General features: G+C 71.9%; 42 protein-coding genes and 1 pseudogene. 28 read left to right on the top strand and 15 right to left on the bottom strand.

The features are described 5' to 3' along the window. The 3 genes from ACZ5NH_RS37565 to ACZ5NH_RS37555 form a co-directional block, all read right to left on the bottom strand. A partial coding sequence (locus ACZ5NH_RS37565; protein WP_468781811.1) for an alpha/beta hydrolase occupies positions 1-626 on the bottom strand: 626 nt, incomplete at its 3' end. A gap of 258 nt (positions 627-884) precedes the next feature. Further along, on the bottom strand, positions 885-1,748 hold the full coding sequence (locus tag ACZ5NH_RS37560) for a polysaccharide deacetylase family protein (protein WP_468781809.1): 864 nt from the start codon (positions 1,746-1,748) through the stop codon (positions 885-887). A gap of 386 nt (positions 1,749-2,134) precedes the next feature. After that, a complete protein-coding gene (locus tag ACZ5NH_RS37555) occupies positions 2,135-2,719 on the bottom strand; it encodes a hypothetical protein (RefSeq protein ID WP_468781807.1) in 585 nt (194 codons plus the stop codon). A gap of 160 nt (positions 2,720-2,879) precedes the next feature. Here ACZ5NH_RS37555 and ACZ5NH_RS37550 point away from each other — a divergent pair, with 160 nt between their 5' ends. The 3 genes from ACZ5NH_RS37550 to ACZ5NH_RS37540 all read left to right on the top strand — a co-directional run bounded on the left by ACZ5NH_RS37550 (position 2,880) and on the right by ACZ5NH_RS37540 (position 5,250). Beyond that, complete coding sequence (locus ACZ5NH_RS37550) at positions 2,880-3,206, top strand: putative quinol monooxygenase (protein ID WP_388633995.1); 327 nt, start codon at positions 2,880-2,882, stop codon at positions 3,204-3,206. Between the two features lie 210 nt (positions 3,207-3,416). Beyond that, a complete protein-coding gene (locus tag ACZ5NH_RS37545) occupies positions 3,417-4,421 on the top strand; it encodes an aldo/keto reductase family protein (protein WP_468781805.1) in 1,005 nt (334 codons plus the stop codon). 484 nt (positions 4,422-4,905) lie between these two features. Then, positions 4,906-5,250, top strand: coding sequence for a DUF3040 domain-containing protein (locus ACZ5NH_RS37540; protein ID WP_468781803.1), 345 nt, complete (start codon positions 4,906-4,908; stop codon positions 5,248-5,250). Between the two features lie 159 nt (positions 5,251-5,409). Here ACZ5NH_RS37540 and ACZ5NH_RS37535 read toward each other — a convergent pair whose 3' ends face one another. Together ACZ5NH_RS37535 and ACZ5NH_RS37530 are read right to left on the bottom strand one after the other, a co-directional pair. Further along, entirely contained in the window at positions 5,410-5,973 is a 564-nt protein-coding gene (locus ACZ5NH_RS37535; protein ID WP_468781801.1) for a hemerythrin domain-containing protein, read from the bottom strand. Between the two features lie 290 nt (positions 5,974-6,263). Continuing rightward, positions 6,264-6,512 (bottom strand): hypothetical protein, encoded by a 249-nt coding sequence (locus tag ACZ5NH_RS37530; RefSeq protein WP_468781799.1) that lies wholly within the window; start codon positions 6,510-6,512, stop codon positions 6,264-6,266. Between the two features lie 726 nt (positions 6,513-7,238). Here ACZ5NH_RS37530 and ACZ5NH_RS37525 point away from each other — a divergent pair. The 15 genes and pseudogenes from ACZ5NH_RS37525 to ACZ5NH_RS37455 all read left to right on the top strand — a co-directional run. Continuing rightward, positions 7,239-8,192: pseudogene (locus tag ACZ5NH_RS37525) on the top strand (NAD-dependent epimerase/dehydratase family protein); the annotation flags it as partial. Between the two features lie 256 nt (positions 8,193-8,448). After that, a complete protein-coding gene (locus ACZ5NH_RS37520; protein ID WP_468781797.1) occupies positions 8,449-10,083 on the top strand; it encodes a carbamoyltransferase family protein in 1,635 nt (544 codons plus the stop codon). Beyond that, positions 10,080-11,075, top strand: coding sequence for a glycosyltransferase family 2 protein (locus ACZ5NH_RS37515; protein ID WP_468781795.1), 996 nt, complete (start codon positions 10,080-10,082; stop codon positions 11,073-11,075). Before ACZ5NH_RS37520 ends, ACZ5NH_RS37515 begins: the two co-directional genes overlap by 4 nt. Then, on the top strand, positions 11,072-11,950 hold the full coding sequence (locus tag ACZ5NH_RS37510; RefSeq protein ID WP_468781793.1) for a D-glycero-alpha-D-manno-heptose-1,7-bisphosphate 7-phosphatase: 879 nt from the start codon (positions 11,072-11,074) through the stop codon (positions 11,948-11,950). The genes ACZ5NH_RS37515 and ACZ5NH_RS37510 overlap by 4 nt, the downstream gene beginning before the upstream one ends. Further along, the gene (locus ACZ5NH_RS37505) at positions 11,947-12,957 is read left to right on the top strand and encodes a glycosyltransferase family 9 protein (RefSeq protein ID WP_468781791.1); all 1,011 of its coding nucleotides are present in this window, start codon (positions 11,947-11,949) and stop codon (positions 12,955-12,957) included. Before ACZ5NH_RS37510 ends, ACZ5NH_RS37505 begins: the two co-directional genes overlap by 4 nt. Then, positions 12,954-13,916 carry a glycosyltransferase gene (locus tag ACZ5NH_RS37500; protein WP_468781789.1) on the top strand — a complete coding sequence of 321 codons (963 nt, stop codon included), beginning with the start codon at positions 12,954-12,956 and terminating at the stop codon, positions 13,914-13,916. The genes ACZ5NH_RS37505 and ACZ5NH_RS37500 overlap by 4 nt, the downstream gene beginning before the upstream one ends. After that, positions 13,913-15,145 carry a glycosyltransferase gene (locus ACZ5NH_RS37495; RefSeq protein WP_468781787.1) on the top strand — a complete coding sequence of 411 codons (1,233 nt, stop codon included), beginning with the start codon at positions 13,913-13,915 and terminating at the stop codon, positions 15,143-15,145. Before ACZ5NH_RS37500 ends, ACZ5NH_RS37495 begins: the two co-directional genes overlap by 4 nt. Further along, a complete protein-coding gene (locus ACZ5NH_RS37490) occupies positions 15,142-15,843 on the top strand; it encodes a D-sedoheptulose-7-phosphate isomerase (RefSeq protein WP_468781785.1) in 702 nt (233 codons plus the stop codon). Before ACZ5NH_RS37495 ends, ACZ5NH_RS37490 begins: the two co-directional genes overlap by 4 nt. Beyond that, complete coding sequence (locus tag ACZ5NH_RS37485) at positions 15,840-17,261, top strand: PfkB family carbohydrate kinase (RefSeq protein WP_468781783.1); 1,422 nt, start codon at positions 15,840-15,842, stop codon at positions 17,259-17,261. The genes ACZ5NH_RS37490 and ACZ5NH_RS37485 overlap by 4 nt, the downstream gene beginning before the upstream one ends. Positions 17,262-17,727: 466 nt before the next feature. Continuing rightward, entirely contained in the window at positions 17,728-18,717 is a 990-nt protein-coding gene (locus tag ACZ5NH_RS37480) for a glycosyltransferase family 9 protein (RefSeq protein WP_468781781.1), read from the top strand. Further along, positions 18,707-19,648 (top strand): glycosyltransferase family 2 protein, encoded by a 942-nt coding sequence (locus tag ACZ5NH_RS37475; protein ID WP_468781779.1) that lies wholly within the window; start codon positions 18,707-18,709, stop codon positions 19,646-19,648. The genes ACZ5NH_RS37480 and ACZ5NH_RS37475 overlap by 11 nt, the downstream gene beginning before the upstream one ends. A 117-nt stretch (positions 19,649-19,765) precedes the next feature. Next, positions 19,766-20,224, top strand: a complete 459-nt coding sequence (locus ACZ5NH_RS37470; RefSeq protein WP_388634044.1) for an STAS domain-containing protein — start codon at positions 19,766-19,768, stop codon at positions 20,222-20,224. Between the two features lie 120 nt (positions 20,225-20,344). Next, a complete protein-coding gene (locus tag ACZ5NH_RS37465) occupies positions 20,345-21,706 on the top strand; it encodes an ANTAR domain-containing protein (protein WP_468781777.1) in 1,362 nt (453 codons plus the stop codon). 45 nt (positions 21,707-21,751) lie between these two features. Then, entirely contained in the window at positions 21,752-21,874 is a 123-nt protein-coding gene (locus ACZ5NH_RS37460) for a hypothetical protein (protein WP_468781775.1), read from the top strand. A gap of 97 nt (positions 21,875-21,971) precedes the next feature. Next, positions 21,972-22,424: an RpiB/LacA/LacB family sugar-phosphate isomerase gene (locus ACZ5NH_RS37455; protein WP_468781773.1), complete on the top strand. Its 453-nt coding sequence runs from the start codon at positions 21,972-21,974 to the stop codon at positions 22,422-22,424. 56 nt (positions 22,425-22,480) lie between these two features. Here ACZ5NH_RS37455 and ACZ5NH_RS37450 read toward each other — a convergent pair whose 3' ends face one another. After that, a complete protein-coding gene (locus ACZ5NH_RS37450; RefSeq protein ID WP_468781771.1) occupies positions 22,481-22,846 on the bottom strand; it encodes a DUF6479 family protein in 366 nt (121 codons plus the stop codon). Positions 22,847-23,011: 165 nt separating this feature from the next. Here ACZ5NH_RS37450 and ACZ5NH_RS37445 point away from each other — a divergent pair, with 165 nt between their 5' ends. The 10 genes from ACZ5NH_RS37445 to ACZ5NH_RS37400 all read left to right on the top strand — a co-directional run bounded on the left by ACZ5NH_RS37445 (position 23,012) and on the right by ACZ5NH_RS37400 (position 32,825). Next, positions 23,012-23,383: a four-helix bundle copper-binding protein gene (locus ACZ5NH_RS37445; RefSeq protein ID WP_388634055.1), complete on the top strand. Its 372-nt coding sequence runs from the start codon at positions 23,012-23,014 to the stop codon at positions 23,381-23,383. 99 nt (positions 23,384-23,482) lie between these two features. Next, the gene (locus ACZ5NH_RS37440) at positions 23,483-24,661 is read left to right on the top strand and encodes an acyl-CoA dehydrogenase family protein (RefSeq protein WP_388634058.1); all 1,179 of its coding nucleotides are present in this window, start codon (positions 23,483-23,485) and stop codon (positions 24,659-24,661) included. Between the two features lie 971 nt (positions 24,662-25,632). Then, positions 25,633-26,529, top strand: coding sequence for a TauD/TfdA dioxygenase family protein (locus tag ACZ5NH_RS37435; RefSeq protein ID WP_468781769.1), 897 nt, complete (start codon positions 25,633-25,635; stop codon positions 26,527-26,529). Further along, the gene (locus ACZ5NH_RS37430; protein WP_468781767.1) at positions 26,526-27,419 is read left to right on the top strand and encodes an ABC transporter permease; all 894 of its coding nucleotides are present in this window, start codon (positions 26,526-26,528) and stop codon (positions 27,417-27,419) included. The genes ACZ5NH_RS37435 and ACZ5NH_RS37430 overlap by 4 nt, the downstream gene beginning before the upstream one ends. Continuing rightward, a complete protein-coding gene (locus tag ACZ5NH_RS37425; protein ID WP_468781765.1) occupies positions 27,416-28,147 on the top strand; it encodes an ABC transporter ATP-binding protein in 732 nt (243 codons plus the stop codon). Before ACZ5NH_RS37430 ends, ACZ5NH_RS37425 begins: the two co-directional genes overlap by 4 nt. A gap of 42 nt (positions 28,148-28,189) precedes the next feature. Continuing rightward, entirely contained in the window at positions 28,190-29,248 is a 1,059-nt protein-coding gene (locus tag ACZ5NH_RS37420) for an aliphatic sulfonate ABC transporter substrate-binding protein (protein WP_468781763.1), read from the top strand. Then, positions 29,245-30,573: an LLM class flavin-dependent oxidoreductase gene (locus tag ACZ5NH_RS37415; protein WP_468781761.1), complete on the top strand. Its 1,329-nt coding sequence runs from the start codon at positions 29,245-29,247 to the stop codon at positions 30,571-30,573. The genes ACZ5NH_RS37420 and ACZ5NH_RS37415 overlap by 4 nt, the downstream gene beginning before the upstream one ends. After that, a complete protein-coding gene (locus ACZ5NH_RS37410; protein ID WP_468781759.1) occupies positions 30,566-31,132 on the top strand; it encodes an ABC transporter ATP-binding protein in 567 nt (188 codons plus the stop codon). Before ACZ5NH_RS37415 ends, ACZ5NH_RS37410 begins: the two co-directional genes overlap by 8 nt. A gap of 203 nt (positions 31,133-31,335) precedes the next feature. Then, positions 31,336-32,313 (top strand): acyl-CoA dehydrogenase family protein, encoded by a 978-nt coding sequence (locus ACZ5NH_RS37405; protein WP_468781757.1) that lies wholly within the window; start codon positions 31,336-31,338, stop codon positions 32,311-32,313. Between the two features lie 53 nt (positions 32,314-32,366). Beyond that, on the top strand, positions 32,367-32,825 hold the full coding sequence (locus tag ACZ5NH_RS37400) for an RrF2 family transcriptional regulator (protein WP_451555736.1): 459 nt from the start codon (positions 32,367-32,369) through the stop codon (positions 32,823-32,825). A 314-nt stretch (positions 32,826-33,139) separates the two neighbouring features. Here the strand turns inward: ACZ5NH_RS37400 and ACZ5NH_RS37395 are convergent, their stop codons facing one another. The 9 genes from ACZ5NH_RS37395 to ACZ5NH_RS37355 all read right to left on the bottom strand — a co-directional run bounded on the left by ACZ5NH_RS37395 (position 33,140) and on the right by ACZ5NH_RS37355 (position 43,227). Beyond that, entirely contained in the window at positions 33,140-35,908 is a 2,769-nt protein-coding gene (locus tag ACZ5NH_RS37395) for a fumarate reductase/succinate dehydrogenase flavoprotein subunit (RefSeq protein WP_468781755.1), read from the bottom strand. A gap of 11 nt (positions 35,909-35,919) precedes the next feature. Next, positions 35,920-36,714, bottom strand: coding sequence for an ABC transporter ATP-binding protein (locus ACZ5NH_RS37390; protein WP_468781753.1), 795 nt, complete (start codon positions 36,712-36,714; stop codon positions 35,920-35,922). Next, the gene (locus ACZ5NH_RS37385) at positions 36,698-37,630 is read right to left on the bottom strand and encodes an ABC transporter permease (RefSeq protein WP_468781751.1); all 933 of its coding nucleotides are present in this window, start codon (positions 37,628-37,630) and stop codon (positions 36,698-36,700) included. The genes ACZ5NH_RS37390 and ACZ5NH_RS37385 overlap by 17 nt, the downstream gene beginning before the upstream one ends. After that, positions 37,627-38,964: an ABC transporter substrate-binding protein gene (locus ACZ5NH_RS37380; RefSeq protein ID WP_468781749.1), complete on the bottom strand. Its 1,338-nt coding sequence runs from the start codon at positions 38,962-38,964 to the stop codon at positions 37,627-37,629. The genes ACZ5NH_RS37385 and ACZ5NH_RS37380 overlap by 4 nt, the downstream gene beginning before the upstream one ends. A gap of 23 nt (positions 38,965-38,987) precedes the next feature. Beyond that, the gene (locus tag ACZ5NH_RS37375) at positions 38,988-39,215 is read right to left on the bottom strand and encodes a 4Fe-4S dicluster domain-containing protein (RefSeq protein WP_010986276.1); all 228 of its coding nucleotides are present in this window, start codon (positions 39,213-39,215) and stop codon (positions 38,988-38,990) included. A 33-nt stretch (positions 39,216-39,248) separates the two neighbouring features. After that, a complete protein-coding gene (locus ACZ5NH_RS37370) occupies positions 39,249-40,037 on the bottom strand; it encodes a GntR family transcriptional regulator (RefSeq protein WP_468781747.1) in 789 nt (262 codons plus the stop codon). A 330-nt stretch (positions 40,038-40,367) separates the two neighbouring features. After that, complete coding sequence (locus ACZ5NH_RS37365) at positions 40,368-41,294, bottom strand: ABC transporter permease (RefSeq protein ID WP_468781745.1); 927 nt, start codon at positions 41,292-41,294, stop codon at positions 40,368-40,370. Then, entirely contained in the window at positions 41,281-42,078 is a 798-nt protein-coding gene (locus ACZ5NH_RS37360) for an ABC transporter ATP-binding protein (RefSeq protein WP_468781743.1), read from the bottom strand. The genes ACZ5NH_RS37365 and ACZ5NH_RS37360 overlap by 14 nt, the downstream gene beginning before the upstream one ends. A gap of 39 nt (positions 42,079-42,117) precedes the next feature. Then, positions 42,118-43,227, bottom strand: a complete 1,110-nt coding sequence (locus ACZ5NH_RS37355; protein WP_468781741.1) for an aliphatic sulfonate ABC transporter substrate-binding protein — start codon at positions 43,225-43,227, stop codon at positions 42,118-42,120. Positions 43,228-43,710 lie beyond the last annotated feature (483 nt).

Below are 43,710 nucleotides of genomic sequence, written 5' to 3'. Positions count from 1 at the left end.
ACGTCGACGCACTCGGTGTCCCGCGGCGGCGCCACGGTCGGCCGCAGCATCACCAGGATCATCGGCTGCATCTTCCCCTGCTTGGCCAGCTGCTGGGCGGTGCTCGGATAGTGCAGCTTGTCCACCAGTGCCTGAGCCGTGCCCGGGTAACCCGTGAGAACCACGGACACCGGGAACCTGCGCGCGCTGTTCTGCGCCTTGAAGTACTCCGGAGGCAGGTACACGAACGCCGGCGTGGCGAGGTGTGTCGTACGGCCGATGATGTCGACCTTCTGGATCTGCCCGGCCACCTGCGGCAGTGCGCTGCTCGCGCCGAGGACATGGGACGTGGAGACCACCTGGACGGGGCTGTCGCCACCGCCCGCTATATGGTCGACGACCACCCCCTGGCCGTTCTCCTGGCCGAACAGGTCCGCCCAGCTGGCGTAGAACCCGAAGGCCTGGTTGGCGGCGAGGCCCACCGAGGCGAACAGCGCCAGCTGGGTGGTCAGGAGCAGACCGACCCGGCCGCTGACGGCCCGCCAGCTCCGCCGGGCCAGCCGCGGCCACAACCACACCGTGCCGGCGAACAGCAGTACGGCGAGAACGATCGCCAGCATCAGCACTTTGTTGCTCGTGAGATCCATGGGCTGTTACCTGCCTGCGCTCTCCGCCCGGCGCCGCCCGCGCTTCGTCGCGAGGGCTTGCCCGGGGCTTTCCATGGCCCTTGACCCGAGGGGTTCAAGGTTTCTCGCGGAACTACGAGATGCGATGTCTGTCAGATAGATGAGCAAATATCGGGCGAGGTTCCGACCCGATCCGCCCGGCCGCCGCTCATACCGCGCGGCCTGCGCCCCGGCGCCGAAGGGTGCAACGGCTGCGAGACGCACTGATTTCTGGCCGGTTCACTGTCCGGCCGGCGGCTGGATGTAGTCCTCCAGGCGGGCCACCGCGAAGCCCTGTTCCCGGATGCGCCTGAGCAGATTCGCGAACATCTCCGTCATGGTGGCGCCCTTGAGCTCCGCAGGGCCGCGGAAATGGGCGAGGATGATGTCGCCGGGACGCAGCTTCCCGCCTGGCTCTTGGTACTGCATATTGCGAATCTGCATGGACTCGCGCCACCAGACGATCGCTCGCGGCCCGCACTCTCCCACCGCGATCTTGGTGTTGTCGTTGTACGCCCCGTAGGGCGGCCGGAAGAGGAACGGGGCGGTGCCGAACTGCTGCGTGAGGATCTTCTGGTCCCCGCACACCTCTTGCTTCTGGCGGACCAGTGGGATGGTGTTCATCGCGGGATGGTGCAGGGTGTGGTTCTGGATGTGGTTGCCCAACGCCTGCAGTCGCTTGAAGTACCCGTAGTCCGACTTGATGGCGTCGTTCATCAGGAACATCGTGATCGGGATCTTCAAGTCCCGCATCATCTCGATGAACTTGGGGTCCTTCTCCAGTCCGTCGTCGACGGTGATGAAGACGACCTTCTGGGATGTCGGTACGTGGGCGAAGACCGGAACCGGGCCGGTCGCGGACAGCTTGATGGGTTTGTCCGCCGGGGGCTCGGGAGCCGCGGGCAGCGGTGTCAGGCCCCACTTCCGCCAGGCGGCAGGCTCAGCCGTCGTGACGTGCGACGCGGTCCCGGGCGTGCCGCCGGCGGTGGTGGCCGCCGGACCAGTTGCGTTGCCACCGCTCGTGCCACAGCCGCCTACGGAGAGCGCCAGGAGCACGGTGGCCAGCGGGACGTGGAACCTGCCGCCCATGTTGCGTCGCTTCACCGCACCGGTCTCCTGACTACAAAGCTGACCATGACTCTGCTGGGAAGATAACCGCGGCATGAAAGGCGAAGTTCAGCGGCGTGAAAGGCGAAGTTCAGCGGAGGGTGAGAATATGACCAAGCCGGTGAGGCGGGTGAAGGAGTCGCGCGGCTGGGGTTGAAGAGGATGGGGCGTAGAGCGCCCTGTTGCCATGCGGTCTCAGCTCATGCCGTCCACGTGGAGCTGGGCGCGGGAGCACCCCCGAAGCAGCGCCGGAGGACAGGTGCCGAGCGAACTCGCGTGGCGGCTGTCCAGCAGCCGCCACGGACGCGCCCGCTCCGCTGCGTACGCTACCCGCGCCTGCCGGGCAGCCGCCTCGGCCGACCGTCAACCGCCGCCTCGGCCCGCTAAAGGGCTTGGTCTTCTGACGGATGCCCGCTGGACGGACCTGGTTCCCGGCCCCGGTGGTGTGCGGAGGCTTCCGCGACCTGCTTGAGCGCAGACGCCGTGGCAGAGTCACCGACCCTGGCGGGTTCCTCGTGCGGGTGGCTCTCGTGGCGGAAGTGGGAAGGCTCCAGCCTGTCGCCGGGACCGCGGTGCTGCGACAAGGTGCCGGCGGAGTCCGTGCGGGCAAGGCCGGCGTCGGCTGGAGGGGGCCGCCTGCCGTACTGAGTGTCGTTCTCGGCGTTTCCAGCCCTGTCGGCCTTGGGTGCCTCCTCCTGGGCGCCTCGTCGGGGGCCCGGCTGGGTCAGCCACGCCACGGCCGCGCCGGTGAGAGCCACGGGCCATTCCACCACCCCGGCGACGCCGAGCACCCCGGCTCCGGTGTAGACCGCCATCCGCCGACCGCGTGGAGAGATCGCTCCGATCCACTCCAGCGCGCGGTCGGCGGCCTTGCCCACCTGCTGGGCTCCGGGCAGCCGGCGCAGCCCGGAACCGACTGCCCGAAACGGCTGCGGAAGATCCGATGAACTCGTCCTGACCTGGCTCATGTCCTGCTCCCTCCAACGTTCACAAGGGGTGCCGGCTCCCGAGTTTCCCGATGTCACCCCGCATATGCCCCCTGCAAGCAGCGGGCCCAGCGGCCCCATGCGCGGCGGCCGCCCGTCGTCCTAGGATGAGTGAAGATCAAATGCGATCAGGGAGCGTGAAATGATCTTTATCACGGCCAAGTTCCGGATCAAGCCGGAGTACGCGGAGAGGTGGCCCGAGATCTCGCGAGAGTTCACGGAGGCCACTCGCAGTGAGCCCGGCTGTCTGTGGTTCGACTGGTCGCGCAGCCTCGACGATCCGACCGAGTATGTGCTCGTCGAGGCGTTCCGGGACGGTGACGCCGGTGCCGCGCATGTCCAGTCCGCCCACTTCAAGTCGGCGCAGCAGACCCTGCCACCCCACCTGGTCGAGACCCCCCGCATCGTGAACGCGGTCCTGGAGCAGGACGACTGGTCCCTGCTCGGGGAAATGGCCGTCCAGGGCTGACGGAGCCGCGGAGGGGCAGGGGAACGCGACTGCCGAGTACGTCCGGCAGCAGTAGGCAAGTGCTGTTGTCCGGGGGCACGAAATGATCTGATGATGGCCCTGTCAAGCATCCCTCCAGCAACCCCCGGATGCCGAGCCGGCGGCAGACCATGGTGCGCTCGCACCGGGCCGTGCCGACTGCCTCGCAGAGCCGACCAAAGGACTGCCCCTATGGAATATCGCCAGCTCGGCCGCAGTGGCCTGGTCATCAGCGAGATTGCCTACGGCAACTGGCTGACCCATGGCTCGCAGGTGGAGGCGGAGGCGGCGACCGCGTGCGTGCGCGCGGCGCTCGACCTCGGCATCACCACCTTCGACACGGCCGATGTCTATGCGGCAACGCGTGCCGAGTCGGTCCTGGGCGATGCGCTGAAGGGCGAGCGCCGCGAGGGACTGGAGATCCTCACCAAGGTGTACTGGCCGACCGGACCGGGTCGCAACGATCGGGGGCTCTCGCGCAAGCACATCATGGAGTCGATCGAAGGATCGCTGCGACGCCTGCGGACCGACTACGTGGATCTGTACCAGGCGCACCGGTACGACGTGGCCACGCCTCTGGAGGAGACGATGGAGGCGTTCGCCGACATCGTCCACTCCGGCAAGGCCCACTACATCGGTGTTTCCGAGTGGCCCGCGGAGCAGATCCGGCGAGCTCACGCGCTGGCGCGGGAACTGCACATCACTCTGGTGTCCAATCAGCCCCAGTACAACGCCTTGTGGCGGGTGATCGAGGGAGAGGTCGTGCCCACCTGCGAGGAACTGGGCATGGGTCAGGTGGTGTTTTCTCCGATCGCGCAGGGCGTGCTGACGGGCAAGTACGAGCCCGGTCGCCGGCCTCCGCAGGGCTCGCGGGCCACCGATGACAAGGGCGGGGCCGACATGATCGCGCGGTGGATGCGCGACGAGGTGCTGGAGGCCGTTCAGCGGCTGAAGCCGCTGGCCGTCGAGGCCGGGCTGTCGCTCGCGCAACTGGCCGTGGCCTGGGTGCTGCAGAACGCCAACGTCTCGGCCGCCATTATCGGTGCCTCGCGTCCGGAGCAGGTCGAGGATAACGCCAAGGCGTCCGGTGTCGTGCTGGAGGCCGACCTCATGGCCCGTATCGAAGAGGTCCTGGAGCCGGTTGCGGTCACCGACCCCAAGCGGGTCCACGACAGTGTGCCGCAGCGCCGCCCCTGAACCATCGACGCCATTGCGGTGACCGGAAGTCGCGACCGTTTTGGCGTCCGAGCCGATTTCCGTGAAGCGTCACAACCGCACGCCCCGGCTGCTCCGGTTCACAGCCGAATGAGGTGGCCGGGGTAGCAGTGCTCCACGACGGGGGCTCGCGCGGCGGCCAGGTGCAGCGCGTAAGCCATCGCACGAGCCCTCAGTATGGCCGTGACCTGCCGCCGCGCCACACTACGGAACGTTGATCGGCATCCTGTGCCCGGACCGTGAGCAGCGGGTCACCGAGGCGGACCGCCGGCCGCCGGTACGCCCAACGCGCCTGGCAGGGCTGGGAATCCGGCGTCGACCAGGCAGAGTGCGCACACCGCGAGGCCCGGACAGGGCATCACCGAGCAGGGCCCGGGGGGATCGCGGCTCCGCATCGGCCGGGCCGTCCGGGGAACTCGGGTGCCCGGGGACGGAAACCGCCGATGGGCGGAGGAGTTCCGTTGCCGTGGACGACTGGGAGACATGGGAGATGCACGACGAGGTACGGCTTTCGCCGCGCGAACGACTCGCGCTGCTGCAGATCGAGAGCTCCCTCAGCCAGGACCGCAGGTTCGCGCGGCGCATGGGCGACACCCGTCGAGAGGTGTGGCTGCCGGTGGCGGTGCTGCTGCTGGGCATCGCCTCGGCGTTCGCGGCCGTCATGGGCGTCCGTACCTCGGACCCCGCACTGCTGTGGTGCTTCGCGCTGCTGTGGCCCCTGACCCTCTTCCAGGCGTTCCGCCTCCTGTGCCGAACCGTCCGCCGCCACTGCCGCTCCCGTTCCGGAGACGGCGTGCGGTCGTGGCTCTGAGAGTCCCGGGACGGGTCGGCGTGCGGGTCCTGTCGTGCCGGTGACCTGTCAACCCGTACCTTTCATGGCGGCAGGGCGGCCCCGCCGATACGGCGCTGATCGGGGCCGTGGCGCCGAGGCCGGCCGGCCCGTCCTGGGCCGGCCCGGGCGCCCCGTCCCTCAGCTCTCCTTCCCCCGCCCGGACAGCGCGTCGCGCATCCGGTCGACCAGGCCCGCTCCCGGAGCCAGCAGCTTGTTGGCCGGGGGAGTGTCCGGCGCCGAGGGGTGCGGACGGGTGGGGGCCATCTTCTTGGCGCGGCGCACCTTGTCGCCGAGGTTCATCAGCGTGTCCGCCGAGCAGGCCGCCTCCAGCTTCGGGAAGAGGTTCTGCTCCTCGTCCATCACATGGGACCGAATCTCGCTCATCAGCTGTGCCATGAGCGCGTCGAACCGGGCATCGTCCGCCTGCAGGCCCTCCATGTCCTTCATGATCTGCTCGGCCTTGGCGTGGTCCTCGATCTCCTTGTCGGCCATGGCGTCCCCGCCGGTGATGTGCTCGCGCACCGCCGGGTACAGATAGGACTCCTCCGCGACCGAGTGCCGTACCAGCTCGATCGTCGCCTGGTCGGCGAGCGCCTTGCGGTCCTCCGAACCGGGCGGCAGCGCCGCGATACGGTCGAAGATCTCCTCCACCTCACGGTGATCGGTCGTCAGCTCCTGGATGACGTTTCCGCCGTGACCCATGTCGTCACCTCCTGCGAGACATCGGCGGCCGATGAGCGGCCTGCCGTCGCCGCGCCGAGTGCCCCGGGTACGCCGCGCTACACGGGGTGTCCGTGCGTGATCGGCGCGCCGAGTGCCGGGCCGCGGCCGGCCGGCCCGCCCCGGACCGCGCCCACCGCCACCAGTGGTCCAGCAACTCCTCGCTCACCGCCCCGGCGTCCACCAGCGCCGGCCGGCCCATGGCCCGGGCCTGGGCGCTGCCCTGGCACCGCCCGCGACCGGGCCCACGGCGATCACCGGGGCGCCGGTGTTCAGGGCCCGCACCAGGCCGGCAGCCGGGTGGTGACGACGAGGCCGCAGCGGGCGACCAGCGCCAGGAACTGCTCGGCCGTGGCGCAGCCGCCTGTCGTCCGCGGCCAGGCGGGTCCCGGCCGGGAGGCGTGCGCAGCCCTGGCCGGCCGGCCGCTGAGCCGCGCGTCGACCTCGGCGGCCGGTCGTCGACAGGCCCTGAACCTGGCATGCAGCGCGTCGACTTGGGGTCCGTGCAGCGGGCCGCACACGAAGAGCAGGGTGTCGTACGCCTCCGGCCGGACCGCCTCCAGCGACAGCTCGCCGGGACGGAAGCCCGGGCTCCACGCGGTGTCGTGCCGGATGCCCGCCGGGTCGGTTCGGCCGATTCGTGGGCCGACCAGGCCGACCGGTCGGGGCCGATGGCGTTCGTCCTCGCCAGTTGCTTCTTCCGGCCCGCCGTCTCCAGGCGGGCCGGCAGCGCCTCGCAGGCGGAGGTGTCCCGGTCCCCGCCGACGATGTTCTGGTCGGTGCCGACGTACGCCGAGTGCCGCTCGGGGTGGTCACGGGCCAGGCGCAGGCCGATGACCGTGCCGAAGCTGTTGGCGAGGAGGGATCACCTTTTCCACCTTCAGGCGGGTGCGTGCGCCGCTGGGCGAGCACGTCCCCGGCCGCGTCCAGCTCCCTGCGAGGTGTCGCCGCCAGTCGTCTCCACCTGCTCCGACGTCGTTGGAGTCGCGCGAGGACCCGGCCTTCCGGACAATGAGAGTGCAACGGGTGAAACCAACTGTGGCAGGGGAACTCTGGCGCCCATGCCGTCCAGCAAGCGGCGGCCGTCCAGGGCGGCCCTCCGGACCAGCGGGGCCCAGCCCTCTTCTTGATTTTCCCAGTACTTCCCTCAGCGGCCCGACACATTCGGGCCGGTGACGCGGCACGCGCCGAACGCCCAGGCAGGGGCGTTCCCAGGGTGCGACGACGTGACGAAGGAACAGCCCCCCATGACTGGTGACACACCGTTTTTCTGGCGGCGCGCCCTGGTGACCGGAGGCGCCGGCTTTCTCGGCTCACATCTGTGCGAAAGGCTGCTGGATTCGGGGGTCGAAGTCGACTGCGCCGACAATCTCGCCTGCGGGCGGCGGGCGAACGTCGCCCCTTTCGAGGACCGGCCCGGTTTCCGGTTCGTACAGCTCGACGTCTGTGCGCCGGAGTGTGTGGAGCTGCTGCCGGGGCCGTACGACCTGGTGCTGCACTTCGCCTGCCCGGCCTCGCCGGCCGACTATCTGCGCCTGCCCCTGGAGACTCTGGACGTCGGCAGTCTCGGCACCCGCAACGCGCTCGCGATCGCCGAGCGCGACGGGGCGCGCCTCCTGCTCGCGTCGACCTCCGAGGTGTACGGCGATCCGCTGGTGCACCCGCAGCACGAGGGCTACTGGGGCAATGTGAACCCGGTCGGGCCGCGCAGCGTGTACGACGAGTCCAAACGGTTCGCCGAGGCACTTGTCACCGCGCACGCCGGGACCAGGCGCACCGACGCCGGGGTCGTGCGGCTGTTCAACACTTACGGGCCGCGGATGCGGGCCCACGACGGCCGCGCGGTGCCCACCTTCATCTGCCAGGCACTGGCCGGGGAGGCGGTCACGGTGACCGGTGACGGCAGCCAGACCCGCTCGCTGTGCTACGTCGACGACACCGTCGACGGTGTCCTGCGGGTGGCCGCGAGCAGGTCCGTGCGGCCGGTGAACATCGGCGGCAGCGACGAGATCACCGTCGGTGACCTGGCCCGCCGGGTGGTCGCCCTGACCGGCTCCCGGTCACCGATCGCGTTCATCGACCGGCCCGTCGACGACCCGGGCCGACGTCGCCCCGACACCACCCTCGCGCGCGAACTGCTCGGCTGGTCACCCCAGATCCCCTGGGAGGAGGGGCTGAAGCAGACCATCGCCTACTTCGCCGCCCAGCAGCCGGAGAGGGAGCCGGCCTCCGGCCCGGGGGAGGAGCCGGCCTCCCCGCCGCCGTTCGCTGAGCCGGGCCGGGTGCCGCCGGTCGCCGGGCCCGCGCCGGAGCCGCCGTTCGCCGAGTCGGCACGGAAGCCGCCGGTCGGTGAGCCGCCGCCGGAGCCGCCGGGCGAGGAGTCGGCGCGGCGGCCCCCGGGAGGCACATCCGGGCCGCAGTCCTGACCCCCGACCGCCAGCGTCCTGGAGACAGCACATGCACGTCCTCGGTATCAACGCACTCTTCCACGACCCCGCGGCCGCCCTGCTCACCGACGGCAGGGTCGTGGCGGCGGCGGAGGAGGAACGGTTCTCGCGCCGCAAACACGGCAAGCGGCCGGTCCCCTTCTCCGCGTGGGAACTGCCCGAGCAGTCCGCCCGCTGGTGCCTGGACCAGGCCGGCCTCACGCCGTCCGACCTGGACGCCGTCGCCTACTCCTACGACCCCTCGCTCGCCCGCCCCGCCGACCGGATGGGCCTCGACGACCCCTGGGACCACGTGCGCCAGGAGTACGCCCGCCAGGCCCCGAACTTCCTCGCCGACGCCCTGCCCGGGCTCGACCCGGCCAAGGTGCGGTTCGTCCCCCACCATGTGGCGCACGCCGCCTCCGCCGGGCCGGTCTCGCCGTACCCGGACTGCGCCGTCCTGGTCCTCGACGGCCGCGGCGAGTGCGGCTCCCATCTGGCCGGCCGCTACACCGACCGCGAGCTGACCGTCCTGCGCACCCAGCAACTCCCGGATTCCCTCGGCCTGTTCTACGAGGACCTCACCCAGCACCTCGGCTTCCTGCGCAGCAGCGACGAGTTCAAGGTGATGGCGCTCGCCTCCTACGGCACCCCGCGCTTCGCCGGGCGACTGCGGGAGTACGTCCGGGCCGACGACCGGGGCGGTTTCCGTGCCCGGCCGGTCCCCTGGGCCGACCTCGTCCCGCCGCGCCCGCCCGGTGGTGCATGGAGCCGGGACCACGCCGACCTCGCGGCCAGCGCCCAACTCTGCCTGGAGGAGGCCATGCTCGCCCTGGCCCGGTGGCTGCGCGAGTGCACCGGCGAGGACGCGCTGACCATGGCCGGCGGTGTGGCGCTGAACTGCGTCGCCAACACCCGGCTGTGGCGGGAGAGCGGCTTCGAGCACGTGTGGGTGCAGCCCGCCGCAGGCGACGCCGGTACGGCCCTGGGCGCGGCCGCGCACGTCGCCGGCCAGAAGGACACGCTGGAGCCGATGCCGACCGCCGCCCTCGGCCGGGGCTGGAGCGACGCCGAGCTGCGCGAGTGGCTGGAGCGGGCCGCCGTACCGTACGAGGAGCCCGCCGACATCGCCGAGACGGCCGCCGAGGCGCTGGCCGCCGACGGGATCGTGGCCTGGTTCCAGGGCCGCAGCGAGTACGGGCCGCGCGCCCTCGGCCACCGCTCACTGCTCGCCCACCCCGGACGGGCCGTGAACCTGGAACGGCTCAACGCGGTCAAGGGCCGAGAGGAGTTCCGGCCGGTCGCGCCCATGGTGCTCGCGGAACGCGCGGCCGAGATCTTCGACGGGCCGCTGCCCAGCCCGCACATGCTCTTCGTGCACGACGTGGCCGCCGACTGGAGGGACCGCATCCCCGCCGTGGTCCACGTCGACGGCACCGCCCGCATCCAGACCGTCGACCGCGCCCAGGAACCCCTGGTCGCGCACGTGATCGACGGGTTCGAGCGGCGCACCGGGCTGCCGGTGGTCGTCAACACCAGCCTGAACACCGCCGGCCGGCCCATGGTCGACGACCCGCGCGACGCGCTGGAGTGCTTCGGCTCCGCACCCGTGGACCTGCTGGTGCTCGGCCCGTTCGCGATCCGCCGCGGGAAGGCGTTCGCATGACCGACGCACCCGCCTACACCGTCGTCGTCCCGACGATCGGCCGCCCCTGCCTCGCCGAGTGCCTGCGCGCGCTCGCCGAGGCCGAGGGGCACCCGCCGCACGAGGTGATCGTCGTGGACGACCGGCCCGAGCGCGACGGCGACCTGCCGCTGGCGGCGGCCGGGCCGCTGCGCGACCGGATACGGACCCTGCGCACCGGCGGCAAGGGCCCGGCCGCCGCCCGCAACGCCGGCTGGCGTACGGCCGGGACACCCTGGACGGTCTTCCTCGACGACGACGTCCAGGTGTTCCCGGACTGGTCCCGGCTGCTCGCCGAGGACCTGCGGGAGGCCGGTGCGGACGTCGGCGGCATCCAGGGACAACTGCGTGTCCCCCTGCCCCCGGACCGCCGGCCCACCGACTGGGAACGAGGCACCAAGGGCCTGGAGAACGCCGCCTGGGCCACCGCCGACATGGCCTACCGCACCGAGGCGCTCGCCCGGGCAGGCGGTTTCGACGAACGCTTCCCGCGCGCCTTCCGCGAGGACGCCGACCTCGCCCTCAGGGTGCAGCGGGCCGGCTGGACCCTGCGGCGGGGCCGCCGGATCACCTGTCACCCGGTCCGCCCGGCCCACTGGTGGGCCTCGCTGCCCGCGCAGCGCGGCAACGCCGACGACGCGCTGATGAACCGGCTGCACGGCCGCGACTGGTGGGCCCGCGCCCGGGCACCGCGCGGCCGGCTGCCCCGCCACCTCGCCGTGACCGGTGCCGCGCTTGCCGCGGCCGTCTGCGCCTCGGCCGGACGCCGGCGCGCCGCGGCCGTCTGCGCGGCCCTGTGGACGCTCGGCACCGCCGAGTTCGCCCTCGCCCGGATCCTGCCCGGCCCCCGTACCGCCCGTGAGATCGCCGGGATGCTCGGCACCAGCGTGCTCATCCCGCCCCTCGCCGTCCGGCACTGGCTGCGCGGAGTCGTCCGCCACCGGCACGCCGAGCCCCTGGGAGGTGCCGGGTGAATCCCTGCTCCGCCGTCCTGTTCGACCGCGACGGCACTCTCGTGGCGGACGTGCCCTACAACGGCGACCCCGACCGCGTCCGGCTCCTGCCCGGCGCCGCGGCGGCCGTCGAGCTCGTGCGCTCCCACGGCCTGGCCACCGGGGTGATCAGCAACCAGTCCGGCATCGGGCGCGGACTGCTCACCGCCGACGCCGTACACCGGGTCAACGAGCGCGCCGACGCCCTGCTGGGCGGCCTGGACACCTGGCTGTTCTGCCCGCACGCCCCGGATGCCGGCTGCGACTGCCGCAAGCCGCGCCCCGGTCTGGTCCTCGCCGCCGCCGCGCGGCTCGGTGTCCCGCCCGGCGTGTGCCTGGTGATCGGCGACATCGCCGCCGACGTCCTGGCGGCACGGGCGGCGGGCGCCCGCGGGGTGCTCGTACCGAACGCGGCCACCGCACCCGACGAGGTGGCCCGCTTCGCCGCACAGAGCGCCCCCGACCTGCTCACCGCGGTGCGTACGGCACTTACGGCCGCGGCGGACCCGGACGGGACGCGCTCGGCTTCGCCGGAGGGCGCGGGCGCGATGTGCTCGGTTTCGCCGAGGGCCACGGCCCCCGGACGGGTACGGTTCCCGTCCCCGTCCCCGTTGTCGGAGTTGTCGGACGCTACGGCCGCCGGCCGGATGCGGTCGTGCTCGCCGCAGCCAACAGCCCCTGGCCGGACGCCGTCACCCCCGGCCGACCCCGCGGTTCCCGGCCGGCCCCTGTGGCCGTCGCCGGACTCGGCGTCTCCGGCCGGGGCGCGCCCGTCCCGGCAGGGCGCGGCGGCTCCGGACCGGGTGTGGCCGTCCGAGGGGGACGCGGCGGTTCCGGGACGGAGGCTGTCGCCATGAAGGTCCTCGTCGTCCGGCTCGACAGCTTCGGTGATGTGCTGCTCGCCGGGCCGGCCGTGCGTGCCGTCGCCGCCCACAGCGCGCACGTCACCATGCTGTGCGGTCCGCGCGGCGCGAACGCCGCCCACCTGCTGCCCGGCGTCGACGAGGTGCTGGTGTGGGAGGCGCCCTGGGAGGGCTTCGATCCGCCCGACGTGAGTCCGGCCGACATCGACACCCTGCTGGACAGGCTGCGCGCCGGGGCCTTCGACGCCGCGCTCGTCCTCACCTCCTTCCACCAGAGCTCCCTGCCCACCGCACTGCTATTGCGCCTCGCCGGCATCGGCCGGATCGGCGCCGACAGCGTCGACCACCCCGGGCGGCTGCTCGACGTACGGCACCGGCGGCTGCCGGGCCGGCACGAGGTGGAGGCGGCCCTCGACACCGCCGCCGCCATGGGCTTCCGGCCGCCTCCCGGGGACGAGGGCCGGCTGCGCGTCCTGCCGCCCCCGGACACCAGCGCCCTGACCGGCAACGGCCCGTACGTCGTCCTGCACCCCGGAGCCAGTGCCCCCGCCCGCGCCTGGAACCCACGGCGCTGCGCGGACGCGGTCGCCCTGCTCACCGACGCCGGACACCGCGTGGTCGTCACCGGCGGCCCGCACGAACGCATCCTCACCCGGTGCGTGAGCGGGGACGTGGGCATCGACCTCGGCGGGCGGACCGGCCCGCGCACCCTCGCCGGGGTGCTGCGCCTGGCCGACGTCGTCATCAGCGCCAACACCGGGCCCGCCCATCTCGCCGCCGCCGTCGGCACCCCGGTCGTGTCCCTGTTCGCACCGGTGGTCCCGGCCGAGCGCTGGGCGCCGTACGGCGTCCCGGCCATCCTGCTCGGCGACCAGTCGGCGCCGTGCGCGAACACCCGGGCGCTGACCTGCCCGGTGCCCGGACACCCGTGTCTGGACGAGGTCACCGGACAGGACGTGGTGCGCGCGGTGCACAAACTCATCCAGGAGCGGCACACATGAACATCCTCGTCTGGCATGTGCACGGATCGTGGCTCACCGCCTTCGTGCAGGGCCCGCACACCTACCTGGTCCCGGTCACCGACGACCGCGGACCCGACGGGCTCGGCCGGGCCGTGACCTGGGACTGGCCCGAGAGCGTCCAGGAGCGGACCCAGAAACAGCTGTGGGACTGCGACATCGACCTGATGGTGCTGCAACGGCCGCACGAACTCGACCTGGCCCTGCGCTGGACCGGCCGGCGGCCCGGAGTGGACGTGCCCGCCGTCTACGTCGAGCACAACAGCCCCGACGAGTCCCCCGAACGCCAACTCCACCCGCTTGCCGCGCAGTCGGCGATCGCCGTCGTGCACGTCACCCACTTCAACCGGCTGATGTGGGACAACGGACAGGCCCCCACCGAGGTCGTCGAGCACGGCATCATCGATCCCGGCCACCGCTGGAGCGGCACCGAGCGGCGCGCGGCCGTCGTGGTCAACGACCCCGTGCGCAGGGGCCGTACGACCGGCACCGACCTGCTGCCCCGGTTCGCCCGGTCCGCGCCCCTGGACGTCTTCGGCATGCGCACCGAAGGACTCGCCGACCACCTGGGGCTGCCGCCCGAACGCTGCCGCACCCGCGACCTGCCCCAGCACGAACTGCACCGGGAGATGGCCCGCTGCCGGCTCTATCTCCACCCGGTGCGCTGGACCTCGCTCGGGCTGTCGCTGCTGGAGGCGATGTTCCTGGGCATGCCGGTGGTCGCCCTCGACACCACCGAGGTGCGCGAGGCGATACCCGAGGGCGCCGGGGTGGTCTCGAACCGCCTCGACGTACTGGAGGACGCCGTACGCGCCCTCATCGCCGATCCCGGGCTCGCCCGCCGCACCGGCACGGCGGCCCGGGCCGCGGCGCAGGTCCGCTACGGAGAGCGGCGCTTCCTGGACGACTGGGAGCGCCTGATCAAGGAGGTCACCCGATGAGCCGCATTCCGCACACGGCCGGGCGCATCGCCATGGTCTCCGAGCACGCAAGCCCGCTGGCCGCGCTCGGCGGACCGGACGCCGGCGGCCAGAACGTGTACGTGGCGCAGGTCGCCCGGCAGCTCGCCAGAAAGGGATACCGGGTCACGGTGTACACCCGGCGGGACGCGGCGGGCCTGCCGGACCGGGTGACCCTCATCGACGGGGTGCAGGTGGTGCACGTCCCCGCCGGACCGCCCGTGCCCGTCCCCAAGGACCAACTCCTGCCGCACATGGTGGAGTTCGGGACCTTCCTGGCCCGGCAGTGGTCGCTGAGCCCACCGGACGTGGTGCACTCCCACTTCTGGATGTCGGGCCTGGCCGCCCTCGCCGGCGCCCGGCAGCTCGGCATCCCGGTCGTGCAGACGTATCACGCGCTGGGCACGGTCAAGAAGCGCTACCAGGGTGCCGCCGACACCAGTCCGCCGCAGCGCCTCGCCATCGAGGAGGCCGTCGGTCACGAGTGCGCGCGCATCATCGCCACCTGCCGCGACGAGGTCGCCGAACTGAAGGCCATGGGCCTGGACGAGGACCGGATCCGCGTCGTGCCCTGCGGCGTCGACCCCGACCAGTTCGCGCCCGCCGCCCGCACCCGCCGTGCCGGCACGCGCGGGAGGCTGCTGTCCGTCGGCCGGCTGGTGCCCCGCAAGGGCTTCGACCGCGCCATCCGTGCCCTGGCCGGCATCCCCGACGCCGAACTGATCGTCGCGGGCGGCCCCGAGGCCGATCTGCTCGGCAGCGACCCCGAGGCCCAACGCCTGTGCACCATCGCCCGCGAGTACGGCGTCATCGACCGCGTCACCCTGCTCGGCGGAGTCTGCCCGGCCCGCATGCCCCGGCTGATGGCCGGCGCCGACCTAGTACTGTCGCTGCCCCGCTACGAGCCGTTCGGCATCGTCCCGCTGGAGGCCATGTCCTGCGCCACGCCGGTCGTCGTCACCGCGGTCGGCGGCCAGCTCGACACGGTCGTGGACGGCACTACGGGCGTCCTGGTCCCGGCCGACGACGACCACGACCTCGGCGCCGTCGTGCGCGCCCTGCTCGCCGATCCCGACCGGCTCGCCCGGTACGGAGCCGCCGGCCGGCAGCGGGTGCTGACCCACTACACCTGGGACCGGGTGGCGGACGGTGTGGCGGGGGTGTACGGCGCCGTCGCCTCGGTCCCCCGGCTCTCGGGGGTGATGCGATGAAGACCGCCGGCGACACCACGCACTGCGACGAACTCGCCAAGGCCCTGGACGCGTTCCGCGACCACGGCTGCCTCATCGCACACTGGGGCACCGAACTCGCCCGCCGTCTGGGCGCCGGGGCCCGGCTGCTCGTCGCGGGCAACGGCGGCAGCGCCGCCCAGGCGCAACACCTGACGGCCGAACTCGTCGGCCGCTACGGTGCCGACCGGCCGCCGTTCTCCGCGGTCGCCCTGCACGCCGACACCTCCGCCACGACGGCGATCGCCAACGACTACGGCGTCCAGGAGATCTTCGCCCGGCAGACCCTCGCCCACGGCCGTCCCGGAGACGTACTCATGCTGCTGTCCACCAGCGGCGCGAGCGCCAACCTGCTGACCGCCGCCGACCGTGCCCGCAGCCGGGGCATGACAGTGTGGGCGCTGACCGGCCGGGCCCCCAACCCGCTGCAACTCGGCGCCGACGACGCGCTCTGCGTGGACGCGCCGGTGGCCGCCACCGTGCAGGAACTCCACCTGGTCGCCGTGCACATGCTGTGCGAGGCCTTCGACCGGGCCGTGGAACGCGGGGAGGCCGACCGGGCCGGCTCCGATGGGGTGGACGGCAGACCGGGCGTCGTCGGCCGGCTCGTCGGCCGGGCCCGTACCGTCGGCCGGTCCACGCCCGGCGCGCCCCTCGCCCCCCGGAGGGGACACGCATGACGAGCACCCGCACGCCGCTGGTCGTCGTGGGCGACGCGCTGCTGGATCACGACCTGTGCGGCCGGGCCGAGCGCCTGGCCCCGGACGCTCCCGTGCCGGTGGTGCACGGTACCCGCCGCACCTCCCGCCCAGGCGGCGCGGCCCTCGCCGCCTGCCTCGCCGCCGCCGAAGGCCGCCCGGTCACGCTCGTCACCGCCCTCGGTGACGACCCCGCCAGCGACACCCTGCGCGGGCTGCTGGCCGGCCGAGTGGACCTGGTGGAGGTGCCACTGGAAGGCGCCCTGAGCAGCAAGACCCGGGTCATGGCCGGAGACCGGCCGCTGCTCCGTCTGGACGACGGCGACGGACGCGCCCGCGCGGCGACCGGCGCCGCCGAGGACGCCGTCACCGGTGCCGCCGGAATCCTGGTCGCCGACTACGGCCGGGGCACCGCCGACGTCCTCCGCGACGCCCTCGGCCGGACGACGGCCCCCCTGGTCTGGGATCCCCATGTGCGCGGCCTGCCCCCGCTCCCCGGCGTCCGTCTGGCCACGCCCTGCGCACAGGAGGCCCGCACCTTCGCCCGGCAGCTGGACGTCGACGGGTCAGGCGACGAGGCGGGGCTGCGCACCGCCGCCCGGGACGCGCGCACCCTCGTCCGGGCCTGGCAGGCGCAGGCCGTCGCCGTGACCCTCGGCGACCGCGGCGCTCTGCTCTCCCACGGCGAGATTCCGCTGCTGGTACCGACCCCGGCCGCCGTGGCGGGCGACGCCTGCGGCGCCGGCGACCGGTTCGCCGCGGCAGCGGCCGGTGAACTCGCCGACGGCGCGCTCACCGAGGACGCCGTACAGGCCGCCGTTCACGCCGCCACCCGCTACGTCGCCGAGGGCGGCGCCCGCGCGCTCGCCACCGAGGAGCGGCCGGACAAGCCCGAGCCCGCCCCGGCGAGCGGCGACATCACCGGGGATGCCGTACGCCTGGCCGGCCGGGTCCGGACCGCGGGCGGCACGGTCGTCGCCGCGGGCGGCTGCTTCGACCTGCTGCACGCCGGCCACGTCGCGCTCCTCCAGGCCGCGCGCCGGGCCGGCGACTGCCTGATCGTCTGCGTGAACTCCGACGCCTCCGTGCGCCGCCGCAAGGGCGCCGGCCGCCCCCTGGTGCCGGCGGCCGACCGCGTCCGGGTGCTGCGCGCCCTGGAGTGTGTCGACGCGGTCGCCGTCTTCGACGAGGACACGCCGGAACGCATCCTCGGCGAACTCCGTCCGCACATCTGGGCCAAGGGCGGCGACTACGCCCGCACCGAACTGCCCGAGCAGCCCCTGGTGGAGAGCTGGGGCGGCCAGGTCCTCCTGCTGCCCTACCTCGACGGCCGCTCCACCACACGCCTGGCCCGCCGCGTGGCCCTGGAGCCGGCCCCCACAGGAGGCCACCAGCGGTGACACCGAAAGCCCCGTACCCCGGCGCGCCGTCCGATCCGCTCGGCACCGCACCGCCTCTGCGCGCCCCCGAGGGCAGCCGGCATACGGCCGCCGGCCACCCCGGCCGGTGCGGGGCTGTGCCGATGCTGCGTGTCGCGCGCCCGATGCGCAACGCCGGTCGGCGTGCCCGGCCCGCGATCCCGACGGCGTCGGTCACCCTCCCGCGCGCCGCGTGCCGCCGGGTGCCATCCGTTCCGATTCGCGCCGCGTGCCGCCGGCTGCCACCCGTTCCGTCCCGTGTCGCACGCCGCCGGGTGCCGGCGCCGCCCCGCACATCACCGCGCGGGCCCGGCCCGCCGCGTCCCGGCAGGCCGCCGGCCACCCCGCCGACTCGCCCAGGCAGTGCGATCCGTGCCCGTCCCTTGCCCGCAGCGTGGTACCCGCCACCGTGCCGCCACCGCTCCCGCACCCCTGGAGGACCCGCTCGGTGACCACTCCGCACCGCCCTCCGACCGTCCTGGTGCTGCGCGCGCTCGGCCTCGGTGACCTGCTGGCCGGTGTGCCCGCGCTGCGAGGCATCCGCCGCGCCTTCCCCGGTCACCGGATCCTGCTCGCCCTGCCCCCGGGCCTGGCCGAACCGGCCCTCGCCACCGGCGCGATCGACGCCGTGTTCCCGGCCGAGGCCCCCGGACGGGCGGTGCCGTCCCTCACGCACTGGACCGGCCCGCCGCCCGACCTGGCGGTCGACCTGCACGGCAACGGCCCCGAGAGCCGCGACGCCCTCGCCGCCGTGCACCCGCGCCGGCTGCTCGCCCACGCCTGCCCGGACGGCCCCCCGTGGCAGGCCCAGGCCCACGAACGGGACCGCTGGTGCGCCTTCCTGAACGCCTACGGCATCCCGGCCGACCCCTCGGACCTGCGGCTGCCCCGGCCCGGCACCCGGTCCGCCGCGCCGGGCGCCGTGGTCGTGCACCCCGGCGCGGCGTCCGGCGCACGCCGCTGGCCGGGGGAGCGGTACGCCGCCGTCGTACGGAGCCTGCGCGCGGCCGGACACCATGTGGTGCTCACCGGCGGCCCCGGCGAGGAGGCCCTGGTGCGTTCGGTCGCCGAGCGCAGCGGACAGCCCGCCGGCGACGTGCTCGCCGGCGGCCTGCCCTACCGGGAGCTGTCCGCGCTGGTGGCCGAGGCGTCCCTGGTACTCAGCGGCGACACCGGCCTGGCGCACCTCGCCGTCGCCCACGGCACCCGCTCGGTCACTCTGTTCGGCCCCGTCTCCCCGCGTCTGTGGGGACCGCCCCCGAGCCCCGCCCACCTGGCCCTGTGGCAGCCGGGCCCACCCGGCGATCCGCACGGCCGCACACCCGACGCCCGGCTGCTGCGTCTCCGCTCCGCAGACGTCGCCGCGGCCTGCCTGACCCTGCTCCAGCCGGCCCGCGGCGCGCGACAGACCGGACCGGAGGCCGCGCATGTCCACTGAGTCCGCCACCGGCCTCACCCACCTTGACACCGCCGCGGGCGACCCGCGGATCACCGTCGCCGTCATCACCCGCGACCGGCCGGTCAGCCTGCTGCGCACACTCGACGCGCTGGCCGCCCTGCCCGAGCGGCCACCGGTGATCGTCGTGCACAACTCCCGCGACGACGGCACCCGCACGGCCGTGCGCGGTCACCCCGCCGTCGCCGGCCTGCTGCGGCCCGCAGCCAACACGGGTGCTCTGGGCCGCAACCTGGCCGTCCGGCACGCCCGCACCCCCTACGTCGCCTTCAGCGACGACGACTCCTGGTGGGAGCCGGGCAGCCTCGCCCGCGCCGCCGACCTCCTCGACCGCCACTCCCGGCTCGGCCTGCTCGCCGCCCGCACCCTGGTCGGCGCCGAGGCCGCCGACGCCCCCCTCAACGCCGTCCTCGCCGGCTCGCCCCTGCCACCGGAGCCCGACCCGCCCGGCCGTCCGGTGCTCGGCTTCCTCGGCTGCGCCACCGTGCTGCGCACCGAGGCCTTCCGGTCCGGCGGCGGCTTCCATCCCGGCCTGTGGCTCGGCGGCGAGGAGGAGCTGCTCGCCTGCGACCTGCTGCGACAGGGCTGGTGGCTCGCCTACGCCGAGGACCTCACCGTCCACCACCAGGCCTCCCGGCTGCGCGACAGCACGGCCCGGCGTGTCCTCGGGATCCGCAACACCCTGTGGTTCACCTGGCTGCGCCGCCCACTGCTGCCGGCGCTGCGCCGCACCGGCCATCTGATGCGCACGGTTCCCCGGGACTTCGCCTCCGTGCGCGTCTTCGCCCACGCCACCGCCGGGCTGCCATGGGTGCTGCGCCAGCGCGACCCGGTGCCGCCCGACCTGGAACGCCGGCTGGCCGAGCTGGAGCGGGCCCGCCGAACCTCACCCGCCCGGCGGTATGTCGGCTGAACCGCGCCCGGTGCGACACGCCCGTGGAGAATCGTTGCGTCGGGCGTGGGGCGGGGGCACAGTGAACCATCCCGGTCAAGACGCGGCTGGCTGATCCTTCCCGACCCAGGAAGCCCGATGTCCATGGAAAAAGGTCAGCTGTCCCGTGCCCGGGTCCGCCCCGGCGGCCCGGCCCCGCTGCTCCTGCAGATCGTGCACGAACACCGGCCCGAGACCGGCGCCGTCAGCGTCCTGAAGGCACGGGGTACCGTCGACGCAACCAACGCCATGGAGTTCTCCGAGACGCTCGCCGAGCACATCGCCCGGGCCGACCGGACCGGCGAACACGCCGTCCTGGACATGACCGAGGTGTACCTCGCCTGCGCGGCCGCGGTACGAGCCGTGGACCGGGCCACCGGCGTCCTGGCCTTCTCCGGACGCGCCCTGCCCGTCGTACAGCCCCGGCCGCATGTGCGGGAGGCGCTGCGCGCCGCGGAACTGCCGGGCGTCCGGGTGCACGCCACCATGGCGTCCGCCCTGAACTCCCTGGAGGCCCGCAGGCGGGCCGGCCCACGGCCCGGCGGCACCGGTTGGTGAGCACAGCGGGCCGCCCCGTCCCGCGCGGTGGGGGCGCGGCCGGCGGCCGGGCCGTCACCGCGCACAGCGGTCAGGAAGAGGCCGCCCGAGTTCGTCGCGCCGTCCTGTCCGGGTGATGCCATGAGTCCCTCTTCCGAGCCGTCCGCCGCCCCGGCACCACTCGTCATCGAGTCGTGTGTCGTCGACGGGCTGCCCGCCGAGGCGGCGCTGCTGCTGCGCATGTCCGGCAGCCTGGACGCCGCGGGCGCCCAGGCCTGGTCGGCGGAGCTGCGCGGCCATCTCGAACAGGCGGACCGCGCGGGGCTGCGGCCCGTCCTGGACATGGCCCATGTGCAGCTCGGCGGCGCCGCCGTACTGCACACGCTCAGCGAGGCGACCCGGTCGCGCATCGGACGCCCGGACCTGATCATCGTCCGCGCCCGGCCCGGGGTGCGTGAGGCCGTGCATCTCGCCCGCCTCGACGGCGTCCGGCTCTACGCCACCCTCGACGAGGCGACGCGGGAGCTGGCCCGAGCCGGCTCCCGGGTGGAGGAGCTGCCCGCCTGGCGGTCGCAGATGGCGGATCCGCTGCGCCCGAGCTACGAGGATCTGCGCAAGGAGGTCCGTGCGCTGCGCGCCCGGGTGCGCACCGCCCCAGTGATCGGCATGGCACAGGGCGTGCTCATGGTCCGCTACGGCCTGCCGGACTCCGGCACCGCCTTCCGGGCGCTGCGCGAGGCCTCGCAGCGGTTCAACGTCCCGCTGCGCGTCCTCGTCTCCGCCGTGGTCGTGGCCCGCCCGCCGGACGGCGAGGTGTGGTTCCCGGGCCGCCGCTCCCTGCCCGTGCCCCAGCTGCGGATCCTGGCCCGCGACGGCCGCGACCCCCGCTACCGGCGGCAGATGATCGACGCCGTGCTGCACGAGGCGCTGGCCATCGGGCGGGCGGCGGCCGGATACGTACGGTTCGTGGACCCGGCCGTGAACGCGCTGATGCTGGAGACCCATCACGGCTGCGCGGAGACGTTTCTCGACCTGCTCGTGCGCGGCCGGGACGAGGGCACGGCCGACGCGCTCGCCCGGCTGCGCGGACGCCGGGTGAGCGTGCCCGACGTGGCCGCCGACGTCCTGCTCTCCGAGGAGATCCGGCGCGTCCTGCTCAGCACGGGCACCGGCGCCCTGCAGAGCATCCCCGTGGTGTCCGCGGCCGGCTCCTGCACCGGCGTGATCACCCTGCAGTGGCCCGACACCGGGCGCCGGCCGACCGCCGCCCAGGCCGAGGCCCTCGGTCTGCTGGCCTCCGACACGGCGGCCTGGCTGAGCTGGTACCACCGCTCGGTGCTGCTCGACGCCCTCGAACACCTGCACCGGACGGTGACCGGTTCCGCCGTGCCCGCCGAGGACGGTGAGGGCGAGCCGTGCCGTCCTGGGAACCCGGAGTCGGTGGGCACCACGCAGGACCCGGAGGGAGCCCGGCGCATGTCCAATCCGCAGCAGCCCGAATAGCGACGCAGTGACAAAGGGGGCGGCACCCCGCAGGACAGTGGCCAGATGAAGGCCCGGCAGGAAGCCGAGCGCGCCGCGGGCGGCCGCCCGCACGGCTCGGACAAGGGCGAGAAGGGCGGCGGCGAAGGCGGCGGCGTGCCTCCGGCGCAGCGGCCAGAGCATCCCTGAGTCCCCGCGCCCCGAAAAGGGGCGCGGGGTTGTGTCCGATGTGCGGCTGCGCGGGCGCGATCGGCCACAGAGCTCCCGCGGGCATTACCCTCCAGGCATGCGGATCTCCGTCTCCTCCGACATGGACGAACCCGTGGCCCGTTCACTCGTCGAGGACCTGCGGCGGCGCGGTCACGACGTGCGGACGCACGGCGCCCTGCGCCCCGGCGCCGACGCGCAGTGGGCGGCCTGTTCGGAGGCGGCAGCGCTGGATGTGGCCGAGGGGGCCGCCGATCAGGCGGTGGTGTGCTGCTGGACCGGCACGGGGGCGTCCATCGCGGCCAACAAGGTGCCCGGCGTGCGCGCGGCGCTGTGCACGGATGCCGTCACGGCGGACGGCGCGCGCCGCTGGAACGACGCCAACGTCCTCGCGCTGAGCCTGCGCCTGACCTCCGAGCCGCTGCTGAGGGAGATCCTCGACGCCTGGTTCGCCGGCGAGCCCAGCCAGGACCCCGAGGACCGGCAGAACGTGGCCCGCGTCGGCCGCCTGGACGCCGCCCGGAATTCCTAGGGGCGTACGGCGGGCCGACGCGGACGGGCCCGAGTGTGGTCGTTTGCGGGTGGGGGTCAGTGGGCGCCGAGTCCGCCGCCGCCGAAGGAGCCGCTGGAACCCCGGCTCCAGCGCGGACGCTCCTTCGTCGCGCTCGGCCGGGAGTCCTGGTTCCTCAGGTCGTACGGCGTGAGCGGCCGGCCGCCCTTCGGGGTCTCGGGGACCTCCTCGTAGTCCCTGTTCTGCCGTACCTCGCGCACCGGGCCCTCCGGCGGCAGCGTGGGCTGTTCCTCGGGCCGTGGCCGAGGCGACTCGCGGTACTTGACGCGGGAGGTCATCCAGAAGCCGCCGGCGAGCAGCGCCAGGACGCCCACGGCCACGATGAACAGAACGAGGCTCATCAGGCCGCTCGCCGCGGCCAGCTGCATCGATGCGGTAGTCATAGAAGAGGAATACCCCATTCAGAACGGGACGAACCGGACGCCGACTGTGACCGCTGGTCAACGGACGGCGACCTGTCTCCTGTCGACGGCGTGTCCGGGTGCCCCAGCGCGCCTTCCGGTCCCGCGCAGTGGTTTGTGGCCCTGCACCCCGGCTACCCGCACGGTGTGACATCGCCGACTTCGCAGCAGCTCTACCGGTTCCTGGAGGACCGATTCGCGTGTGCCCAGGCGTGTACGGAGTGCGCCCGGGCCTGTGCCGTGCGCGCGAGCCTGGTCGACCCGGACGGCACCGAGCGGCATGAGCGGGTGCGCAGGCTGGGCATCATGTGCGCCGAGGTGTGCGACGCCACGTGCCACGTGCTGTGCGAGGAGAGCCAGCAGAACGAGGATGAGATCCGGGTCCGGCTGGAGTGGTGCCGCTCGGTCTGCCTGGAGTGTGCGCGCGCCTTCGACGAGCAGCCCGGCGCCGAGTCGGCGGCGGCCACCTGCCGGTCCTGCGCCGACGCCTGCTCGGAGTTCCTGCGCAGCCTCGTGTGAACCTCGACGGAATTCCCCTGGGGCGCGTCATTCCCTATTTCTGAAACACGTTCTACGGTGTGCGCCGTCAGGACCGCCCGTGGGGAGCCTGGAGGCGCCGTGCATCTCGACCACACGCCCGAGCAGCAGCGACTGCGCGCCGAGCTGCGCGCCTACTTCGCACAACTGGTCCCGGACAACGCCTACGCCCGGTACGCCGACCCGGTCGCCCGGAAGCGGTTCTACCGCGACACCATCCGCCGGCTCGGCACCGACGGCCGGCTCGGCGTCGGCTGGCCCGAGGAGTACGGCGGGCGCGGCATGACGGCGATGGAGCAGTTCATCTTCTTCGACGAGGCCGCGCAGGCCGGCGTACCGCTGCCGCTGATGGCACTGAACACGGTCGGCCCGACGCTCATGCGGTACGGCACCGAGGAGCAGAAGGCGTACTTCCTGCCGCGTATTCTCTCCGGCGAGATCGACTTCGCGATCGGCTACAGCGAACCGGACGCGGGCACCGACCTGGCCGCCCTGAAGACCAGGGCCGTACGGGACGGGGACGAGTACGTGGTCAACGGTCAGAAGATCTGGACGACGAACGGCGACACCGCCGACTGGGTCTGGCTGGCCACCCGCACCGACCCCGCCGCCCCGCCGCACAAGGGCATCACCATGCTGCTGGTGCCGACCTCCGACCCGGGCTACTCCTGCACCGTCATCAACACGCTCGCCTCCCACGACACCACCGCGAGCTACTACGAGAACATCCGCGTCCCGGTCTCCCGGCGCGTCGGCGAGGAGAACCAGGGCTGGCGGCTGATCACCAACCAGCTCAACCACGAACGCGTCACCCTCGCCGCGCACGGCACCATGGCCATCCGTGCCCTGTACGACGTGCAGCGCTGGGCCATGGAGACCAAGCTCGCCGACGGCCGCCGGGTCGCCGACCTGCCCTGGGTGCGCCGGCTGCTCGCCCGCACCCACACCCGGCTCGACGCGCTGAAGCTGCTCAACTGGCAGATGGTCAGCGCCGTCGAGAACGGCACGCTCACCCCGCAGGACGCCTCCGCGGTCAAGGTCTACGGCTCCGAGGCCCGCCGGGACGCCTACGCCTGGCTCATGGAGATCGTCGCGGCCGCGGGCCCGCTGAAGGAGGGCTCGGCGGGCGCCGTCCTGCACGGCGAGCTGGAGCGCGGCTACCGCTCGGCGGTCATCTTCACCTTCGGCGGCGGCAACAACGAGATCCAGCGCGAGATCATCTCCTGGATCGGTCTGGGGATGCCCAGGGTGCGGCGCTAGTCGCCTGTGACTACCGACGTTGGTGGTCACATACCGAGGACAGTTGGCACCGGGAATCGGTGCCATCGAGAAGGCGGCTGAGCCGTGACCTGGCTGTCGGCAATTCGGCACCAGCACGGGAAGCGCCGTCGACTCCGACTCCCCGGCGAGGGCGGCTCCAATTCAAGATCGGGAAAGTACCGCCTGCCAGGCCGCGAGTGCTCCGTTGGCGCCGCGTCCGAGGTTGCCCGTGGGCGTACACCACCGACAGTGGGTGTTCTGGCGGGGACCTTGGAGATGCCGTTCGCGCATTCGAGGGCGGTGGATGACTGACCTAGATCGTCGTCGTTCTCGTGCAGGCCGGCGGATGCGAGAAGGAAGTGGGTTACGGCCTCGCCGGCCGTGGGTGTGTTCAAGGGCATCACGCTGGGTGCGGGCACGCCTGGGACGTACTGGGCTTGCTCGGCGAGCAGTACAGAGCGGCGGCCGTCGACAAGCGCAGAGGTTCTGCGTGTCCGCAATGCGAGACCTGTCCGGGAAAGCATTGACCAACGTGGTGGCCGTCTGCTGAACTCCCGTCCATGAACCCGCGCGTGGACCTGACCCGGCGGCGCCACATCGATCTGGCGCACGTCTCCAGCGCGTTTTGTTGTCGCTGACCCGGCAACTGGTCGCCGGCATTGGCCGGTGTGCGTAGTCGGCGCGCGCCGGGCTGAGGCGGAAACCGCCCGCAATGCGATGCTTCCCCCACCGGATCGTCGTATCCACCTCCTGTGAGCTCTCCGCCTCGTATGAGCCGGGAGCCTCTTCGCGTACGCCGACTGGGTCGCTGAGAACGCGGCCGTAGCGGTCCTGCGACCACGCTTCTTCTCTCCGGCCCGGCCGATTCGGCGTTCCGCGTGCCGGGTCGATCAGTCCTGCGCGCTACCAGCGCCTTCATCCAGCTGCTCGGCACGCCTTGGTGTGCCCATCCGTCCGGGAGGGACCCCCTCATGCCTCCGTCCATCCGTAAGCTCACCGGCCGTATCGGCGCAGTCGTCGAGGGCGTCGACCTCGCGGCGCCGCCGGACTTCTCGACGATCGCCACGCTCCGAGACGCCCTCAACGAGCACAAGGCGATCGTGTTCGACGACGTGCGGCTCGACAACGCCGACCAGGAGCGTGTGGCCGGGTGGTTCGGCGAGCTGACGACCGCTCATCCGAACGTACCGGCGGCAGACGGCACGACGAACGTGCTCGCCGTCGACAGTGAGACATCCAAGGCCAACGCATGGCACACGGACGTCACCTTCGTTGTCAACCCGCCGCAGCTGACCACGCTCCGGTCCGTCGTGATCCCGCCCTACGGCGGCGAGACCCTCATCGCCAACGCCGCCGCGGCCTACCGCGATCTCCCCGAACCGCTGCGCGCCCTCGCCGACACGCTGCGCGTCGTACACACCAACCAGTACGACTACGCGCGCCCCGCAGCCGCGACCGCCGAACAGCAGGAGTACGACCGCATCTTCGTCTCGACGCCCTACGAGGCCGAGCACCCGGTCGTGCGGGTGCATCCGCTGACGGGCGAACGCGGTTTGTTCATCGGCGGGTTCGCCAAGCGGATCGTCGGCCTGTCGGGCAGCGACTCGGCCGATCTGCTGCGCATCTTCCAGTCGTACGTAACGCGTCCGGAGAACATCCTGCGCTGGAAGTGGTCCCGAAACCAGCTGCTGATCTTCGACAACCGGATCACCCAGCACTACGGGGTGGACAACTACGACGACCACCCGCGCCGCCTCAACCGGGTGACGGTCGCGGGCGAGGTGCCGACCGGTGTCGACGGCCGCCGCAGTGAGCAACTCCTCGGCGACGCCTCGCACTACAGCGGCGTGCTGGCGGTGGCGGCATGACCGAGGTCCGCATCCCGGCACCGGCCGTCGTGAAGGGCCCGGACCCCGGGACGACGAACGCGCGGGAACGCGAGGTGTTCCTCCCGCGCGACGCCCGCCGAAGGACGCTGCTGCGCACACTCCGCGAGCGCCTGCGCTGGCCGCTGGGCATCTACACGACCCCGGTCGCGATCCTCATCGCCTGGGAGGCGCTCGCCCGGGCCGGAGTGGTGTCGAAGACCTACGCGCCGGCGCCGACCTCGATCGTGAAGTCAGCCGCCGATCTGTGGCAACAGGGCGTCCTGGGGCCCGACTTGGCCATTTCGCTGCAGCGGGCCGGCATCGGTCTGGCGATCGGTCTGACGGTGGGGATCGTCACCGGCGTGCTCGGCGGGCTGCTGCGCAGCGGTGAGTACCTGTTCAACGGCCTCGTGCAGGTACTCAACACGATCCCCCTCCTGGCCGTGCTTCCGCTGATGATCGTGTGGTTCGGCATCGACGAACTCACGAAGGTGCTGCTGATCTCCTTCGGTGCCGGCGTGCCGATGTATCTCAATCTGTTCGCCGCGATCCGGGGCGTGGACCAGCGGCTGATCGAGATGGCACGGACGACGGGCGCGGGCACCTGGCGCCTGGTGACGCGGGTGCTGGTGCCCGGGGCCCTGCCGGGGTTCCTCGTTGGCCTCCGGTTCTCCCTCGCGTACAGCGTCCTGGGCCTGGTCGCAGCCGAAACGGTCAATGCGGACAAGGGACTTGGCTTCCTGATCACTCAAGGGCAGACCTATCTCCAGACCAACCAGGTCTTCGTGGGGCTGGTGATCTACTCGCTCCTCGGTCTGCTCGCCGACCAGTTCGTCCGGGTTCTCGAGCGGGTGCTGCTGCGGTGGCGACCCAGTTATGAGGCGTCATGAGCAGCGCGATCGCGACGGAGCCCCGCCGGCAGACCGGGGTCGTCGTCGAGCAGGTGGTCCGTCGGTTCGGTGACCGGGTGGTGCTAGACCACCTCGACCTCACCATCGCCGACGAGGAGTTGGTGATCCTGCTCGGCCCCTCGGGCTGCGGCAAGAGCACCCTTCTGCGGCTGCTCGCCGGACTGGACCGGCCCGACGGAGGGCGCGTGGAGGTCCCGGCACGGCGTGCGATCGTCTTCCAGGCCGACCGGCTGCTGCCCTGGCAGCGGGTCCTGCGCAACGTCACCCTCGGTCTGCACGGACCCGACGCGGAACAGCGCGCCCTGGATGTGCTCGCCGAGGTCGGACTCTCGGGCCGGGAGAAGGCCTGGCCCAAGGAACTCTCCGGCGGCGAGGCCCAGCGGGTGTCGCTCGCACGGGCCCTGGTCTCGGAGCCCGAACTCGTGCTGCTCGACGAGCCGTTCGCGGCCCTCGACGCCATCACCCGGCTGCGCATGCACGACCTCGTACGGGCGCTGCGGACCAAGCACCACGCCGCCATGCTGCTCGTCACCCACGACGTCGACGAGGCGATCGCCCTGGCGGACCGCATCGTCGTCATGAGCAACGGCCGTATCGGCACCGCGCACGAGGTTCACCTCTCCGCCGCGGACCGCGAAGCGAGCGTCGCACGCGAGGAACTCCGCGCCCGGCTCCTGGCAGACCTCGGCCTCGCCGGCCAGCACTGACCTCCCCGAACACCCTCACCCAGCACAGAAAGCACGACAACCATGCGAAATGGAACCACCAGACTCATCGGCGCCGTCGGCTCGCTCGCCCTCGGGAGCACCCTCGTCGCCTGCGGATCGTCGTCTTCGAACAGCGCCGCGCCGCTGAGCAACGCCGTCGCAGCGAGCGACGCCAAGCACCCCGAGTGGAGCAAGTACACCTTCACCATCGGCGACAACGGCGGCGACGGCAGCCAGGAACTGGCGAAGATCACCGGCGTGTTCGACAACGCGCCGTACAAGGTGAAGTTCGCCCGGTTCACCTACGGCCCGCCCCTCGTGCAGGCCGCCGCCTCGGGCGACATCGACCTCGGCAGCGTCGGCGACGTGCCGCCGATCACCGGAGCCGCGAAGGAGTACGGCTTCAAGGTCGTCGCCGTCAACCGCTCACTCACGCCGACCCAGTCGAACGAGAACATCATCGTGCCGAAGGGCTCGACGCTGAAGACGGCCGCCGACCTCAAGGGCAAGAGGATCGCCGTTCCGCAGGGCAGTTCGGCCCACGGCCTGGCCCTGAACGCGCTGAAGAGCGTCGGCCTCACCCCCAAGGACGTGAAGCTGACCTTCCTCGACCCGGCGGCCGGCGCGACGGCGTTCAACACGGGCAAGGTGGACGCCTGGTCGATCTGGAACCCGCAGTCGGCGATCGCGGTCAAGAACGGCGCGCGGATCCTGGTGAAGGGTCTGCCGCCGATCGACCAGACGAGCAGTTACTACGTCGCCAGTGACACGTCGCTGAAGGACAAGACCAAGCGTGCGGCTCTCACGGACGTCCTGAAGAGGCTCTCGCGAGAGTTCGCCTGGGCCGTCAAGAACCCCGACCAGTACGCGCAGGCGCTCTCGAAGGAGCAGGGCATCCCGCTGGCCGACGCCAAGGCGTCCCTGGCCGCCTACTCGAACCGGGTGACCCCGGTGGAGCAGTCGGACATCGAGCTGGAGCAGAAGCTCGCCGACGCCTTCCTGGAGGCGGGGCAGATCACCAAGAAGGTCGACGTCAAGTCGATCACCGACAACCTCCTGCCGGCCGGTTACGACAGCTCCAAGCTGAAGGTCACCTCATGAGCGCGAGACGGCGTCGGCTCCATCTCAACGCTTTCCTCATGGAGGCGGGTCACCACGAGGCAGCGTGGCGGCTCCCGCACAGCAATCCCCGGGCGGACTTCGACCTGCGGCACTGGATCGAGCTGGCGCAGCTGGCCGAGAGCGTCAAGTTCGACTCGCTGTTCCTCGCGGACGGCCCGGCCCTCATCGGCACCGGCGAGTTCCGCCCGCCCGGCCAGCTCGAACCGCTGACGCTACTGACCGCGCTGTCCCAGGCGACCAGCAGGATCGGCCTCATCGCGACCGTGTCCTCGACCTACAACGAGCCGTACAACCTCGCCCGCCGGCTCGCGTCCGTCGACCACGTCAGCGGCGGCCGCGCCGGCTGGAACATCGTCACCTCGGCCGGGGCGGACGAGGCGGCCAACTTCGGCCTCGACGACCGTCCCGGCCACGCCGAACGCTATGCCCGCGCCGACGAGTTCCTGAAGGTTGCCAAGGCACTGTGGGACAGCTGGGAGGCCGAGGCCGTCGTGGCGGACAGGACCACGGGCCGCTACGCGGACCCCGAGCGGCTGCACCGCCTCGGCCACGAGGGCAAATACTTCAAGGTGGCCGGCCCGCTCAACGTCGAGCGTCCCCCGCAGGGCTACCCGCTGCTCGTCCAGGCCGGCTCTTCCGAGGACGGCAAGGCATTCGCCGCCCGCCACGCCGAGGCGATCTTCACCGCGCACACGACGTACGAGCGCGCGGCCGCCTTCTACGCCGACATCAAGGCGCGGACCGGGGCCGCGGGCCGCGACCCGGACGGTGTGATCGTCCTGCCGGGCATCGTCCCGTACATCGGGTCGACCGAGGAGGAGGCCCGGGCGCTTGCCCGGCAGTTCGACGAGCTGCGCGTTCCGGAGTACGGGCTGCGCCAGCTGGCCGCCGTGTTCGAGACCGAGCCGTCGGTCTTCGAACTCGACGAGCTGCTGCCGGACTTCATCCTCGCCAGGCCGAAGCTGGAAGGCTCACAGTCCCGTTCCGACCTGATCACCGAGCTCGCGGTGCGCGAGCGGCTGACGGTCCGCCAAATCATCTCGAGACTCGGCGGCGGACGTGGTCACTTCGAGTTCATCGGGACGCCCGAGCAGATCGCGGACACGATCATCGCCTGGTTCGAGGGCGGTGCCGCGGACGGGTTCAACATCATGGCGCCCGCCTTGCCGTCGGGCCTCGCGGCCTTCGTGGAGCATGTGTTGCCGATCCTGCGCGGCAAGGGCCTGTTCCGCGAGGAGTACGAGGGCACGACCCTGCGTGAGCACTACGGGCTGCCGGTCCCGGCGAACCAGTTCCGTGGCTGACCCGCTCGCGACTCCCGCCGCTTCCCGGAGCGGCGGGAGTCCGCCCGCACTGCGAGTCGAGGGCTTTAGTAAGACCTACGAAGACGGCTTCACCGCGGTGGCCGGGCTAGACCTGGAGATACCGGACGGCGCCTTCTTCGGCCTGCTCGGCCCGAACGGCGCAGGCAAGACCACGCTGATCGCCTCGGTGTGCAACATCGTCCGACCCACCGCAGGCACCATCTCCGTCTTCGGCCACGACCACTGCAGCCGTCAGGCCCGTCGGCTCCTTGGCCTGACCGCGCAGGAGATCAACGTCGACCGGTTCCTGTCCATCCGACAGATCCTGATCTACCACGCCGGATACCACGGCGTCGGCCGGAAAGCGGCCTCCCGGCGCGCCGACGAACTGCTCGCCCTGTTCCGCCTCGACGACAAGGCCGACGTACGCGCCTACGAACTCTCCCGCGGCATGCAACGGCGCCTCGTCCTCGCGCGGGCCCTCATGCACCGCCCCCGCCTGCTCATCCTGGACGAGCCGACGGCCGGCGTCGACGTCGAACTGCGCTCCGAGGACTGACGGGTCGTCAAGGGCCTCAATGCGGCAGGCACCACTGGGCTGTTGACGACTCACTACCTGGAGGAGGCGGAGACCTTGTGCGACGAGATCGCTCCTGCGCGCGTGCCGGATCGCCGACCGCGGCTCCGCCGCGTCGCTGCGTGAGCGGTACGCGGCCCGGAACATCTCGGAGGTCTACGACGAGGTGTCCGACTCCGGGCTCTTTGGCCGACGGGGCCATCGGCCACCTGCTGGGCAACCACTACTTCCTGTCCTGCAGCGCCCGGTTCTTCGCCGACCGCACCCGTGCCGCCCGCATCGAGCGGGAGTCGACGGCGGGGCAGTGGTGCTGGGGAGGCGGTATCGCCTCGGACGAACCACCACTCATCCTGACCCCCACGCCGGGCGGTTATCTGCTCAGCGGCTACCAGAGGTACGCCACCGGAGTAGGGATCGCCGACCGGCTGGTGGTTCGAGCCGCCAAGTACGGCACCGGTGAGCCGTTGGCCGTCCTGGTCGACCCCGCCCGCTCGGGCGTCGTGAGCGGCAGCAGCGGGGACGCCTTCGGCCAGCGGCTGGCGGCCGGTGGCGGCGTGGAGTTCGATTCCGTGCCGGTCGCGGCCGACGATGTGCTCGGCTCCCTCTCGCCGGACGAGTGCGTCCTGTCACCCTTCGCCTCGCTGGCCGCGCCGGCCGCACGTCTGGTCTCCGTCCAGTTCTGTCTTGGCGTGGCAGAGGGCCTGCTGGCCGAGGTTCGCGAGTGCGGAAGGGGCATGAGGTCCTCCTGGCAGCCGTTCTCGCCTCAGCCCTGGCCGGGCGGCCCGCCGCAAGATCCGTACGCGCTGACTGTGTACGGCGAGCTCACTGTCGTCGCACGTGCCGCGTCCGCCCTCGCCGAGCAGGCGGTGGATGCCCTGGTGCGTGGCTTCGTGCAGGGCGAGGATCTCGACGACGAGGAGTGCGCGGAGATCGCCGTCCTCGCGAGCGTGGCCGAGTCTGCCGCCTCCCGGGCCGCGCAGGAGGTCACCACCCGTGCCCTGGACGTCATCGGCACCGACGCCGCCTCCGCGCGGCACGGTTTCGACCGCTTCTGGCGCAACGCCAGGACACACACCCTGCGCGAGCCGGCCGCCCACAGACTGCGCGAGGTGGGCGACTACTTCCTCAACGGCGCGCACCCACCCTTCGTGCTTCCAGCCTGACCGGGAGGGCGACCGGTGCGGTGGCGGACACGACAGTGATGGATAATCGCGGCATGCGGATCTCGGCGCGGGCGGACTATGCGGTGCGGGCGGCACTGGAGCTGGCCGCAGCAGGGGGTGAGGCCTCGCTCAAGGCCGAGGCGATCGCCGCGGCGCAGGGCATCCCGCACAAATTCCTGGAGGGCATCCTCGGCGACCTGCGCCGGGGCGGTCTTGTGGTCAGCCAGCGGGGCGGCAAGGGCGGCTACCGGCTCGCCCGCCCGGCGGAGTCGATCGCCATCGCCGACGTCATCCGCGTGGCGGACGGCCCCCTGGTCTCGGTGCGGGGAGTGCGCCCACCCGAGCTCTCCTACTGCGGTCCCGCGGAGTCGCTGCTGCCGCTGTGGATCGCCGTGCGCGCCAACGTCCGCAAAATCCTCGGCGAGGTCACCCTGGCCCACGTGGCCGCGGCCAAGCTGCCCGACGAGGTCCTGAGCCTCGCGTCGGACCCCGAGGCGTGGACGAATCCCTGACCGACGTCCGGTGAACGAAACGAGCAGAACTCCGAGATGGACAAGCTCATCGAGACGCGGACGCCGCGCAGACCGTCCTGTCGGCGCTCGCAGGTCCGCGTACCGCCCCGTTCGCACTGACCAGCCCCTCCGCGCCGGGCGTGACCCGGACCTACACCGCCTGGAAGCAGCTCTCGGACGAGACGTCGACGCCCGGGTGGTCTCCGGTATCCACATGAGGTCGGCCGACGAGGCGGGGATCACGCTCGGCACGAACGCGGCACGGCACGTCCTGCCGAACACGGGACGCCTCCTGGCCGCACGGCAGGTCGCGGTCACAGTGCCCGCGCCGCATAGGCCCTGACGTCCGCGTCCGAGTCCGTCGTCGCGGTGGCCAGGGCGGCTCGGGCGTCCTCGACGGCACGGTGCCGGGTCAGGGCCAGTACGGCGGCCTTGCGGACGTCGGCGTTCAGATCGGTGAGGGCCTTGGCGAGGGCCGGGACGGCCAGATCGGAGTCTGCGCCGGACAGAGCGGTGGCGGCGCCGGCCCGGACCTGCCATGCCGGGTCTGACAGGGCCGCCTCGGCGCGTGTGGCCAGGGCTGCCGGGCAACCCGTCGTGCCCAGAGCCGCGTAGGCGGCCCCCCGTACCAAGGCGTCGGGATCGTCGACCAGCGCGGCGAGGGCCGAGCGGACCATGTCCGAGCCTGTGCCCATGGTGGCCAGGGCCTTGGCGATCGTGACGCGGACCTCGCGGGACGGATCGACGGCCGCCGCGCGGGCCAACTCCACCGAGGCGTCGACCGACACCAGCGCGCGCACGGCCGCCACACGTACGGCGATGTCGGAATCCGACAGGGAGTGCGCGAACAACTCGGCGTCACCAAGCCGCAGAGCACGCAGCGCGTCCAGTGCGGCGGCACGGACGGCGGGGTCGGCCCCGGACAGGGCGGCGGCGAGGCCGTCGCGCAGGGCCGGTTCCGGCGGCAGCGTCTCGACCAGTTCGCGCAGTGAGGCGACTGCGGCGGCGCGGACGCCGGCGTCGGGATCCTTGAGCGCCGAAGCCAGAGCCGGTCCGGTGCCCGGCGGCAGGATCTCCGTCAGGACCGTGACGGCCGTCCGGCGCACGCTGGGATCGGGGTCCGTCAAGTAGTCGTTGAGCGCGGAGAGATCAGGCTCGTCCTCTGCGAGAGCGAGGAGTTCGAGCAGGCGAGGTGTGGCCTGCGCGTCCGCGTCGGCCCGGGGACGGGCGGCTGTGTCTGCCGCGGTGGGTTCCTGCCGCAACGCCACCGGCGCCGTTTCCCGGGCCCCTGCCGTCGCCACATGTTCCGGGTGGACCTCACCGACGTGCCGGGAGGGGCCGCCGGCCGGGGCGAAGCCGTCGACCGGGACCAGGTAGGGAGCCACGGGACGGGCCGTGAACTCCATAGTGCCAGAGGGGGACTTGTACAGGTCGAGGTGGTGGAACCAGGACGCGTCGTCGCGCCGCGGGTGGTCGATGCGGTCGTGGTAGAGGCCCCAGCGGGACTCGGTGCGGGCCAGGGAGGCGCGTGCGGCCATCTCCGCGCAGTCGCGGATGAAGGTGACCTCGGCGCAGCGCATGAGTTCGTGCGGGGTGCGGGCGCCCATCGCGGCGATGTCGTCCCGCATCCGCTCGAAGGCTTCCAGGGCCAGGGAGAGACGGGCGCCGGACTTCGGTGGGGCCACGTAGTCGTTGACGAAGCGGCGCAGCTTGTACTCGACCTGGGGCTGCGGTGGGCCGTCCGGGTTGCGCAGCGGGCGGTAGATCAGCTCGTGCGCCTCGCGCAGCTGGTCCTCGGGCAACTCGCCCTCGTAGGCCTGGTACTGGGACGCGTCCGCTCCGGCCAGGTCCCCGAAGACGAACGCGCCGATCATGTAGTTGTGCGGCACGCAGGCGAGGTCTCCGGCGGCGTACAGGCGGGGGACGGTCGTGCGGGCGTGGTCGTCGACGCGGACGCCGGAGGCGGAGTGGCCGCCGCACAGGCCGATTTCCGAGATGTGCATCTCGACGTCGTGGGTGCGGTAGTCGTGGCCGCGGCCGGAGTGGAAGGTGCCACGGGTGGGGCGCTCGGTCGAGTGAAGGATCGACTCCAGGGCCGAGATCGACTCCTCTGGAAGGTGGCTCAGCTTCAGGTAGACCGGGCCCCGGTCGCTCGCGATCTCGGCGGCGAACTCGGCCATCATCTGGCCCGACCAGTAGTCGGAGTCGACGAAGCGTTCGCCGTGCCGGTTGACCTGGTAGCCGCCGAAGGGGTTGGCGACGTAGGCGCAGGCGGGGCCGTTGTAGTCCTTGATCAGTGGGTTGATCTGGAAGCACTCGATGCCGGTGAGTTCGGCGCCCGCGTGGTAGGCCATGGCGTAGCCGTCGCCGGCGTTGGTGGGGTTCTCGTAGGTGCCGTAGAGGTAGCCGGAGGCGGGCAGGCCGAGGCGGCCGCAGGCGCCGGTCGCCAGGATCACGGCGCCCGCGCGGACCACCACGAACGCGCCCGTGCGCGTGTTGAAGCCGACCGCCCCCACCGCCCGCCGGCCCCCGCCCGCCGTCAGCACCCGCACCGGCATCACCCGGTTCTCGATGCGGATCCGCTCCCGCATCTCGCGCCGCCGCAGTTGCCGGTACAGGACCTTCTTGACGTCCTTGCCCTCCGGCATCGGCAGCACGTACGAACCCGACCGGTGCACCTGCCGGACCGCGTACTCTCCGTGCTCGTCCTTCTCGAACTTCACGCCGTACGACTCCAGTCGCTGCACCATGGCGAAGCCGCGGTTGGCGGTCTGGCGGACGGTGGACTGGTCGACGATGCCGTCGTTGGCGCGGGTGATCTCGGCGACGTAGTCGTCGGGTTCGGCGCGGCCGGGGATGACCGCGTTGTTGACGCCGTCCATGCCCATGGCGAGGGCGCCGGAGTGGCGGACGTGCGCCTTCTCCAGGAGGAGGACGCTCGCGCCGTGCTCGGCGGCGGTCAGGGCGGCCATGGTGCCGGCGGTGCCGCCGCCGATGACGAGGACGTCGCAGACCAGTTCCTCGGCGTCGGTGAGAGCGGGGATCCGCAGGGTCTCGGAGGGGGTGTTCGCGCGGGGGTTCACCGGGCTGCCTTTCACGTGTCGAGCGAGGTGAGGACGTCGCGGCGCAGGGCCACGCGGGCCGGGTCCCCGTGGGCCGTACGGTCTCGCGGGTGCGGCACGTCCCGCACGGCGAGCAGGCGGCCGGTGCCGAGCAGGGTCACGCGGTCGCCGAGGAACAGGGCCTCGTCCACGTCATGGGTGACGAAGACGACGGTCGCGCCCGTGCCCCGCAGCACCTCCACCAGCAGGTCCTGCATGCCGGCCCGGGTCTGGGCGTCAAGGGCGCCGAACGGTTCGTCCATGAGGACGGCGCGCGGACGCCCGGCCAGGGCGCGGGCCAACTGGGCGCGCTGGCGCTGCCCGCCGGAGACGCGGTGAGGCAACTGGCGGGCCTGGTCGGCGAGTCCGACCTGGGCCAGCCACTCCTCGGCCTGGACGCGGCGCTCGGAGCGCGGGACGCGGCGGATGGCGAGCGGGAGTTCGACGTTGGCGCGCAGGGTGCGCCAGGGCAGGAGGGCGTCCTCCTGGAAGATCAGGGCGCGTTCGGCCGAGGGGCCCACCAGAGGGTGCCCGTCCTGGCCGATCTCTCCGGCCAGTGGGGGCAGCAGACCCGCCAGGCTGCGCAGCAGGGTCGACTTGCCGCATCCGGACGGTCCGACGACGGTGAGGATCTCACCCCGTGCGACGTCCAGATCGACGTCGGCCAGCACAGGCGCTTCGGGGCGGCCGAGCGTGGCGGCGTGGAGGGTGAGCCGGGTGCCGCGTGCGGACGACGGCGCCTGGTCCACCGAACGGAGTTCGGGCTTGGTGTCAGACGAGGTGCTCATCGCGTGCCTCCTCGGTGTCGGAGGGCTGGTCGGTGGGTACGGCGGCGGGGGCCGGCCGGGCGGGCGGGCGCGTGCGCGGTGCCGTCGGCCGGGTTCCGGGGACGTATGACGTGCGGGGCAGCCAGCGGGTCAGGCGTCGGCCCAACAGCTCCACCGCCGTGGAGGTGAGCCAGCCGAGGACGCCGATCGTGACCATGCCGACGAACACACCGGGGTAGTTGACGATCGTGTAGTCCTGCCAGGTGCGGTAGCCGACGCCGTACTGGCCCGAGATCATCTCGGCGGAGATCACGCAGATCCACGACACGCCGATGCCGACCGACAGACCGCCGAAGATGCCGGGCAGCGCGCCCGGCAGGACGACCGAGCCGAGGATGCGCCACCGGCCGCCGCCCATCGTGAGCACGGCCTCCTCCCACACGGGGGTCAGCGCTCGGACGGAGTGCCGGGCGGAGACCAGGACCGGGAAGAAGGCCGCGGTGAAGGTGATGAAGACGATGCCCTGTTCGTTGGAGGGGAAGAGGAGGATCGCGACGGGCACCAGGGCGATCGCCGGGATCGGGCGGACCACTTCCAGCAGGGGGCCCAGCAGGTCCTCGGCCAGTGGCGAGCGGGCCACGAGCACGCCGCCCGCCACGCCCAGCACCGCCGCCAGCAGGAAGCCGGTGACGATGCGGCTCAGGCTGTCGGTGAGGTCCGTCCAGTAGTCCGCCCCGGACAGGCGGTCGGCGAAGGCGTGGGCCACGTCGGTGACGGTGGGGAACTGCGAGAAGCGCAGCCACAGGTCGACGTCCAGGCTGGTCAGCAGCTGCCAGAGGCCGAGGGCGGCCGCGACGGCGGCCACCCGCAGCGCATACCGGCCGATCGGCGGGAGAGGCCGCCGGGAGCGGCCCGCTCGCGGCGCGGGCCGGCTCATGCGGCACGCTCCAGCGCTTCGGCGTAGGTGATGACACGGGCACCGCCGTGCGCGGAGACATACGCCTGCGCGGTCGCCGGGGCGACGAACGGCAGGAGCTTCTCGCCGTCGGTCACCCAGACCGCCTTGTCGGCGAACCACAGGGTGCCGGTAGTGGCGTCGGGCACGTAGGCGGCGCGGATGCCGTCCCGGTGGGCGGCCACGTACGTCAGGAGCTCCGCCGGGGACTTGAAGGCCTTGGTCTCCTCGGCGCCCTTCGGCCATGCCTCGCTCGCGGCCGCCGGGGGAGTGGCGGCGAGCTGCTTGTCGTACGACGTGCCGAGGGCTCTCCTCACGTACTCGTCGTCGACGAAGGAGTCCACGTCCACATCACCGGTCAGCTTCGCCGCCTTCAGGACCGACACGTCCAGCTTCAGCGCGGAGACGAGCTGCGGCTTGACGGCCGGGTCGAAGGTGGAGATGGCGTGGGCGCCGTTGTAGAGGTAGACGACCTCGGCGGGCAGGCCGGTGACCTTCGCGACCTTCTCGGCGGCGGCCACGGGATGGGTGTTGAGGTAGTCGGTGGCCTCGGCCTGGGCCTTGAGGAATGCCTCCAGCACGGCCGGGCGGTTCTTGGCGAAGTCCTCGCGGGCGGTGACGCCGTGGAAGGTGGGCAGGTTCAGCTGGGCGCCGTCGTAGAGGGCCTTCGCCTTGCCCTGGTCGGTGAGCAGGCCGGGCCAGGCGACGAACTGCGACAGCGCGTCCACACTGCCCGCCGTCAGGGCCGAAGCGCCCACGGCAGGCTGCTGGTTGAGCTTCTCGATGCCGTCGTTCGGGTCGATGCCGGCGCGTTGCAGGGCCCGTACGAGGGTGCCGTCGGCGGCGGAGCCCACGCTCGCGGAGACCTTCTTGCCCTTGAGGTCCTCGAGGGAGGTGAGCTTGGAGTCCGGTGCGGTGACGATGGTGTTGAGGCCGCCGCGGAGGTTGTAGCCGGTGACGGAGACCAGGTGGGTGGGGCGGCCGAGCTGCTTGCCTCGGGCGGCGTTGATGAGCAGCGGGAAGTCGCCCATCGAGCCGATGTCGATCTTCCCTGCGGTCATCTGGGCGGTGATGGGGGCGCCCGTGGCGTAGTCCTGCCAGTCGACCTTGTAGGTGCGGCCGTCGTGGAGGGAGTTCAGCTGCTTCTCGAAGTAGCCGAGGGAGCGCAGGAGGGTCCCCGCGGTGACCGTGTTGATGGTCTTGGACTGGTAGCCGACGGTGACCGTGACGGTGGAGCCGTCGGCGCCGGCCGCGGCGTTGCCGCCGCAGCCGGTGAGCGGCGCGAGGAGCAGGGCAGCGACTACAGCAAGTGCCATGCGTTTCACAGGAGTTCGGCCTTTCACCGGAGCAGGTAGGGCATGTTGACCGTGACGGCTCCGGTGGGACAGCGGGCCGCGCACGGGCCGCAGTACCAGCACTCGTCGACATGCATGTACGCCTTGCCGTTGCTTTCGTCGATGGCGAGGGAGTCCAGCGGGCACATGTCCACGCAGAGGGTGCACCCGTCGATGCACTTCGACTCGTCGATGGTCACGGGCACGTCGGCCCGCTGGGGCGCCAAAGGCATGGCTGTCTCCAGGAATGTGCGCGAGCGGGGTGTTTACAGGGACCGGTGCAGCAGACCGCTCATCGAGATGCGGTCGCCGCGGAAGCGGATGAATTCCAGGTCGACGGGTCGCCCGTCGGCGAGGTACGTGAGACGTTCCAGCATCAGGACGGCCGCACCGCGCGGTGCCTGCAGTACGGCAGCGGAGTGAGCGTCGGCGTTTACAGCCTCAAGGCTGATCTCGGCGTGACCGAGAGGGGCGCCGGTGAGCGTCTCCAGGAGCCGAAAGATGTCCGTGTTCTCCAGGTCCTCGCCGAGCAGGGCGGTGCCGATGTCGAGGGGGATGTACGTGAGGTCGAGGGACAGGGGCAGGCCGTTCAGCCGGCGCAGACGTTCGATGTAGAGGACATCGGTGCCGGGTGGGACGTGCAGGCGGTCGGCCACCGGGGACGGGGCGGGAGCGGGGCCCACGGTGCGGACCTCGTTGGTGACATGGCCGTGTTCGCGCAGGGTTTCTGCGAGGCCCATCAGACGGTCGAGTCCGTGGGGATACTTCTGGGCCACGACGACCGTGCCGACGCCGGGGAGGCGTTCGACCAGGCCCTCGGCGCGCAGCAGGTCGAGGGCCTGGCGAACGGTGTTGCGGGAGGCGCTGTAGTCCGTGGCGAGGGTCGTCTCGTGAGGAAGCGCGCCCTCCGGGAACCCCCCGGCCAGGAGCTGGTGGCGGAGCAGGTCGGCGAGCTGGCGAGCCCGGTCCGCACGCAGCCGTCGCCGCGCACGGTGGGCGGCGACGGTGGTCGCGCCCTGGCCGGCGTGGTCTCGGATGCGGTCGGCGGGTGACATGTTTCGGACCATACCTATCTGGTAGGGAAAGCGGTGTTGCTGGAGTGTTGCGCCACCTGACACATGACCAGATGACCGCCTGAACTGGGGTTTCGTCGGACAGACAGGGAGATCTGCCAGCGCCGGGGCCTACGGCCCACGAGAGCCGACGAGGCGCTCAGCGCGGGATTTCGCACAGCTGACTACGCGCCTGAACGCGGGCAGGACCTGCCTCCTACGCACACGACAACACCGGCCCGCGTGCGGCGATGATGCTTATGCGGGCCGGTGCCGTGTGCGCGTGGCTGAGGGGGTAGGGCGTGCACTCCGTGTCGATCGGGATCCGTTCGCTCAGCGGGTGACCAGCAGGCCGCGGCTGCGCAGCACCCACCGCTCCAGCGGGCTGAAGATCAGCAGGTCGATGGCGATACCGACGAGCAGGATCAGGAAGATGGCCAGGAACACCTGCGACATACTGGAGTTGTTGCGCCCGTTCTCCAGCAACTGGCCCAGACCGACGCCCAGATCGGGCGAGGAAGCAATGATCTCGGCGGCCATCAGAGACCGCCAGGAAAACGCCCAGCCCTGCTTCAGCCCCGCCAGATAGCCGGGCAGCGCCCCCGGCATCACGATGTGCCACGCCCCGCGCAGGCCGGTCGCGCCCATCGTCCGGCCGGCCCGCAGGAACAGCGGCGGGATCTGGTCGATGCCCGCGACGAGGCCGTTCGCGATGGACGGGACCGCGCCGAGCAGGATCACGGCGTACATCATCGAGTCGTTCAGACCCAGCCAGATCACCGCGGGCGGCACCCAGGCCACCGACGGCAGCGACTGCAGGCCGGACAGGATGGGCCCGATGGCCGCCCGGACGAACGCCACCCGGGCGACCAGCAGGCCGAGCGGCGTACCGATGGCGAGCGCCAGCAAGAAGCCGAGCAGACCGCGCGAGACGGATGTCCAGATGTAGCCGAGGAGCGTGCCCTGGACCCAGGCGTCGCGTACCTCGCCCCACACCTCGGACGGGGAGGGCAGCTTGTAGTCGGGGGCGACGTTCGCCCACACCAGCAGTTGCCAGACCACCAGGACCAGTACGACGGCGGTGAGGGGCGGCAGGACCTTGCGGATCAACGTTTCGCGCAGCGGCGTCCGGCCGGTTTGCGCGGAGTCCAGGGCGTCGAGCCCGGCCTCCACTCCCGCGAGATCACTCGGGGCCTCGAGATCCCCGACTGCCGTGGAGCCGTCCTTCTTGGTGTCGGCGCCGGTGTCAGTGCTGGCCATGGCGGCGGATCTCCCCACGCAGTTCTTCGGTGATCTCGACGGACAGTTCGGCGACCGCGCTGTCCTCGATGCGGCGCGGCTGCGGAATACCGACGGTCCACTCCCGGGCGATCCGCCCCGGCCGTGAGGACAGCAGCACCACCCGCTGCGCCAGCCGCACCGCTTCCCGCACGTTGTGCGTCACGAACAGCACCGACAGTCCCGTCTCGCGCCAGATGCGGGTCAGTTCGTCGTGCAGGACATCCCGCGTGATCGCATCCAGGGCGGCGAACGGCTCGTCCATCAGCAACAGCCGGCTGTCCTGGGCCAGCGCGCGGGCCAGGGCGACGCGCTGGCGCATGCCGCCGGACAGTTCGTGCACCCGTTTGCGGTACGCGCCCTGCAGTCGTACGAGTTCCAGCAGCCGTTCCGCCTCCTGCCGGCGTTCCGGCCCTGCGACCCCGCGCAGTTTCAGGGCGAGTTCGATGTTCTTGCCTGCGGTCAGCCAGGGGAACAGGGCGTGTTCCTGGAACATCAGGGCGGGGCGGCCGTCCGTGTCGATGGAGCCGGTGGACGGCCGGTCCAGTCCCGCGACCAGGTTGAGCAGGGTGGACTTGCCGCAGCCGGAGGCTCCCAGGAGGGTGACGAACTCGCCCGGCGCGACATCGAGCGTGATGTCGTCGAGGACGAGCTGCTGTCCGCCGGGCGTGCCCGGGGCGGGGAAGGACTTCGAGACGTGCTCGATGCGGGCGGCGTGTCTCACCGTCGTGGCGTCCTCGGCAGCCTTGGCGATCGTGGTGGCCATGGTCGTCACCTCCTGGGAACTCGTCGGATCCGGTTGTCGCTACTGGGCGCCGAGACCGGCGTCGCTGACCTCGCCCTTGCCCTGGGCCTTGAGGACCTTGTTGAGCAGGGTGAGGTCGTAGATGCCCTTCAGATCGGGCTTGTCCAGGAGACCGGCCTTGACCGCGTGCTCCGCTTCGGTGTTGAGGGTGGAGGCCAGCGGGTCGTCGAGGAAGGTGATGGACTTCCAGGCCGGGTCGATGACGTCGGCGGGCAGCGCCTTGCCCGACAGCTTCTCCAGTGCCGTGTTGGCGGACGCCTTCGCCTTCTCAGGGTTGGCGTTGATCCACTCGTTGGTCTTCACGGAGCCGCGCAGCACGGCCTCGACGACGTCGGGGTGCTCCTTGAGGAACTTCTGCGACACGATGATGTTGGTGATCACGAACTTCTTGTCGGGCCACAGGGCCGACTCGTCGAGTAGTACCTTGCCGCCCTCGGCGACCAGCTTGGAGGCGGTCGGCTCGGGCACCCAGGCGCCGTCGATGGAGCCGGACTTGTAGGCGTCCGGGGTGATCTTGTTGTCGCTGCGGACGACGGAGACGTCGCCCTTGCCGCTTTCCGCGTCGACCTTCCAGCCCTGGTCGGCGATCCAGTTGAGGAACGCGACGTCCTGGGTGTTGCCGAGCTGCGGGGTGGCGATCTTCTTGCCCTTGACGTCGTCCAGGGACTTGATCTTCTTCGGGTTGACGACGAGCTTCACGCCGCCGGAGGCGGAACCGCCGATGATGCGCAGGTTCTTGCCGTTCGACTTGGTGTAGCCGTTGATCGAGGGGGAGGGGCCGATCCAGCCGATGTCGATGGACCCGGCGTTCAGCGCCTCGATCTCGGACGGCCCGGCGTTGAAGGTCGAGGCCTTGATCGTGGTGCCGCCGAGCTCCTTCTGGAACAGACCCTCCTGGACGCCCACCAGAGCGGTGGCGTGCGTCAGGTTGGGGAAGTAGCCGATCTTCACCTCGTCGGCGGAGAGCTTCTTGGCGCCTGCCGCGGCAGCCGGGGTCTGCTTGCCGTCGTCGGTCGATTTGGAGCCGTAGCCGCATGCGGTGAGCAGGAGCGGAAGCGTTGCGATGACGGCGAGGGTGCGCAGGGTGGTGAGCGGTCTTGCGGCAGACACGGAGGTGTCCTCTCAGGGAAGGAGGGGTGATCAAGGAGGGTGGAGCAGCGTGCTGAGGTCTCAGAAGGGCCGACAGATGGAACTGGACGTACGGCCGAAGTCGATGTGACGACGCGAGGTCAGCACGGGCAGGGCCCGGTCTGCGCAACTGAGCGCTCCCACGGCCACCCCCCGATCCCTAGTATTCCTACCTGGCTGATAGGGATCGTGGCAGAAGGTGGCATCCACCCCAAGATGCTATTCACATGATGGACATGGGCATCTCAATATTTGGGATCGCTGGCGATTGGCCCAGCACGTCAGCGGTTTACCCAGACGCTGGGGATCGCTCACACGCAGCGGAGACTTGATTGGCGACCTGCTCGATGTGCCAAGCGGATCCTCCCGGTGTTCACCGAGGCCGTGCAGGGAGTGCGTCCGGGTGCCGAGGTCCAGGTGCGGATAGACCGCTCGGCCCGGCTGACGGATGCTGTCGACCGCGGC

The organism is Streptomyces sp. NPDC031426 (assembly GCF_055581585.1).
The sequence above is the reverse complement of the archived record's forward strand: the minus strand, read 5'-3'. Positions and strand labels throughout refer to the sequence as shown.

What these genes read in the sequence shown, in the direction of transcription:
- ACZ5NH_RS37470 (WP_388634044.1), top strand. Translation starts at nt 19,766, where the DNA reads ATGTCCATGGAAAAAGGTCAGCTGTCCCGTGCCCGGGTCCGCCCCGGC.
- ACZ5NH_RS37515 (WP_468781795.1), top strand. Translation starts at nt 10,080, where the DNA reads ATGACCGACGCACCCGCCTACACCGTCGTCGTCCCGACGATCGGCCGC.
- ACZ5NH_RS37465 (WP_468781777.1), top strand. Translation starts at nt 20,345, where the DNA reads ATGAGTCCCTCTTCCGAGCCGTCCGCCGCCCCGGCACCACTCGTCATC.
- ACZ5NH_RS37555 (WP_468781807.1), bottom strand. Translation starts at nt 2,719, where the DNA reads ATGAGCCAGGTCAGGACGAGTTCATCGGATCTTCCGCAGCCGTTTCGG.
- ACZ5NH_RS37400 (WP_451555736.1), top strand. Translation starts at nt 32,367, where the DNA reads ATGCGGATCTCGGCGCGGGCGGACTATGCGGTGCGGGCGGCACTGGAG.
- ACZ5NH_RS37450 (WP_468781771.1), bottom strand. Translation starts at nt 22,846, where the DNA reads ATGACTACCGCATCGATGCAGCTGGCCGCGGCGAGCGGCCTGATGAGC.
- ACZ5NH_RS37455 (WP_468781773.1), top strand. Translation starts at nt 21,972, where the DNA reads ATGCGGATCTCCGTCTCCTCCGACATGGACGAACCCGTGGCCCGTTCA.
- ACZ5NH_RS37550 (WP_388633995.1), top strand. Translation starts at nt 2,880, where the DNA reads ATGATCTTTATCACGGCCAAGTTCCGGATCAAGCCGGAGTACGCGGAG.
- ACZ5NH_RS37485 (WP_468781783.1), top strand. Translation starts at nt 15,840, where the DNA reads ATGACGAGCACCCGCACGCCGCTGGTCGTCGTGGGCGACGCGCTGCTG.
- ACZ5NH_RS37435 (WP_468781769.1), top strand. Translation starts at nt 25,633, where the DNA reads ATGCCTCCGTCCATCCGTAAGCTCACCGGCCGTATCGGCGCAGTCGTC.
- ACZ5NH_RS37430 (WP_468781767.1), top strand. Translation starts at nt 26,526, where the DNA reads ATGACCGAGGTCCGCATCCCGGCACCGGCCGTCGTGAAGGGCCCGGAC.
- ACZ5NH_RS37505 (WP_468781791.1), top strand. Translation starts at nt 11,947, where the DNA reads ATGAAGGTCCTCGTCGTCCGGCTCGACAGCTTCGGTGATGTGCTGCTC.
- ACZ5NH_RS37460 (WP_468781775.1), top strand. Translation starts at nt 21,752, where the DNA reads ATGAAGGCCCGGCAGGAAGCCGAGCGCGCCGCGGGCGGCCGCCCGCAC.
- ACZ5NH_RS37390 (WP_468781753.1), bottom strand. Translation starts at nt 36,714, where the DNA reads ATGAGCACCTCGTCTGACACCAAGCCCGAACTCCGTTCGGTGGACCAG.
- ACZ5NH_RS37535 (WP_468781801.1), bottom strand. Translation starts at nt 5,973, where the DNA reads ATGGGTCACGGCGGAAACGTCATCCAGGAGCTGACGACCGATCACCGT.
- ACZ5NH_RS37495 (WP_468781787.1), top strand. Translation starts at nt 13,913, where the DNA reads ATGAGCCGCATTCCGCACACGGCCGGGCGCATCGCCATGGTCTCCGAG.
- ACZ5NH_RS37415 (WP_468781761.1), top strand. Translation starts at nt 29,245, where the DNA reads ATGAGCGCGAGACGGCGTCGGCTCCATCTCAACGCTTTCCTCATGGAG.
- ACZ5NH_RS37385 (WP_468781751.1), bottom strand. Translation starts at nt 37,630, where the DNA reads ATGAGCCGGCCCGCGCCGCGAGCGGGCCGCTCCCGGCGGCCTCTCCCG.
- ACZ5NH_RS37490 (WP_468781785.1), top strand. Translation starts at nt 15,142, where the DNA reads ATGAAGACCGCCGGCGACACCACGCACTGCGACGAACTCGCCAAGGCC.
- ACZ5NH_RS37360 (WP_468781743.1), bottom strand. Translation starts at nt 42,078, where the DNA reads ATGGCCACCACGATCGCCAAGGCTGCCGAGGACGCCACGACGGTGAGA.
- ACZ5NH_RS37520 (WP_468781797.1), top strand. Translation starts at nt 8,449, where the DNA reads ATGCACGTCCTCGGTATCAACGCACTCTTCCACGACCCCGCGGCCGCC.
- ACZ5NH_RS37370 (WP_468781747.1), bottom strand. Translation starts at nt 40,037, where the DNA reads ATGTCACCCGCCGACCGCATCCGAGACCACGCCGGCCAGGGCGCGACC.
- ACZ5NH_RS37375 (WP_010986276.1), bottom strand. Translation starts at nt 39,215, where the DNA reads ATGCCTTTGGCGCCCCAGCGGGCCGACGTGCCCGTGACCATCGACGAG.
- ACZ5NH_RS37500 (WP_468781789.1), top strand. Translation starts at nt 12,954, where the DNA reads ATGAACATCCTCGTCTGGCATGTGCACGGATCGTGGCTCACCGCCTTC.
- ACZ5NH_RS37545 (WP_468781805.1), top strand. Translation starts at nt 3,417, where the DNA reads ATGGAATATCGCCAGCTCGGCCGCAGTGGCCTGGTCATCAGCGAGATT.
- ACZ5NH_RS37425 (WP_468781765.1), top strand. Translation starts at nt 27,416, where the DNA reads ATGAGCAGCGCGATCGCGACGGAGCCCCGCCGGCAGACCGGGGTCGTC.
- ACZ5NH_RS37420 (WP_468781763.1), top strand. Translation starts at nt 28,190, where the DNA reads ATGCGAAATGGAACCACCAGACTCATCGGCGCCGTCGGCTCGCTCGCC.
- ACZ5NH_RS37475 (WP_468781779.1), top strand. Translation starts at nt 18,707, where the DNA reads ATGTCCACTGAGTCCGCCACCGGCCTCACCCACCTTGACACCGCCGCG.
- ACZ5NH_RS37365 (WP_468781745.1), bottom strand. Translation starts at nt 41,294, where the DNA reads ATGGCCAGCACTGACACCGGCGCCGACACCAAGAAGGACGGCTCCACG.
- ACZ5NH_RS37380 (WP_468781749.1), bottom strand. Translation starts at nt 38,964, where the DNA reads ATGGCACTTGCTGTAGTCGCTGCCCTGCTCCTCGCGCCGCTCACCGGC.